General features: G+C 72.9%; 51 protein-coding genes and 1 tRNA gene (1 of these 52 running past the window's edge). 22 read left to right on the top strand and 30 right to left on the bottom strand.

Annotation, left to right across the window (positions count from 1 at the left end):
- On the top strand, positions 1–393 hold the 3' end of the coding sequence (locus tag AB0K65_RS12825; protein ID WP_365715840.1) for a DMT family transporter. It extends 459 nt beyond the left edge of the window; 393 of the gene's 852 nt are visible here — the last part of the coding sequence; its start codon lies beyond the left edge, outside the window; the stop codon is at positions 391–393.
- 317 nt (positions 394–710) lie between these two features.
- Here AB0K65_RS12825 and AB0K65_RS12820 read toward each other — a convergent pair whose 3' ends face one another.
- Entirely contained in the window at positions 711–1,151 is a 441-nt protein-coding gene (locus AB0K65_RS12820; protein WP_365715958.1) for an Lrp/AsnC family transcriptional regulator, read from the bottom strand.
- Between the two features lie 120 nt (positions 1,152–1,271).
- Here AB0K65_RS12820 and AB0K65_RS12815 point away from each other — a divergent pair, with 120 nt between their 5' ends.
- Positions 1,272–1,823 (top strand): alpha/beta hydrolase, encoded by a 552-nt coding sequence (locus AB0K65_RS12815; protein ID WP_365715839.1) that lies wholly within the window; start codon positions 1,272–1,274, stop codon positions 1,821–1,823.
- A gap of 66 nt (positions 1,824–1,889) precedes the next feature.
- Here the strand turns inward: AB0K65_RS12815 and AB0K65_RS12810 are convergent, their stop codons facing one another.
- From AB0K65_RS12810 to AB0K65_RS12790, 5 genes are all read right to left on the bottom strand, one after another.
- Entirely contained in the window at positions 1,890–4,898 is a 3,009-nt protein-coding gene (locus tag AB0K65_RS12810) for a protease pro-enzyme activation domain-containing protein (protein WP_365715838.1), read from the bottom strand.
- Between the two features lie 380 nt (positions 4,899–5,278).
- Positions 5,279–6,442 (bottom strand): serine hydrolase domain-containing protein, encoded by a 1,164-nt coding sequence (locus AB0K65_RS12805; RefSeq protein WP_365715837.1) that lies wholly within the window; start codon positions 6,440–6,442, stop codon positions 5,279–5,281.
- A gap of 100 nt (positions 6,443–6,542) precedes the next feature.
- Positions 6,543–7,283, bottom strand: a complete 741-nt coding sequence (locus tag AB0K65_RS12800) for an ABC transporter ATP-binding protein (protein WP_365715836.1) — start codon at positions 7,281–7,283, stop codon at positions 6,543–6,545.
- A complete protein-coding gene (gene cbiQ / locus AB0K65_RS12795; RefSeq protein WP_365715835.1) occupies positions 7,280–8,041 on the bottom strand; it encodes a cobalt ECF transporter T component CbiQ in 762 nt (253 codons plus the stop codon). The genes AB0K65_RS12800 and cbiQ overlap by 4 nt, the downstream gene beginning before the upstream one ends.
- Positions 8,042–8,271: 230 nt before the next feature.
- Entirely contained in the window at positions 8,272–9,393 is a 1,122-nt protein-coding gene (locus AB0K65_RS12790) for an energy-coupling factor ABC transporter permease (protein WP_365715834.1), read from the bottom strand.
- A gap of 125 nt (positions 9,394–9,518) precedes the next feature.
- On the opposite strand from AB0K65_RS12790, the gene AB0K65_RS12785 reads away from it, so the two are divergent.
- Positions 9,519–9,881 (top strand): SsgA family sporulation/cell division regulator, encoded by a 363-nt coding sequence (locus tag AB0K65_RS12785; protein ID WP_365715833.1) that lies wholly within the window; start codon positions 9,519–9,521, stop codon positions 9,879–9,881.
- Positions 9,882–9,985: 104 nt separating this feature from the next.
- On the opposite strand, the gene AB0K65_RS12780 is transcribed toward AB0K65_RS12785, so the two are convergent.
- Both AB0K65_RS12780 and AB0K65_RS12775 read right to left on the bottom strand, forming a co-directional pair.
- Positions 9,986–12,220 (bottom strand): MMPL family transporter, encoded by a 2,235-nt coding sequence (locus AB0K65_RS12780; RefSeq protein ID WP_365715832.1) that lies wholly within the window; start codon positions 12,218–12,220, stop codon positions 9,986–9,988.
- A 122-nt stretch (positions 12,221–12,342) separates the two neighbouring features.
- Complete coding sequence (locus AB0K65_RS12775; protein WP_365715831.1) at positions 12,343–12,915, bottom strand: TetR/AcrR family transcriptional regulator; 573 nt, start codon at positions 12,913–12,915, stop codon at positions 12,343–12,345.
- A 184-nt stretch (positions 12,916–13,099) separates the two neighbouring features.
- Between AB0K65_RS12775 and AB0K65_RS12770 the strand changes: the two genes are divergently transcribed.
- On the top strand, positions 13,100–16,420 hold the full coding sequence (locus AB0K65_RS12770) for a S41 family peptidase (RefSeq protein WP_365715830.1): 3,321 nt from the start codon (positions 13,100–13,102) through the stop codon (positions 16,418–16,420).
- Here the strand turns inward: AB0K65_RS12770 and AB0K65_RS12765 are convergent.
- The 5 genes from AB0K65_RS12765 to AB0K65_RS12745 all read right to left on the bottom strand — a co-directional run bounded on the left by AB0K65_RS12765 (position 16,363) and on the right by AB0K65_RS12745 (position 20,634).
- A complete protein-coding gene (locus AB0K65_RS12765) occupies positions 16,363–16,881 on the bottom strand; it encodes a GNAT family N-acetyltransferase (RefSeq protein WP_365715829.1) in 519 nt (172 codons plus the stop codon). The two genes, AB0K65_RS12770 and AB0K65_RS12765, sit on opposite strands and share 58 nt — an antisense overlap.
- Positions 16,882–17,028: 147 nt before the next feature.
- On the bottom strand, positions 17,029–17,220 hold the full coding sequence (locus AB0K65_RS12760; protein WP_365715828.1) for a hypothetical protein: 192 nt from the start codon (positions 17,218–17,220) through the stop codon (positions 17,029–17,031).
- Positions 17,221–17,330: 110 nt separating this feature from the next.
- Positions 17,331–18,221, bottom strand: a complete 891-nt coding sequence (locus tag AB0K65_RS12755) for an SDR family oxidoreductase (protein ID WP_365715827.1) — start codon at positions 18,219–18,221, stop codon at positions 17,331–17,333.
- Positions 18,218–19,117: an alpha/beta hydrolase gene (locus tag AB0K65_RS12750; RefSeq protein ID WP_365715826.1), complete on the bottom strand. Its 900-nt coding sequence runs from the start codon at positions 19,115–19,117 to the stop codon at positions 18,218–18,220. The genes AB0K65_RS12755 and AB0K65_RS12750 overlap by 4 nt, the downstream gene beginning before the upstream one ends.
- Positions 19,114–20,634 carry an NAD(P)/FAD-dependent oxidoreductase gene (locus AB0K65_RS12745; RefSeq protein WP_365715825.1) on the bottom strand — a complete coding sequence of 507 codons (1,521 nt, stop codon included), beginning with the start codon at positions 20,632–20,634 and terminating at the stop codon, positions 19,114–19,116. The genes AB0K65_RS12750 and AB0K65_RS12745 overlap by 4 nt, the downstream gene beginning before the upstream one ends.
- Before the next feature lie 165 nt (positions 20,635–20,799).
- On the opposite strand from AB0K65_RS12745, the gene AB0K65_RS12740 reads away from it, so the two are divergent.
- The 5 genes from AB0K65_RS12740 to AB0K65_RS12720 all read left to right on the top strand — a co-directional run bounded on the left by AB0K65_RS12740 (position 20,800) and on the right by AB0K65_RS12720 (position 25,840).
- A complete protein-coding gene (locus AB0K65_RS12740; RefSeq protein WP_365715957.1) occupies positions 20,800–21,477 on the top strand; it encodes a MerR family transcriptional regulator in 678 nt (225 codons plus the stop codon).
- A gap of 397 nt (positions 21,478–21,874) precedes the next feature.
- Positions 21,875–22,483, top strand: coding sequence for a hypothetical protein (locus AB0K65_RS12735; RefSeq protein ID WP_365715824.1), 609 nt, complete (start codon positions 21,875–21,877; stop codon positions 22,481–22,483).
- Positions 22,484–22,497: 14 nt separating this feature from the next.
- Positions 22,498–23,832 (top strand): peptidoglycan-binding protein, encoded by a 1,335-nt coding sequence (locus AB0K65_RS12730; protein ID WP_365715823.1) that lies wholly within the window; start codon positions 22,498–22,500, stop codon positions 23,830–23,832.
- Positions 23,829–24,539 carry an ABC transporter ATP-binding protein gene (locus AB0K65_RS12725; protein ID WP_365715822.1) on the top strand — a complete coding sequence of 237 codons (711 nt, stop codon included), beginning with the start codon at positions 23,829–23,831 and terminating at the stop codon, positions 24,537–24,539. The genes AB0K65_RS12730 and AB0K65_RS12725 overlap by 4 nt, the downstream gene beginning before the upstream one ends.
- A 119-nt stretch (positions 24,540–24,658) precedes the next feature.
- Entirely contained in the window at positions 24,659–25,840 is a 1,182-nt protein-coding gene (locus tag AB0K65_RS12720; RefSeq protein WP_365715956.1) for an ABC transporter permease, read from the top strand.
- 109 nt (positions 25,841–25,949) lie between these two features.
- On the opposite strand, the gene AB0K65_RS12715 is transcribed toward AB0K65_RS12720, so the two are convergent.
- Complete coding sequence (locus AB0K65_RS12715; RefSeq protein ID WP_365715821.1) at positions 25,950–26,309, bottom strand: SH3 domain-containing protein; 360 nt, start codon at positions 26,307–26,309, stop codon at positions 25,950–25,952.
- 393 nt (positions 26,310–26,702) lie between these two features.
- Between AB0K65_RS12715 and AB0K65_RS12710 the strand changes: the two genes are divergently transcribed.
- Positions 26,703–28,469, top strand: coding sequence for an ATP-binding protein (locus tag AB0K65_RS12710; RefSeq protein ID WP_365715820.1), 1,767 nt, complete (start codon positions 26,703–26,705; stop codon positions 28,467–28,469).
- Here AB0K65_RS12710 and AB0K65_RS12705 read toward each other — a convergent pair.
- Both AB0K65_RS12705 and AB0K65_RS12700 read right to left on the bottom strand, forming a co-directional pair.
- Positions 28,369–29,061, bottom strand: coding sequence for a response regulator transcription factor (locus AB0K65_RS12705; RefSeq protein WP_365715819.1), 693 nt, complete (start codon positions 29,059–29,061; stop codon positions 28,369–28,371). The two genes, AB0K65_RS12710 and AB0K65_RS12705, sit on opposite strands and share 101 nt — an antisense overlap.
- 117 nt (positions 29,062–29,178) lie before the next feature.
- Complete coding sequence (locus AB0K65_RS12700) at positions 29,179–29,976, bottom strand: exodeoxyribonuclease III (RefSeq protein WP_365715817.1); 798 nt, start codon at positions 29,974–29,976, stop codon at positions 29,179–29,181.
- 50 nt (positions 29,977–30,026) lie between these two features.
- Here AB0K65_RS12700 and AB0K65_RS12695 point away from each other — a divergent pair, with 50 nt between their 5' ends.
- Both AB0K65_RS12695 and AB0K65_RS12690 read left to right on the top strand, forming a co-directional pair.
- Complete coding sequence (locus AB0K65_RS12695; RefSeq protein WP_365715816.1) at positions 30,027–30,506, top strand: GNAT family N-acetyltransferase; 480 nt, start codon at positions 30,027–30,029, stop codon at positions 30,504–30,506.
- Between the two features lie 160 nt (positions 30,507–30,666).
- Positions 30,667–31,665 carry a peptidase gene (locus AB0K65_RS12690; RefSeq protein ID WP_365715815.1) on the top strand — a complete coding sequence of 333 codons (999 nt, stop codon included), beginning with the start codon at positions 30,667–30,669 and terminating at the stop codon, positions 31,663–31,665.
- Between the two features lie 74 nt (positions 31,666–31,739).
- On the opposite strand, the gene AB0K65_RS12685 is transcribed toward AB0K65_RS12690, so the two are convergent.
- From AB0K65_RS12685 to galU, 7 genes are all read right to left on the bottom strand, one after another.
- Positions 31,740–31,816: transfer RNA gene (locus AB0K65_RS12685), tRNA-Ala, on the bottom strand.
- A gap of 51 nt (positions 31,817–31,867) precedes the next feature.
- Positions 31,868–32,926, bottom strand: coding sequence for a gephyrin-like molybdotransferase receptor GlpR (glpR, locus tag AB0K65_RS12680; RefSeq protein WP_365715814.1), 1,059 nt, complete (start codon positions 32,924–32,926; stop codon positions 31,868–31,870).
- A gap of 153 nt (positions 32,927–33,079) precedes the next feature.
- Positions 33,080–33,712, bottom strand: a complete 633-nt coding sequence (locus AB0K65_RS12675) for a GNAT family protein (RefSeq protein ID WP_365715813.1) — start codon at positions 33,710–33,712, stop codon at positions 33,080–33,082.
- On the bottom strand, positions 33,709–34,218 hold the full coding sequence (locus AB0K65_RS12670) for a MogA/MoaB family molybdenum cofactor biosynthesis protein (protein WP_365715955.1): 510 nt from the start codon (positions 34,216–34,218) through the stop codon (positions 33,709–33,711). The genes AB0K65_RS12675 and AB0K65_RS12670 overlap by 4 nt, the downstream gene beginning before the upstream one ends.
- 185 nt (positions 34,219–34,403) lie before the next feature.
- Positions 34,404–34,895 carry a cyclic pyranopterin monophosphate synthase MoaC gene (gene moaC / locus AB0K65_RS12665; RefSeq protein WP_365715811.1) on the bottom strand — a complete coding sequence of 164 codons (492 nt, stop codon included), beginning with the start codon at positions 34,893–34,895 and terminating at the stop codon, positions 34,404–34,406.
- A 57-nt stretch (positions 34,896–34,952) separates the two neighbouring features.
- The gene (gene glp / locus AB0K65_RS12660; RefSeq protein ID WP_365715810.1) at positions 34,953–36,338 is read right to left on the bottom strand and encodes a gephyrin-like molybdotransferase Glp; all 1,386 of its coding nucleotides are present in this window, start codon (positions 36,336–36,338) and stop codon (positions 34,953–34,955) included.
- A 4-nt stretch (positions 36,339–36,342) separates the two neighbouring features.
- The gene (gene galU / locus AB0K65_RS12655) at positions 36,343–37,245 is read right to left on the bottom strand and encodes a UTP--glucose-1-phosphate uridylyltransferase GalU (RefSeq protein WP_365715809.1); all 903 of its coding nucleotides are present in this window, start codon (positions 37,243–37,245) and stop codon (positions 36,343–36,345) included.
- Between the two features lie 135 nt (positions 37,246–37,380).
- On the opposite strand from galU, the gene AB0K65_RS12650 reads away from it, so the two are divergent.
- Positions 37,381–37,962 carry a 5-formyltetrahydrofolate cyclo-ligase gene (locus AB0K65_RS12650; protein WP_365715808.1) on the top strand — a complete coding sequence of 194 codons (582 nt, stop codon included), beginning with the start codon at positions 37,381–37,383 and terminating at the stop codon, positions 37,960–37,962.
- Positions 37,963–37,974: 12 nt separating this feature from the next.
- On the opposite strand, the gene AB0K65_RS12645 is transcribed toward AB0K65_RS12650, so the two are convergent.
- On the bottom strand, positions 37,975–40,752 hold the full coding sequence (locus tag AB0K65_RS12645) for a penicillin acylase family protein (RefSeq protein WP_365715807.1): 2,778 nt from the start codon (positions 40,750–40,752) through the stop codon (positions 37,975–37,977).
- 313 nt (positions 40,753–41,065) lie between these two features.
- Between AB0K65_RS12645 and AB0K65_RS12640 the strand changes: the two genes are divergently transcribed.
- The 6 genes from AB0K65_RS12640 to mscL all read left to right on the top strand — a co-directional run bounded on the left by AB0K65_RS12640 (position 41,066) and on the right by mscL (position 47,292).
- Positions 41,066–42,637, top strand: coding sequence for a potassium/proton antiporter (locus tag AB0K65_RS12640; RefSeq protein ID WP_365715806.1), 1,572 nt, complete (start codon positions 41,066–41,068; stop codon positions 42,635–42,637).
- Between the two features lie 459 nt (positions 42,638–43,096).
- The gene (locus tag AB0K65_RS12635; protein ID WP_365715954.1) at positions 43,097–44,323 is read left to right on the top strand and encodes an MFS transporter; all 1,227 of its coding nucleotides are present in this window, start codon (positions 43,097–43,099) and stop codon (positions 44,321–44,323) included.
- A 68-nt stretch (positions 44,324–44,391) separates the two neighbouring features.
- Positions 44,392–44,739, top strand: coding sequence for an FmdB family zinc ribbon protein (locus AB0K65_RS12630; RefSeq protein ID WP_365715805.1), 348 nt, complete (start codon positions 44,392–44,394; stop codon positions 44,737–44,739).
- 120 nt (positions 44,740–44,859) lie between these two features.
- Entirely contained in the window at positions 44,860–45,711 is an 852-nt protein-coding gene (locus AB0K65_RS12625; RefSeq protein WP_365715804.1) for an S-methyl-5'-thioadenosine phosphorylase, read from the top strand.
- A 348-nt stretch (positions 45,712–46,059) separates the two neighbouring features.
- Complete coding sequence (locus AB0K65_RS12620; protein ID WP_365715803.1) at positions 46,060–46,608, top strand: hypothetical protein; 549 nt, start codon at positions 46,060–46,062, stop codon at positions 46,606–46,608.
- A gap of 111 nt (positions 46,609–46,719) precedes the next feature.
- A complete protein-coding gene (gene mscL / locus AB0K65_RS12615) occupies positions 46,720–47,292 on the top strand; it encodes a large conductance mechanosensitive channel protein MscL (RefSeq protein ID WP_365715802.1) in 573 nt (190 codons plus the stop codon).
- Positions 47,293–47,311: 19 nt separating this feature from the next.
- On the opposite strand, the gene AB0K65_RS12610 is transcribed toward mscL, so the two are convergent.
- The 6 genes from AB0K65_RS12610 to AB0K65_RS12585 are packed head-to-tail and all read right to left on the bottom strand — an operon-like array spanning position 47,312 to position 52,648.
- Positions 47,312–47,527 (bottom strand): hypothetical protein, encoded by a 216-nt coding sequence (locus AB0K65_RS12610; protein WP_365715801.1) that lies wholly within the window; start codon positions 47,525–47,527, stop codon positions 47,312–47,314.
- A gap of 42 nt (positions 47,528–47,569) precedes the next feature.
- Entirely contained in the window at positions 47,570–47,923 is a 354-nt protein-coding gene (locus tag AB0K65_RS12605) for a hypothetical protein (RefSeq protein WP_365715953.1), read from the bottom strand.
- Positions 47,924–47,970: 47 nt separating this feature from the next.
- The gene (locus AB0K65_RS12600; RefSeq protein ID WP_365715800.1) at positions 47,971–48,627 is read right to left on the bottom strand and encodes a Rieske (2Fe-2S) protein; all 657 of its coding nucleotides are present in this window, start codon (positions 48,625–48,627) and stop codon (positions 47,971–47,973) included.
- Positions 48,624–49,271: a 4Fe-4S dicluster domain-containing protein gene (locus AB0K65_RS12595; RefSeq protein ID WP_365715799.1), complete on the bottom strand. Its 648-nt coding sequence runs from the start codon at positions 49,269–49,271 to the stop codon at positions 48,624–48,626. Before AB0K65_RS12595 ends, AB0K65_RS12600 begins: the two co-directional genes overlap by 4 nt.
- A gap of 9 nt (positions 49,272–49,280) precedes the next feature.
- Positions 49,281–51,596 (bottom strand): molybdopterin oxidoreductase family protein, encoded by a 2,316-nt coding sequence (locus AB0K65_RS12590; protein WP_365715798.1) that lies wholly within the window; start codon positions 51,594–51,596, stop codon positions 49,281–49,283.
- Entirely contained in the window at positions 51,593–52,648 is a 1,056-nt protein-coding gene (locus AB0K65_RS12585; protein WP_365715952.1) for an MFS transporter, read from the bottom strand. Before AB0K65_RS12585 ends, AB0K65_RS12590 begins: the two co-directional genes overlap by 4 nt.
- A gap of 469 nt (positions 52,649–53,117) precedes the next feature.
- Between AB0K65_RS12585 and AB0K65_RS12580 the strand changes: the two genes are divergently transcribed.
- The 3 genes from AB0K65_RS12580 to AB0K65_RS12570 all read left to right on the top strand — a co-directional run bounded on the left by AB0K65_RS12580 (position 53,118) and on the right by AB0K65_RS12570 (position 56,429).
- Positions 53,118–54,287 carry a low temperature requirement protein A gene (locus AB0K65_RS12580; RefSeq protein ID WP_365715797.1) on the top strand — a complete coding sequence of 390 codons (1,170 nt, stop codon included), beginning with the start codon at positions 53,118–53,120 and terminating at the stop codon, positions 54,285–54,287.
- A 170-nt stretch (positions 54,288–54,457) separates the two neighbouring features.
- Positions 54,458–55,525 carry a P1 family peptidase gene (locus AB0K65_RS12575; RefSeq protein WP_365715796.1) on the top strand — a complete coding sequence of 356 codons (1,068 nt, stop codon included), beginning with the start codon at positions 54,458–54,460 and terminating at the stop codon, positions 55,523–55,525.
- Positions 55,526–55,592: 67 nt separating this feature from the next.
- Complete coding sequence (locus tag AB0K65_RS12570; protein WP_365715951.1) at positions 55,593–56,429, top strand: DUF6227 family protein; 837 nt, start codon at positions 55,593–55,595, stop codon at positions 56,427–56,429.
- Positions 56,430–56,519 lie beyond the last annotated feature (90 nt).

Here is a 56,519-nt window from a genome sequence, read left to right as displayed (position 1 = left end):
GGCCTGGCGATCGCCGGCTACACGGTCGTCGACGGCGTCGGCGTCCGCGCCTCCGGCACCCCGCTCGGCTACGTCGCCTGGCTGATGATCCTGGAGGGCCTCGCGATCCCGGCGTACGCCCTCCACCGCCGCCGCTCCGCCCTCCTCCCCCAACTCCGCCCCCACGCCGCCCGCGGCCTCCTGGGCGCGGCCCTCTCGGTCGCCGCCTACGCCCTGGTCCTGTGGGCCCAGACCCGCGCCGCCCTGGCCCCGATCGCGGCCCTGCGCGAATCCTCGATCATCGTGGGCGCGGCGATCGGCACCCTCTTCTTCAAGGAACGCTTCGGCGGCCCCCGGGTGGCGGCGGCGGGCCTGATGGTGGTGGGCATCGGCCTGATGCTGCACGGGTCCTGAGACCCCGCACAGGCGACGGGCGACGGGGCGGGTCCTCCGGAGCGGCATCGACCGTCGAGGCACGCACGCCAAGGCGCTCGGGGGCCCGCCGTCCAGGCGGCCTACGAGCGCCTCTGCGGACGGGGCCGCACGAGCCGGCTGGTTCGCGACCAGGGCGTGTTTCGAAGCAGCGCCGTCCGCCCGAAGGGCGGGCCCCGCGGCGTCGGGTGCGTGCGATCGCACGGCGGAGGGTCGCCCGCGTACCGGACGTACGTGGACGATCACGACCACGCGGCGAGCGTGCGTGCCAGGCGTCACGGGGCAGGCGGGACTTTCACCTAGGTCGTCGGCAGCGGTTTGGGTGGGTAGTCGCGCAGGACGAGCGAGGTGGTGACCGGGCCGTGGCGGGCGAGGGAGTCCACGATCTGTTCGAGGCGTTCGGCGTGGGAGCAGTGGACGTCGAGCAGGAGGCAGTCCTCGCCCGTGACGCGGAGGGTCGAGACGACCTCGGGAGTCCCGGCGGCGAGGGCGAGGGCCTGGGGCAGGCGCGCGTGGGTGGTGCGGAGTCGGACGACGGCGTGGATGTGCAGTCCGACCGCGGCCGGGGCGACGACCGCGCGGTAGCCGGTGATGACCCCGCTCCTCTCCAGGCGCTGGATGCGGGCGCCGGCCGCCGGCTGGGACAGTCCGACCCGCCGTCCGACCTCGGCTCCGGTGAGCCGGCCGTCCTTCTGGAGCAGTTCCAGGATGGCGCGGTCGATATCGTCGAGTGAATCCATCGTCGTCACCCCCACTTTCCTTGAGATCACTTGCCGGGGCCCGGGCGCTGCCGCTCGTCCATCGAGAATCGCCCCAGGAGCCCCCGGCATGCGGGGTCACGACGGGAAGGGCGGTGGGCGATGGCCGCGTACGTCATCATCCCCGGGATCGACGGTTCCGATGAGCGTCACTGGCAGAGCTTGTGGGAGGAGCGATGGGGGGCCTCGGCGGTCCGGATCGCGCCGGCCTCGTGGAGCGCGCCGGATCTGGCGGACTGGGTCGCCGCGGTCCAGGACGCCTACGAGACCGCCTCCCGGCGTGAGCCCCACGTGGTGCTGGTGGCGCACAGCCTCGGCTGCTGGGCGGCCGCGAGCTGGCTGGAGCAGGCACGCCCCGGGGCAGTGGCGGCGTTCCTGGTCGCGCCTCCCGATCCCGGGGGACCGGCGTTCCCGCGTGAGGCGGCGTCGACCTTCCTGGGCCTGACCGCGCGTCCCCTGCCGTGCCCGAGCCTCATGGTGGCCAGTGACGACGACCCGTACTGCGACCCGGCCACGGCCGCCTCCTTCGCGCACGGGTGGCGGGCGCGGGCCCGTCTCGTCGGAGGGCACGGCCACATCAACTCCGGCAGCGGCCTCGGTGACTGGCGGGCCGGTCTGGAGCTCCTCCGCGGGCTTGTCGACCCGGCGGGATGACCGTGAGGCCCTGCTTCCCACCGCGAGCGATGGGGAGCAGGGCCTCCGCGTGGTGCGTGTCAGCGCTTACGAGTAGTAGCCGAACAGGTCGGCGATCACGTGCGCGCTGCCGGCGTTCGGACGGAAGTCGATCTTTCCGTTGACGACCGGGACGGTGACCAGGTTGGCCACGGTCGCGCCCTTCGTCCAGTTGAGGTTGGACGCGTTGGGCAGGGCGGTTCCGTCCGGCCAGACCGTCAGGAAGCCGTTGCTCGTCGGCGCGGTGACGGTGACGTTCAGGACCACGGCCTTCGCCTTGGCCAGCGTGTGGCCGTCGTTGACGTCGAGGACCAGGGTCGCGCCGCCGGGGACGGGGGTGTTGCGGGCCGTGCCGAGGGCGTAGCGGGTGTCGAGCAGACGGCTCGGGCCCGCGGTGTGGAACGAGCCGCCCTCGGTCGTGGCCGTGTAGTAGCCGAAGACGTCGGCGATGAAGTGCACGGTGCCGAGGCCGGCGTTGTGCAGGTTCACCTTGCCGTCGGTGCCGACGGGCAGGACGACCATGTTCGGCCGGGTCTGGCCCGTGAGCCAGTTGATGTTCGACGCGGTCGGCTGGGCCGTGCCGTTCGGGTACGCGATCAGGTGACCGGTCGAGGTCGGCGCGGTCGCCGTGACGTTGAGGACCACCGCGGTCGCGCCCTCGGCGGGGACGCCGCCGACGCCGGTGACCTTCAGGGAGACGGTGCCCTTGCCCGCGACGGGCGCGGTGCCCGGGCGGCCGGTGCCGTTACGGGTGTCCAGCACACGGGCCGGCCCCTTGGGCACGTAGGTGCTGCCGCCGGCCTCGGTCGAGAAGTAGCCGGAGACGTCGGCGACGAAGTGGGTCGTGCCGCCGCCCGCGTTGAAGAGGTCGACCGAGCCGTCCTTGCCGACCGGGACGGTCACCAGGTTCGGGACGATCTCGCCCTTCAGCCAGTTCATGTTGGACGAGGTCGGGCGGGTGGTGCCGCTCGGGTACGCGATCAGGTGACCGGTCGCGGTCGGCGAGACGGCCGTGACGTTCAGGACGACGGCGGTCACGCCGGCGGCCGGGACGCCGCCGGTGCCGGCGACCTTCAGCTTGACCGTGCCGTTCGCGGCGACCGGCGAGGTGCCGGCGCGGCCGATGCCGTACCGGGTGTCGAGGACACGGCTCGGCGGCAGGGCGTTGAACGTGCTGGACGGGGACTGCGGGACCGCCTGGCACAGGCCCTTGACGATCTCGCGGCCGTTGGGGGCGCCGAGGCCGGTGCCCAGGTCGTAGCCGGCGGCGGCGCGGTACAGGCCGCTGTAGTTGCCGGACGCGGTCAGGTTGTTGTGACCGGTGGTGACGTCGCGGAACGCGGCGGCCGGGAGCTTGTAGAGCGCCTGGTGGACGTAGCCGACCGAGCCGTTGGCCTGGCAGGCGAGGTCCTGGTTGGCCTGCGCCATGAGCGCGGCCCACACCGGGGCGGCGCCGCTGGTGCCGCCGATGATGTGCCAGTACTGGCCGGCCGAGGAGTCACGGCCGAACGCGACGGGGTAGCCGGTGTTCGGGTCGCCCACGCCGGAGACGTCCGGGACCTGGCGGCAGACCGCGCCGCCGGCGGCGACGCAGAGGTCGCTGTAGCCGGGAGCGATCCGGCCGGCCTGGAAGCCGTCGGTCGGAAGCTCGACGTGCCGCGAGACGCCGCCGCCGGAGCCGGTCCAGGTGGTCTGGCCGGTGATCGAGCCGCGCATCGTGGTGCCGCCGACACCGAGGACGTACGGCGACGAGGCCGGGTTGTCCGTGTACAGCTCGGAGGCGTTGGGGTCGCCGGCGTCACCGTAGTAGCAGCCGGTGGAACCGCTGTCGCCGGAGGCGGCGACGATGGTCTGGCCCTGGGCGGCGGCCTGCTGGAAGATCAGCTTCTCGCGGTCCAGGACGGCCTGCGGGGTGTACAGCTCGCAGCTGCCCCAGCTGACGGAGACGACCTTCGCGCGGTTGTCGGTGACGATCCGCTGGAAGAGGTCGGTGCCGTCCTCCCAGGTGTTCTTGCCCTGGTAGACGACGACCTTGGACTGCGGGGCGAGACCGATGATGGTCTCGACGTCCAGCGCGGTCTCCAGACCGACACCGGTGTCGATGCCCGCCGGCTCCGTGGGTCCGCCGTTGACGCGGACGGAGCTGACCGGGACCTTCGTGCCGTGGCACGCCTGGTAGCTCGCGATGTCCCGCAGGTCGTAGTTCTCCAGCGAGTACACGGCGATGGTGGTGCCGTTCTGCACGTTCGGCTGGTCCGCCATGCCGTACGCGGCCGCCAGCGACCTGGCGCTCCAGTAGTCCTGCTTGTCGTAGGCCGCGGGGTAGTCCGGGGTGGACGTCGCGTACAGGTCCCGGATGCCGGGGCACATGGTCGGCGTCGTCCCGGTCAGCCGGGGCTGACGCGCGGTCTCGCCCGCGTCGGCCGTCCGCTGCTTGCGGGGCGCGCCCTTCGCGCCCGTGTTGCGCGGCTCGTACGTCGACAGCGTGTTGAGGCCGACGACCGCGCGGACGGCGGCCGCCGCCTCGCCGCCGAACTCGGGGGCGCGGGTGTTGGTCACCCCCGCCACGCCGTTCTCCAGGCGGTAGCCGTCGAACTCGGTCTTGAACGCCTTCGCCGCCTCGCCGACGGTCGCGCGCACCGGCAGGGTGAGGCCGTCGGCCTCCAGCTCACCGACCGTGAGCCCCTTCGCCTCCAGCTCCTCGCGGACCGTGGCCACCGCCCGCGGGTCGGCGCCGAAGGCGGTCGCGAACTCGCCCGTACCGAGGTACTGGCGGTACAGCGGCGACTTCGGGTCGGAGACCCCGGCGACGAAACGGTCCAGCGCGGCCTGGTCGCGCGGCTCCAGGACGACGCTCAGGTCGAGCGTCCGGCCCTCGGCGGGGTCCGCCTGGCGGACGGCGCCACGCGGGACCTTCGGCGCGGAACCGACCCGCTGCGGGGCCGGCTCGTCGCTACCGGCCGCGTACGACGCCGGCATCCCGGTCGCGGTGACGGCCAGGGCTACGACGGCCGCCGCGCCCCATCTGCATGCCTTCTCACGGGCGGTTCGGCCCATGCACACTCCCTCTCACGATCCCTGTCGTCGGGCCGCGAGGGCAGGGTGAGACCGCGGAAGGGCGCGGCCGTGCGCGTACGCGGGCACGGCAAAGCGAGTGAATGCGTTCGTGGGGGCCGGGCGCGGCCCGGACCCTGTGCGTGAAACCCCCCCGGCGGTGTCACCGCTCCTGCACGGCGGACGACAGCCAGAACTGAATCTTTATCAGGAGGCGAAACGTCTCTGCACAGCGGGTTCCGTTCTTTACCGGACCGTGATCCTCAAGAACTCGCCCAGAGCGGACATCGACGGGCTTTCAGGGCGCGGGGACGTCGTCCGGCCCCGCTCGTCAGGGGCCGGACGACGGGGCGGCGCGAGGAGCCGCCGCCCGCCGGGCATGCTCACAGCGCCGCGCGGACCGCCCGTACCAGTGCCTGGGCCCGCGGGTCGGCCGTCACCGTCTTGCGCGTCCCGTTCGTCACGTAGCCGAAGGCGATGCCCGACTCGGGGTCGGCGAAGCCCAGCGAACCGCCGCGGCCGGGATGGCCGAAGGAGGTGGGGCCGAGCAGCGGGGACGCCGGGCCGTGCAGCATGTGGCCGAGGCCGAAGCGGGTGGAGACGATCAGGACGCGGTCGGGGCCGGTGGACTCCTCGGTCCGGGCGAGGGTGAGCGTCGCCGGGGCGAAGAGGCGCGCGCCGCCGTCGACGGGCCCGAGGGTCGAGGCGTAGAACCGGGCCAGTGCGCGGGCCGTGGAGACGCCGGCCGAGCCGGGCAGTTCGGCCGCGCGGTAGACGGGGTCGTTCTCGTCGGGCTGGGGGTCGATCGCCCCGAAGGCGCGCCGGGTCAGCGAGCCGGGGTCGCGGTACGCCTCGGTGACGGAGCGCTTGGGACGCAGCTTCAGGGCACCGCCGCCGGGCGGCTCGGTCTCCTCCACCGGCCCCAGGCGGCCGACCCGGTGGGCCTCTTCGGACGGCAGCCCGATCCACAGGTCGAGGCCGAGCGGGCGCGCGATCTCCTCGGCGACCCAGCGGCCGATGGTGCGGCCGGTCACCCGGTGGACGAGGCCGCTGAGCAGCCAGCTGAAGGTGTGGGCGTGGTAGCCGTGGGCGGTGCCGGGCTGCCAGACGGGGGCCTGGGCGGCGACGGCGGCGGTCGCGGTCTCCAGGTCGACGGCCTCGGCGAGGGACAGCGGCCGGTCCAGGACCGGCACTCCGGCCTGGTGCGCGAGCAGCTGCCGTACGCTCACGCGGTCCTTGCCACCCGCCTTGAACTCCGGCCAGTACGTGCCCACCGGGGCGTCCAGGTCGAGCTGCCCGCGCTGGTGCAGCAGCAGCGGTACGGCGGCGGCGACGCCCTTGGTCGCCGAGCGGACCACCTGCGCGGTGTCCACGGCCCAGGGGGCCTCCCCGGCGACGTCCTTCGTGCCGGCCCACAGGTCCACGACCTTGACGCCGTCGCGGTAGACGGCGACGGCCGCGCCCCGCTCGCCGCGATGCTCGAAGTTGTGCAGGAACGCGTCCCTGACCGGCTCGAATCCCGCCGCCACCGTGCCCCGGACGTCCACGTTCCACGCTCCCTCTCGTTCACCGCTGTCGCGCCGCTCCCGGCCCCCATGGTGCAACGTGGCCCGGGAGGCCCGGATTCCGGGTGGGGGTCCGGCCGGGTCAGACCACGGACCGGGGCACGAAGCCGTACGGCAGCTCCAGGCGGTTGCGCTCCATCAGCTCCGCGTCGGCCAGGACGTCCGCGGTCGGCCCGTCCCCCGCGATCACGCCCTCGCTGAGGATGACCGCCCTCGGGCAGAGCTCGAGGGCGTACGGCAGGTCGTGGGTGACCATGAGGACGGTGACATCCAGGGAGCGCAGGACGTCGGCGAGTTCGCGGCGCGAGGCGGGGTCCAGGTTGGAGGAGGGCTCGTCGAGGACGAGGATCTCCGGTTCCATCGCGAGCACGGTCGCCACCGCCACCCGGCGGCGCTGCCCGAAGGACAGGTGGTGCGGCGGCCGGTCGGCGTACTCCTGCATGCCCACGCGCTCCAGCGCCCGGCGGACGACGGCCTCCAGCTCCGCTCCGCGCAGGCCGGCCGCGGCCGGCCCGAAGGCCACGTCCTCGCGCACGGTGGGCATGAACAGCTGGTCGTCGGGGTCCTGGAAGACGATGCCGACCCGGCGACGGATCTCGGCGAGGTTCCGCTTCTCGACGGGCAGCCCGGCGACGGTGACCGTGCCCACGCCGCCGGTGAGGATGCCGTTGAGGTGCAGGACGAGGGTGGTCTTCCCCGCGCCGTTGGGGCCGAGGAGCGCGACCCGCTCGCCGCGGCCGACGGTCAGGTCGACGCCGAAGAGGGCCTGGTGGCCGTCGGGGTAGGCGTACGCGAGGCCGCGTACGTCGAGCGAGGCGGTCATAGGGTCCATCCCAACAGGCAGACGAGCAGGGCGGCGGCGGGCAGCGAGGCGGCCTGGAGCCACTGGGTCCGGGTGGCGGTCACCTCGTCGATGACCGGCATGGTGCCCGTGTAGCCCCGGCTGACCATCGCGAGGTGGACGCGCTCGCCCCGCTCGTACGAGCGGATGAAGAGCGCGCCCGCCGACTTGGCGAGGACGCCCCAGTGGCGGACGCCCTTCGCCTCGAAGCCGCGCGAGCGGCGGGCGATGGACATCCGGCGCATCTCGTCGGTGATCACGTCGCCGTACCGGATCATGAAGGAGGCGATCTGGACGAGCAGCGGGGGCAGCCTGAGGCGCTGGAGGCCGAGGAGCAGCTCGCGCAGTTCGGTGGTGGAGGCCAGGAGCACGGAGGCGGTGACGCCGAGGGTGCCCTTGGCGAGGACGTTCCAGGCGCCCCACAGGCCGGGGACGGAGAGCGCGATTCCGAGGACCTCGACCCGCGCCCCCGGGACCACGAACGGCATCAGGAAGGCGAACGCCACGAAGGGGACCTCGATGACCAGGCGCCGCAGCAGGAAGCCGGCCGGGACGCGGGCCCACGCCGCCACGCCCGCGAGCAGGGCGGCGTAGAGGGCGAAGGCCCAGACGGCCTCGCGGGGCGTGGAGACCACGACGACGACGAAGCCGAGGACGGCGGCGAGCTTGGTGTGCGGGGGCAGCGCGTGGACCGGCGAGTCCCCCCGCCGGTAGAGCCTGTGCGCGTGTCCGGCGCCCATGTCAGCCGCCTACGCCCGTACGGGACGCGGGCGCGCCCGCCGCACGTGCGCGGGACCGGACCGCGGGCGCGCCCGCCGCACGTGCGCCGCTTCGGGCCTCCCGCGCCTCCGTCGTACCCGTCCGTGTACGGGGCGCCCGGGCGCCGGTCGGCCCCGCGCCGGTGCGCGGCGCCCGTGCTCCCGGGACAGGTGTACCGGACGCCCGCGCGCCCGTCGGATCCGTGGTCATCTCAGACCCGCGCCCCGTCGGTCCCCGCTCCGGCGGCGGCCTCCCGACCGGCGCGGGTGGCGGTTCCGCGGCGGCGTACGGCCCAGAACGCGCCCGTGCCGACGGCCAGCGTCGCACCCACGCCGATGACTCCGGCCAGGCCGCCCGAGAGCCGGGCGTCCTCGACGTCCGCGACGCCGTAGTCGGCGAGCGGGGAGCCGGCCGCGGCGTGCTCCTCGACCTTCGCGTCGATGCCCTTGTCGGCGGCGACCTTCTCCAGGCCGTCCGGGTCGGCGGAGGCGTAGAAGGAGACGAAGCCGGCCAGGACGAGCGTGGTGACCAGGCCGCCGATCCAGAGCTTCTTCGGCGAGCCGGCCGGTGCGGCGGCCGCGGGGCCGCTTCCCGCGCCGGAGGCGGCGGGGGTGGCGTCGACCAGTTCGCCGTCGACGCGCAGCTTGAGCGGGGCGGTGAGGCCCCGGGCGCCGTGGACGAGGTCGGGGCGGACCGCGACGACCGCGCCGACGGTGAGCATGGTGATCACCGCTTCGCCGATGCCGATGAGCGTGTGGACGCCCACCATCGCCGTGAACACCTTGCCGATCGGCACGTCCGTGGTGCCGCCGACGGCGTAGAGCAGGGTGAAGGCGGCGGCCGCGGCCGGTACGGAGACGAGCGCGGCCACGAAGGAGGCGACGGTCACCGAGCGGCGGGTGCGCGGAAGCACGAGGACGAGGCCGCGGAAGAGCGCGTAGGCCAGGACGACGGTCACCACGCCCATGACGGTGATGTTCACGCCGAGCGCGGTGAGGCCGCCGTCGGCGAAGAGGATGCCCTGCATGAGCAGGACCACGGAGATGCAGAGCACGCCGGTGTAGGGGCCGACGAGGATGGCGGCGAGCGCGCCCCCGAGCAGGTGCCCGCTCGTACCGGCGGCGACCGGGAAGTTCAGCATCTGCACGGCGAAGATGAAGGCGGCGACGAGTCCGGCGAGCGGCGCGGTCCGCTCGTCCCCGAGACCTCCGGCGCCGGGGGCGCCCGAGAGCTCGCGGCGGGCTCCGCGCAGGCTGACGGCGACGGCGCCGGCGGCGACGACTCCGGCGGCGACCGACACGGGGGCGTTGATGAATCCGTCGGGTACATGCACTCGTCGATGATGGCGCTACCTGCAAAGTCCTCGCAAGAGCGAAGAGGTCACAGAAGAGCCCGCCCCCTCGACCGCAAAATATGGGACATTAGTGAATGAAACGGACGAGTGTGAGGAGTCGGCCGATGCCCTCAGCCGCGGATGACCACGCAGTCGAAGATCACGCCAAAGGCAGGATCATCACCGACGCCCCACTGTCCCGACCCGTTCCCGTCGCCCTGCGCTTCGATCCGCACTCCGACCCGGCCACCGTGCGCTTCGCCTTCCCCGGCAACATCGAGTGGTCCTTCCCCCGGGCGCTCCTGGAGACCGGGATGCGGGCCCCCGCACGCCGCGAGGACATCGGGGTGTGGCCCTGCGGGCGCGTCCAGACGATCGTCGAGTTCCACACGACGGACGGCGTGGCGGTCGTCCAGTTCGACACCACGGCCCTGCTCCGCTTCCTCCGGCACACCTACGCCGTCACCGCGTCGAGCTCGACACGATGACGGCGTAGGGCCGCGTCGGTTCCCCGTCCCCACAGGTTCCGGCGCGATCCGGGCCACCCGCTCCGCTCAAGCGGGCGACCCGGGGTTTCAGGTCGGCACAGGCGTCAGACCCGCGCGAACTCGCGCTCCGCGCCGTCGGCCAAGCCCTGGGGCCTGACGAGCCCCTCGCCCTCCACGTCCACGTTCGGCAGCGCCTTGTCCAGCCACTTCGGCAGCCACCACGCCTTGTGGCCGAGCAGCGCCAGAACCGCCGGGACGACGGCCATCCGGACCACGAAGGCGTCGAAGAGGACGGCGACGGCCAGGCCGAAGCCGATCATCTTGATCATCTGGTCGTCCATGCCGATGAAGCCGGAGAACACCGCGATCATGATCACCGCCGCCGCGGTGACCACCCGGGCGCTGTGCCGGAAGCCGCTGACGATCGCCTCGCCGGGCCGCTCCCCGTGGACGTACGCCTCGCGCATCCGCGTGACGAGGAAGACCTCGTAGTCCATCGCGAGACCGAAGACCACGCCCACCATGAAGATCGGCATCATCGACATGATCGGACCGGTCTGCTCGACCCCGAACAGACTGCCGAGCCAGCCCCACTGGAACACCGCGACGACCGCGCCGAGGGCCGCGACCACCGAGAGCAGGAAGCCGAGGGCCGCCTTCAGCGGGACCAGGACGGAACGGAAGACCACCATGAGGAGCAGGAAGGCCAGTCCGACGACCAGGGCCAGGTAGGGCAGCAGGGCGTCGTTCATCTTCTGGGAGAAGTCGATGTTCATCGCCGTGGCGCCGGTGACCAGCACGTCGTCGCCGGTGACCTCGCGGATGTCGTGGACCAGCTCCTCGGTCGCGACCGAGGAGGGGCGGTCCTTCGGGATCACCGTGATCATCGCGGTGTCGCCGGCCTTGTTGGGCGTCGGCGGGGTGACCGCCACGACGCCGTCCAGCTTCTCGACCGTGCGCACCGTGGACTCGGCGGCGTCCTTGTCCCCGTCGACGACGACCATCAGGGGGCCGTTGAAGCCCGGCCCGAAGCCGTCGGACAGCAGGTCGTAGGCGCGGCGCTCGGTGGCGGAGGCGGGCTTGGCGCCGTCGTCGGGCAGGCCCATCTCCAGCGAGGCCGCGGGCAGGGCGATCGCGCCCAGGCCGAGGACACCGACGAGCAGGACCATCACCGGGCGCCGGATGACGAACCGGGCCCACCGTGTGCCCGCGTTGGGCCTGCCCTCGCCCTTGCCGGTCGCGTGCGACTCGGACCGCACCCCGGCACCGTTCTCCGCGGTCTTGCCGAGGCTCGTCCCGGCGTCCTTCCCGGCGCTCTTGCGGTCCTTGCGGCCCATCACCCGGGAGCCCGCGAAGCCGAGCAGCGCGGGGATGAGGGTGAGCGCGATGAGGACGGCTATCAGGACCGTGCCGGCGGCGGCGAAGCCCATCTTCGTCAGCATCGGGATGTTGACGACGGCCAGGCCCACCAGCGCGATGACGACCGTCAGACCGGCGAAGACGACGGCGGAGCCGGCCGTGCCGACGGCGTGGCCGGCGGCCTCCTCGCGCTCCCTGCCCTCGGCGAGTTCGGCGCGGTAGCGGGAGACGATGAAGAGGGCGTAGTCGATGCCGACCGCGAGGCCGATCATCATCGCGAGCGTGGAGGTCGTGGAGCCGAGGTCCAGGACGTTCGCGAGCGCGGTGATCGTGGAGACGCCGATCCCGACGCCGATGATCGCCGTGAGCAGCGGGAGGCCGGCCGCGACCAGGGAGCCGAAGGTGATGACCAGGACGATCCCGGCGATGATCACGCCGACGATCTCGCCCGCGCCGGTCTCCGGCATGCTCTGGAGCGCGTCACCGCCGATCTCGACGGTCAGGCCCTGCCCCTGGGCGTCGTGCCCGGTCTTCTCCAGCGCCTCGCGGGTCGCGTCGCTCAGCTCCATGCCGGAGACCTTGTAGCTGACGGAGACGTAGGCGGTCGAGCCGTCCTTGGAGACCGCCTGGGCGGCATACGGGTCGGTGACCTGGGCGACCTGGTCGGAGCCGGCCTTCAGCTCGGCGACGACCTTCTGCACCTTGGCCTTGTGGGCAGGCTCGGTCATCTTCTGCCCGTCCGGCGCCTGGAACACGACGCGGGCGGTGGCCCCGTCGGCGTTGCCGCCGGGGAAGCGCTGTTCGAGGAGGTCGAAGGCCTTCTGGGCCTCGGTGCCGGGTATGGAGAAGGAACTGGAGGTCGCGGCGGGCGCGGTGGCGGCGCCGACTCCGGCCAGCGCGAGGAGCGCGACCCAGAGGAGGGCGACGAGCCGTCGGCGCCGGAAGGCGGAGCGACCCAGCTTGTAGAGGAACGTGGCCACGGGGGCGTACTCCCATTTTGTTGGACGGGACAAGGGCATGGGGAGCCGGCCCGACGGCGTGAGCGGTGCGACGTCAGGTACTGGGGACTACGGGTCCGTACGGGGTGTACGGAGGGGAAGCGTCAGGCGCCGAGTGAGGGGAGCACGACGGCGTCGACGTAGGCACTGAGGAAGGCGTTGTCGACCGGCTGATCCTCGATCAGCGGGCGGGCGATGAACGCCCCGATCAGCATGTGGGGGACGAGTCTCAGCGCCGGGTTGTCGGCGCGGACCTCGCCCCGGTCCACCGCTCGTCGCAGCACCACGTCGAGGCCGGTCATCTCGGGTTCGATGAGCAGCTCGCGCAGCGCCTGGAGCAGTTCGGGGTTGTCGTGGACGGCATGGGCCAGGCCCCGCATCAGCGCGGAGTCCTTCTCCATCTGGCAGTCGTCGGACCTCTCCATCATGGCGTGGAAGTCGCCGCGCAGGGTGCCGGTGTCGATCTCGCCGAGATCGACGGGCTTGTTGTGGCGCATGGCCCTGGCGACGAGCTCGGGCTTGCTCCCCCACTGGCGGTAGAGGGTCGCCTTGCTGGAGCGGGTGCGGGCGGCGACGGCGTCCATGGTGAGGGCGTCGTAGCCGACCTCGCGCAGGAGGTCGAGCACGGCTTCGTACAGCTCGGACTCACGTTCAGGGGTGAGTCTGCTGCGGGCCATGGTCGGTCCTCCCATCCGAACGAAACGGTTTCGTACAGTACGAAGGTACCCCGGCCCCGAGCGAAACGAAACCGTTTCGTACGTGTCGTGGCCCACACCGGCGGCACCGGGGCTCCACGAAGTCCCCCGAAAGAATGCGGCTTCCCGAGTTGCCGCGCCCCCTCCCCGCGGAAAGCATTGGGGAGTGAGTGAAAGCGCCGCGTACCTCCGCTTCCCGCACCTCCACGACGATCTGCTGTGCTTCGCGGCAGAGGACGACCTCTGGGTCGCCCCCCTGGTGCCCGAGGGGCACCACCCGGGCCGCGCCTGGCGGATCACCGTCGACCGGACGAGAGTCGGCCATCCCCGCTTCTCGGCCGACGGGCGCCATATCGCGTACACGAGCTGGCGCAGCCTCGACCCGGAGATCCACCTCGCACCGGTCGAGGGCGGGCCGTCCCGGCGCCTCAGCTACTGGGGCTCGACCGACACGCGGGTCTGCGGCTGGTCTCCCCCCGACAAGGACGGCAAGTCCGACATCCTCGCGGTCTCCTCGCACGGTCAGCCCTTCTCGTACTTCTCCTGGGCCTACACCGTCCCCACCGACGGCTCCCCCGGCGGCCGGATGCCCTGGGGGCCGGTCTCCGACATCGAGGTCGCCGACATCGACGGAGAGCGGCGCACGCTCCTGCTCACCGGCAAGCCCCCGCACGAGCCGGCCGCCTGGAAGCGGTACCGCGGCGGGGCCATGGGGCGTCTCTGGCTGCACGGCCGGCAGCTCCTGCCCGACATCGGCGGCCACCTGGACTCCCCGATGTTCGTCGCCGGCCGGATCGCGTTCCTCTCCGACCACGAGGGCGTCGGCAACCTGTACTCCTGCCTGCCCGACGGCACTGATCTGCGGCGCCACACCGACCACGACGCGTTCTACGCCCGGCACGCCTCCAGCGACGGGCGGCGGGTGGTCTACCAGTGCGCGGGCGACCTGTGGATCGTGGACGAGCTGACGGCCGACTCCGTCCCCCGCAAGCTGGAGGTGCGGCTCGGGGGCCCGCGCGCCGGGCGGCGGGCCTACCAGGTCCCGGCCGCCAGCCACGTCGACGCGATCTCGGTCGACGAGACGGGGCGGGCCAGCGCCGTCTCGGTGCGCGGCAGCCTCTACTGGCTCACCCACCGCGACGGTCCGGCCCGCACGATCACCGACACCCCCGGGGTGCGGGTCCGGCTGCCCGAGATGCTGGGCAGCGGCGGCCAGGTCGCCTACGTCACGGACGCGGAGGGCGAGGACGCGATCGAGATCGCCTCGCTGCCCCGGGCGAGCGGGGACCGCCCGCCCCGGCGGCTGGCCGCGGGCGCGCTCGGACGGGTCGAGGAGATGGTGTCCGACCCCGACGGGGAGCGCCTGGCCATCGCCTCGCACGACGGGCGGCTGCTCCTCGTCGACGCGCGCGAGGAGTCCGACCGCGAGGAGGAGACCACCTCGCCGGCCGGGGATTCCGACGGCGTGACCGAACTGATCCGCTCGCTCAACGGGCCGGTTCGCGACCTGGCCTTCTCCCCCGACGGGGCCTGGCTGACCTGGTCCCACCCCGGCATCGGCCGCTCCCTGCGCCAGATCAAGATGGCCCGGATCTCCGGGCCCGGCACGCGCACGGTCATCGACGTCACCAACGGCCGCTTCGAGGACGAGAACCCGGTCTTCACCCGCGACGGGCGCTATCTCGCCTTCCTGTCCTGGCGCGGCTTCGACCCGGTGTACGACGTGCACACCGGGGACCTGTCGTTCCCGCTGGGCTGCCGCCCCTACCTCGTACCCCTGTCCTCCGCGACCCCCTCCCCGTTCGCGCTGCTGCCCGACGGGCGCCCCGCGGCGGGCGGTCTCGACCCGGGCGAGAGCGATACGGAGAGCGGCGAGGGCACCGCGATCGTGGAGGTGGAGGGGCTCGCCGACCGGGTCACGCCGTTCCCGGTCGCCGCCTCCAAGTACTCGGCGCTGCACCCGGTCAGCGGCGGCGGCCTCGTCTGGCTGCGCTGGCCGATCTCGGGCGCGCTCGGCGAGACCTTCGCCAACCCGGCCGACACGACCGGCCGGCCCACCCTGGAGTACTTCAACATCGCCAGGGCCCGCAAGAGCGAACTCGTCCAGCATCTCGACTGGTTCGCGGTCAGCGGCGACGGCTCCCGGCTCGTCGTGGTCGACGAGGGCGACCTGCGGGCGGTGCCGTCGACGGAGAGCGGGGACTCCGACTCGACCGTCTACATGGACCTGCGGCGGATCGTGCACGAGGTCGACCCCGAGGCGGAGTGGCGCCAGGCGTTCGACGAGGCCGGACGGATCATCCGCGCCTACTTCTGGGAGCCCGGCATGGGCGGGGTGGACTGGACTGCCGTCCTCGACCAGTACCGGCCCCTGGTCGAACGGGTCGCCTCCCCCGACGAGTTCGCCGACCTCCTGCGCGAGGTCCTGGGCGAGCTGGGCACGTCCCACGCGTACGTCACCCCGGCGCGGCGCAACGAGGGCCCGCCGCACTACCAGCGGCCGATGGGCCTGCTCGGGGCCAACCTCGTGCCCCGCGACGGCGGCTGGATGGTCAAGCGCATCCTGCCCGGCGACTCCTCCGACTCCAAGGCGCGGTCACCGCTCGCCGGCACGGGCATCCGCGAGGGCGCGCTCCTGACGCACGTGGACGGGCGCCCGGTGGACCCCGTGTGCGGCCCGTACCCCCTGCTCGCCGCCTCCGGCGGAACGACGGTGGAGCTGACCTTCCGGCACCCGGAGGGCGAGGGGCGCGCCCGCCGGATCGCGATCGTCCCGCTGATCGACGAGCGGCCCCTGCGCTACCAGGACTGGGTGGCCAAGCGGCGCGCGGTGGTACGGGAGGTCAGCGGCGGCAAGTGCGGCTATCTCCACATCCCCGACATGGGCGGCTCGGGCTGGGCCCAGTTCAACCGCGACCTGCGCATGGAGGTGTCCCGGCCCGCCCTGATCGTGGACGTGCGGGGCAACGCGGGCGGCCACATCAGCGAGCTGGTGGTGGAGAAGCTGACCCGCAAGATCCTGGGCTGGGACCTGACGCGGAACGCCCAGCCCGTCTCGTACGCCTCGAACGCCCCGCGCGGCCCGGTCGTCGCCCTCGCCGACGAGGCGACCTCCTCGGACGGGGACATGATCACGGCCGCGTTCAAGCTGCTCGGCCTCGGTCCGGTGATCGGTCAGCGGACCTGGGGCGGTGTGGTCGGCATGACGGGCCGCCACCGGCTGGGTGACGGCACGCACGTCACCGTGCCGATGAACGCGGCCTGGTTCCCGGAGTACGGCTGGTCGGTGGAGAACCACGGGGTGGAGCCGGACCTGGCGATCCTGCGCACCCCGCTGGACTGGGCGGAGGGCCGCCACGCCCAGCTCGACGACGCGGTGGAGGTGGCGCTCGCGCTGCTCGCCGCCACGCCGGCCGCCACCCCGCCCGGCTACGCCGACGTCCCGGACCGCTCCCGGCCGAAGCTGCCGCCGAGGTCCAGCTCGTAGGCCGTCCCGGGCCGCCCGTCGATCGTCACGCTGCCGACGGCCCCGAACCCCACCCGCCCGAGCACGGCCCTCGAACCGGGATTGTCGAGGGTCGTGACGGCCGTCAGCCGCAGCAGCCCGTATCCGTCCACGGCCAGGCGGCACAGCTCGCGCACGCCGGTCGTGGCGACTCCGCGCCCGGTGGCCTTCTCCGCCACCCGGTACCCCAGTTCGGCGCTTCCGTCGGACACGTCGACCAGGTTGAAGCGCCCGAGTATCTCCCCGCCGTCCCCGACGAGAACGTGGAAGTGGATGTCCCCGGCCTCCTGCTCGTCGAGCAGGGCCCGGTGCCGGGCCTCGAACTCCTCGAAGTAGGCGTCCCCCCGGTCGGGCACGGAGGCGGCGAAGTACGCCCGGTTCTCCCGCTCGAACGCGAGCAGGGCGGGGGCGTGTTCGGGTCGGAGTCGCTGCAGCTCGGCCATGATCGCCAAGGTACGCGGCATCGACTCTCCGGTCACCCCCGTTCGCGCGACGCGCGAAAGGCGCACCCGGCCTCCCGGTGCGCCTCTTCCGTACGACGCGCGGAAGGCGCACCCGGCGTCCCGGGTGCGCCTTCCGACGGACCGACGTCAGACGACGTCGCGCTCCTGCTCGCGGCGGTCGCGGTCCACCTGCTGGGACCGGCGGATCTCCTCCTCGGAGCGGCCGCTCTTGGCACGCGACGCCCGCTCGGACGCCTCGTCCTTCGCGTTCGTCATCTTCTGCTTCGCCTGCTGGGCCGTCTGCTGCGCCCGGTCCTTGAACTGTTCTGCCTTGCCCATGAAGGTTCACTCCAGGTGGGGTGTGAGGGGGAGGAGGCTTGTGCCCCCTGTTCCTCGACCAGCGTGACACGACAGAACACTCCGCGCATTTCGATCAATACCCTCCGCAACTACCCCTGGCGTGTACCCTCCGCCCGGGCCTGCTCGTCGGCCGCCCCTCCCGCGCCCACCAGGCCCTTGGAGACACCGGCGAGACGCGGCTCGAAGCGCCTCATCTCGCGCTGTCCTACCGTGGCGATGATCCCCGGCAGGTAGCCGCGGACCGACTGCATCCCGCGCAGCCACCACTGGGCGTACACGTGGGGCGAACGGCGCTCGATGCCGGCCACGATCCGGTCGACGGCCGGGCCGAGCGGGTAGGTCCGGTTCGAGGGCCAGGGCAGCCGCTGCCGCAGCTCCTTCATCACGTCGTCCCGGTCCGCGCCCCGGACCATGTCCGTGTCGGTCCAGGAGAGGTAGCCGACGCCGACCTTGACGCCCTTGTAGCCGACCTCGGCGCGCAGGCTGTGCGCGAAGGCCTCCACGCCCGACTTGGAGGCGCAGTACGCCGTCATCATCGGGGCCGGGGTGATGGCGGCGAGCGAGGCGATCTGCAGGAAGTAGCCGCGGGACTCCATGAGTGCGGGCAGGAACGCGCGGCCGGTCACCGCCCCGCCGATCAGGTTGACCTCGATGACCCGCCGCCACGCGACCGGGTCGGAGTCCGCGAACGGCCCGCCCGCCGCGACACCCGCGTTGGCGACGACGATGTCGACCTTGCCGAAGCGCTCCTTGACCTCGCCCGCGACCCGGGCCATCGCCTCGTGGTCGGTGACGTCGGCGTGCCACCAGTCGGCCTCGGTGTGGAGCCGGCCGGCGACCTCCTTCAGCTCCTCGGGCTCCAGGCCGACGAGCGCGATCCGCGCGCCGCGCGCGGACAGCTTGCGGGCGAGGAGTTCGCCGACGCCCCGGGCCGCTCCGGTGACGACCGCCACCTGTCCTTCCAGGCTCACCCTGCTCACACGTCCTCCTTCAGCCGGACATCGGTGACATACGTGGTGACGAGTTCCCGGATCCGCCCGGTGACGGCCTCCGGCGCCTCGACGGGTGTCATGTGGCCCACCCCGGCGAGTTCGACGACTCCCACGCACCGGGGCAGCGCCTGAGCCATGGCGCGCGAGTGGACGGGCGGGGTGAGCCGGTCCGCGGTGCCGTAGAGCACGGCCACGGGCAGGTCCAGGCCCCGCACCCCCTCGTCGAGGTCGAGTTCCCCGAGCACGTGCGACCAGGCCACCCGGGCCGGCCGGGGACAGGCGTGCACGATCCGCGCACAGGCGTCGACCCGCTCGGGCGCCGAACCGGGGCCCATGGTGGCGTACTTCAGGATCCTCTTCGACACCGGCGTGACCGGCCCGAGCGGCGCTCTCGCGCCGAGGATCGTCCGGGTGAGCCGGGTCCGCAGTCCGCCCGCCCTCAGCGGGAGGACGAGGGACTCGGCCGTCAGCCGCGAGGGCCCGGTGGAGCAGAGCAGGGCGGCGGCCGCGTGGTCCCGGAAACGGGGCCGGCGGGCGGCGGCCATCAGGGTCATGCCGCCCATGGAGTGCCCGGCCAGGACGGCCTTCCGGCCGGGCACCAGGGTGGCGGCCAGGACGGCTTCGAGGTCGTCGGCGAGGGCGTCCGTCGAGTATCCGGAGGGGCCGACGACCGGGGTGCGGCCGTGGCCTCGCTGGTCGTAGGCGATGACCCGGTGGTCGGCGGACAGGTCCCGTATCTGCTCCGCCCAGAAGGCGATCGAACAGGTCCAGCCGTGGGCCAGGACCACGGCGGGGGCGTCCTCGGGCCCGGAGACCTCGATGTGGAGGCGGGAGCCGTCGGCGGAGACGGCGGTCAGCTCCCGGGGGTGCGCGGGCCGGCTCACGTGGCGGTCTCCTTCTTCCGGGCGGCGGGCAGCGGCCGCGCGTCGGGGGCGGGGCGCAGCACCTCGTACTCCCCGAGGTCGACCCGGCGCGTCTCGCGCCGGAACTCGCTCGTGGTGCCCGGCCAGAGCGTGGTGTTGCGGCCGTTGGCGTCGAGGTACCAGCTGTTGCAGCCGCCCGCCTTCCACACGGTCCGCTCCATCCGGACCTGCACCTTGTGGTTCCAGGCGTCGACGGCGGACGGCCGGGCGGCGAGGGCGGCGCGCCCGCCGAGGACGTTCAGCTGGCGCAGGTAGTCGGCCATGTAGTTCAGCTGGGACTCGATCATCAGGATCATGGAGGAGTTCCCGAGGCCCGTGTTGGGGCCGATGATCGTCATCCAGTTGGGGAAGCCGGCGGCGGTGGCGCCGCGCAGCGACTCCATCCCGTCCTTCCATGACTCGGCGAGCGTGATCCCGTCGGCGCCGACGACCCGCTCGGCGATCGGCATGTCCGTGACGTGGAATCCGGTACCGAAGATGATGACGTCGACCTCGGTCTCGGTGCCGTCGGCCGCCACGACGGTCGAACCGCGGACCTCGCGGAGCCCGGAGGCGACGACGTCGACGTTGGGGCGGGCGAGGGCCGGGTAGTACTCGCTGGACAGCAGGATGCGCTTGCAGCCGATGCGGTACGACGGGGTCAGCTTGGCGCGCAGCGCCGGGTCCTTGATGGCCCGGGCCATGTTGGCCTTGGCGAGCGACTCGACCAGGCCGAGTTCGTTCGGGCGCTTGGTGAAGGCGCTGACCTGGAGTTCGCGGATGCCCCAGAGGAGGCCCCGGCGGGCGGTCCCGGTGGCGGGGAACGCGCGGTGCAGCCAGCGTTCCGCGCCGGTGATGGGGCGGTCCATGCGCGGCATCACCCACGGGGGCGTGCGCTGGAAGAGGGTCAGCCTGCCGACCGTGGGCTGGATGGCGGGCACGATCTGGATGGCGGAGGCGCCGGTGCCGATCATGGCGACGCGCTTGCCGGCGAGGTCGTGGTCGTGGTCCCAGCGGGCGGAGTGGAAGACCTTGCCGGGGAACTCCGCGAGCCCGGGGATCTCGGGGATCTTGGGGTCGGAGAGCGGCCCGGTGGCGGAGACGACGACGTCGGCGGTGAAGGATCCCCGGCTGGTCTCGATCTCCCAGCGCAGCTCGTCGGTGTCCCAGCGCATGATCCGCACCTCGTGGCCGAGGCGCAGGTGCGGACGGATCCCGAAGGTGTCGGTGACGTGCTCCAGATAGGCCCGGATGTGGCGCTGGCCCGAGAAGGTCCGCGGCCAGTCCGGGTTGGGCGCGAAGGAGAAGGAGTAGAGGTGTGAGGGGACGTCGCAGGCACAGCCGGGGTAGCTGTTGTCCCGCCAGGTGCCGCCGACGGAGTCGGCCCGCTCCAGTACGACGAAGTCCGTGACCCCTTCGCGGCGCAGCCGGACGGCGGCCCCCAGCCCACCGAAACCCGATCCGATCACCGCCACTCGTACATGCTCGTGCTTCGCCATGCCGCCTCCCGTGCGCCCGGCCAAGATTCCGCCAGCAATCACTGGCACGATGGGAGCGTAGAACAGCTCCTTACCGAGCGGTAGGGGTTGGGCGAGGGAAAGTTACCGGGGGTACGACATAGGCTGGCGGGTGTGGCAGAACGATCGGAGCGGACGACGGACCGGATGGCGGACGGGGCGAGGGGCGGCGTGACGGACGGGAAGGGCGTACGCGAGTACCGCATGGAGGAGCTGGCGGCCGCCGCCGGCATCACCGTGCGCACCCTGCGCTTCTACCGTGAGCGCGGCCTGATCTCCCCACCCCGCCGCGAGGGCCGGATCGCCTGGTACGACGACCACCACCTGGCCAAACTCCGCACCATCGCCGCCCTGCTGGAACGCGGGCACACCCTCAACGGCATCGCCGACCTCAACACCGCCTTCGAGAGCGGCAAGCCCGTCGGCGAGGTCCTCGGCCTCGGCGAACCCTCCGAGGAGGAGCCCGTCCGGCTCACTCCCCAGGAACTCGCCGACTACTTCGCCGGCGAGGTCACCGCCGAGAACCTGATGGCCGCCCTCGACCTGGGCTATCTCGCCACCGACGGGGACGCGATCGTCCACATCAGCCGCCGGCTGCTCGACGTCTCGGCGGCCCTGGTGAAGGAGGGCGTCCCCCTGGCCGCGGTGCTGGAGGCGGGCCGGGCGGTCCGCGAGCACGCGGACGCGATGGCGGGCCTCTTCACGGAGCTGCTGCGGACCCACGCCGAGGAGAAGGACATCGAGCGGCTGCGCCCGCTGGCCAAGAGCGTGGTGGAGGCGGAGTTGTCGATGGCGCTCGACCGGCGACTGCGCGAGCGGCCGTGACGGCGACACGGGCCCCACGGGACCGGCCGGACCGGCCGGGCGGCAGGCCCCGTGGGACGGCGACGTGCCGTGAGAAGCGGGTCCCGGCGTGCGCGGGGCTCGGCACGGGACCCGGTGCGGGACCCGGTACGGGGCTCGGCACGGGACCCGGTGCGGGACCCGGTGCGGGACCCGGTACGGGGCTCGGCACGGGGCCCGGTGCGGGGCCCGGTGCGGGACCCGGTGCGGGCCGCGAGGCGGTCACCGGCGCGCGGCTTGGCGTGCACGGCGCCAAGGACACCGGTGCGGACCGCATGATCGGCTGACAGGTTCTTCAAAGGTTCTTCATCGTCTCCGCCCTACCGTCGGGCTGCCCGCCGCGTCCGCGGACGGGCCCCAGACGAGAGCGGGAGAACCGATGAGGACGAACCGGGTACTGCTGGCCGCGGCGGCCTCGGTCATGGCGTTCGCGCTGACCGGCTGCGGCAGCGACGACGGCGGCCCGAAGGTCCCGACGGCCGGCGGAGGCGGCTCGTCCGCCGAGGCCGGGGCGACGGGCGGCAAGGCGGCCGGGAAGGACCCGCTCGCCCAGTACGTCGAGGGCAAGCGCGCATGGGTGGCGTGCATGCGCGAGAACGGGGTCGAGCTCAACGACCCGGACGAGAAGGGCCAGATCGACTTCGGCGGGGGCAACGCCCTGCGAGGGCTGAAGAAGGACCCGAAGTACGCCGCGGCGACCAAGACGTGCCGGCCCGTCGACCCGCCCATGCCCGAAGGACTCGAAGAACTCGTCAACCCCCGGCCCAAGCTGAGCCCCGAACAGGTCAAGGCCGCGCGCGACTACGCCGCCTGCATGCAGAAGAACGGCGCCCCCGACTACCCGGACCCGGGCCCCGACGGCTACCCGGAGAACAACAACACGGGCATCTCCCCGTGGGACCAGAGCTCGGCCGGCGCACAGCGGGCCATCCGGCTCTGCGCACCGATCAGCGGCGCCCCGACCGACGCGCCCCCGGCCAAGGGCTGACGATGACGGAGACGGTGACGCATACCGATGACGCGCACGGGGCGGCCCTCGCGGCGCCGCCCCCGCGCGGCCGGCGCGGGCGGCGCACGGCGCTGATCGCCTCGGCCGTGGCCGTCGTGGCGGCGGTCGCCGTGGTCGGCGCGCTCGGGCTGGGCGGCGGCGGGGAGCAGGGCCCCGGCGCGCCGCCCCGGTCCGGCTCCGTCGTCCCGGTCACCCGGGCGACGCTGACCGAACGCACCGCGGTGGACGGACAGTTGGGCTACGGCACCGAACTGCCCCTGCCCGTCAAGGCCCAGGGCACCGTGACCTGGCTGCCCGAGGCGGGCGCCACCGTCGAACGCGGCGGCGAACTGCTCCGGGTCGACGACCGGCCGGTGACATTGCTGTACGGCTCGCTGCCGATGTACCGGCCCCTCGGGCTGACCTCCCCGGACGGTCCGGGCACGGACGGCCAGGGGTCCGCCGGTGAGGGCACGGACGGCGGGGACTCGGACGGCGAGGGCTCCGGCGACGGACGCCAGCGGAGCGACGGGAGCGGCACCTCCCCGAACAACGCCTCCGGATCGACGAACACCTCCGGATCACCGGCCACGAAGGGCACCGGGACGGGAGGGAGCACCGGGACGCCCCGCGCGCCGCGCGAGATGCGGGGCATGGACGTCATGCAGTTCGAGACCAATCTGGCCGCGCTGGGCTACACCGGCTTCACGGTGGACGAGAGATTCACCACCGCGACGGCGAACGCCGTCAAGCGCTGGCAGAAGTCGCTCGGCGTGGCCCGGACCGGCACGGTCGGGGTGGGCGACGTCATCTACTCCGCCGGAAAGGTGCGGATCGGGCAGCCGGGTGTCCGGCTCGGCGCGGCGGCCGGGGAGAACACGCTCACCTACACCGGCACGGCCCGCAAGGTGACCGTCCAGGCCTCCGCCGCGGACGCCGGCTGGGCGGTACGCGGCGAGACCGTCACGGTGAAGCTGCCCGACGGCACCCCCGTCAAGGGCGAGGTGGCCGCGATCGGCAGGCAGGCGACCGCCGCGACCCAGGAGGGCACGGGCGCGGGCGGCGGGGAACCGCCAGCGACGATCCCGGTGACCGTCACCCTGAAGGACCAGACGGCCGTCGGGCGGCTGGAGAGCGGCCCGGTGACGGTCGAGTACGTGGGCAAGGAGGTCAAGGACGTGCTGACCGTCCCGGTCGCCGCGCTGGTCGCCCTCGCCGAAGGCGGGCACGGCCTGGAGAGCTCCGAGGGCACCTTCGTCGCCGTGCGGACGGGTCTCTTCGCCGACGGCAGGGTGGAGGTCAGCGGCCCCTCGGTCCGCGAGGGCATGAAGGTGAGGATCCCGGAGTGAGCGGCGGGCCTGCGGCGGTCGTGGAGTTCGACGCGGTCTCCAAGACGTACCCCGGCGGTGTGGCGGCGGTGCGGGACGTGCGGCTGCGCATCGAGAGGGGCGAACTGGTCGCGATCGTCGGCCCGTCGGGCTCGGGCAAGTCGACCGTCCTCAACCTCATGGGCAGCCTCGACCGCCCCTCCTCCGGGCGCGTCCTGGTCGACGGCCATGACGTGGCGCGCCTGTCCGACCGGGAGGTCTCCGCGCTGCGGGCCACCCGGATCGGCTTCGTCTTCCAGCAGTTCCACCTCGCGGTCGGCGTCCCCGTCCTCGACTCGGTCGCGGACGGCCTGCTCTACGCGGGCGTGCCGATGCGCCGCCGCCGCGCCAAGGCGGCGGCAGCCCTCGAACGCGTCGGTCTCAGCCACCGCGTCCACCACCTCCCCCACCAGCTCTCCGGCGGAGAGCGCCAGCGGGTCGCGGTCGCCCGCGCGGTGGTCGGATCGCCGTCGGTCCTGCTGGCGGACGAGCCGACCGGGAACCTCGACTCGGCGTCCGGGGCCGCCGTCCTCACGCTGCTGCGCGAGCTGAACGCCTCCGGGACGACCGTGGTGATCATCACCCATGACCGCGAGATCGCCGCCGAGCTGCCGCGCCGCATCGAGATGCGCGACGGCCGCCTGGTCACCGACTCGGCACGGAGCACGACGATCGGGGCGCCTCGGTGACGGACAGCACGACGAGCGATCGGGGTTCCGGCCCGGAGACCCTCCGGTTCCGCTCCCTGCCGGCCGACGCGCCGGACGCCCCCGCCCGGGCGCCGGAGCCCGCACCCGGGCCCTCTCGGCTGCGCGCCGCACGGCTCGGCCCGGCGGATGTCGTACGGCTCGGCGGCACCGGGCTGCGGACGCGTCCGCTGCGGGTCTTCCTCTCCGCGCTCGGCATCGCCATCGGCGTCGCCGCCATGATCGCGGTGGTCGGCATCTCGGGGTCCGGGCAGGCCGAGGTGGACCGGCGGCTCGACGCCCTGGGAACCAATCTGCTGCGCATCGCCCCCGGCGAGACCGCCGGCGGTGAGAAGGCCAAGCTGCCCCCGAAGTCCGTGGCGATGATCGACCGCGTCCCGCCGGTGCAGCAGGTCGCCGCCACCGGGGCCACCGGGGCCAAGGTCTACCGCAACGAGCGCATCGCCGCGGGCCGCACCGGGTCGCTCGACGTCCTCGCCGCCGGATCCGACCTGCTGCCGGCCGTCGGCGGTCACGTCCGCAAGGGCCGCTGGCTGGACTCCGCGACGGAGAGGTACCCGGCCGTCGTCCTGGGGGCGACCGCCGCCCAGCGGCTCGACCTGTACACCCCCGGCACCCGGGTCTGGCTCGGCGACCGGTGGTTCTCGCTGGTCGGGATCCTCGACCCCGTCCCGCTGGCGCCGGAGCTCGACAGCGCCGCGCTCGTCGGCTGGCCCGCCGCCCGGACCTACCTCCGCTTCGACGGCCATCCGTCGAAGGTGTACGTACGGGCCGAGGACAGCCAGGTCGCGTCGGTCCGCGCGGTGCTCCCGGCCACCGCCAATCCGGCGAGTCCCGGGGAGGTGCAGATCTCCCGGCCCTCCGACGCGCTCGCGGCACGCGAGGCCACCCAGTCCGCGCTGACCGGCCTCCTGCTCGGCCTCGGCGGCGTGGCGCTGCTCGTCGGAGGGGTCGGCGTGGGCAACACCATGGTCATCTCGGTCCTGGAGCGGCGCCCGGAGATCGGCCTGCGCCGGGCGCTGGGCGCCACCCGCGGCCAGATCCGCACGCAGTTCGTGACGGAGTCCCTGCTGCTCTCGCTGATCGGCGGCCTCGCCGGAACGGTGCTGGGGACGCTGATCACGGCCGGGTACGCCCTCAGCCGCGACTGGCCGACGGTCGTCCCCGTGTGGGCGAGCGCCGCGGGCGTCGGTTCGACGCTCGTCATCGGCATGATCGCCGGACTGTATCCGGCGGTCCGGGCGAGCAGGCTGTCGCCGACGGAGGCCCTGGCGGGCACCTGAGCCATGCCGACGCCGGCGGAAAGCGCGCACACGCGTCGGGGGCGGCCTCGGAAGAGACCGCCCCCGACATCCGTCACGGCCCGGGAGTCAGGCCGTCACAGAAGGAGGATCAACAGGCGACGTAGCTGCCGCCGTCGCTCAGCAGGTCGTCACGGATCCAGCCGAACGTGTCGGGCGAGGCGGAGTCGTTGCGGACGTACGTCCACGAGTAGCCGTCGTTGCCCACGGTGTAGCAGTGGTAGTCCAGCTTGCTGGAGCTGTACGCGATGCCGTTGATGCCACAGCCGGTGCTGGAGCCGCTGCGCATGTTGGCGCCGTTCGCCCGGTTGGCGTTCCACGCGCCGCCGTCCGCGTCGGCGGCGCCCGTGCCGCAGGCGGCGTGGGCGGTGGCCGGAGCGGCGGTGACCATCGGAATGGCCAGAGCGGCCATGGCGACGGCGGGAATGACGGCGGCAAATCGACGTTTCATTTCGAACCCCCAGATAGAGTCGTCGGATTTCGCTGCTCTCTCTGTGCCGGCCGGCTCTGAAGTGAGAACAGCCACCGCCCATTCCCCCCCGGGAAGGTGAGCGGTGTGAAAACGATCGCCGTCCGCAATATGTGAAGAAAGCGTTCCGCGTCCGGCTGGCCGGTTTCACTTCTGTTGAGACTGGAACCTTTCCGGTCGAGAATGCGCCGCCATGCCGCGCTTATCGGCCGCATCACAGCAATCCGGCCACCTGCCACCACGGCCGGCGCACGACCGCCGAAACACCCGGTACCTTGGCGAACCGCACCGGAGGAATTCCGTCCGGGGCGGGCCCGCGGAAATACCCGGTGACCGGAAACAGCCCCGATCCACTCGGAACCCGAAGGAGGTGCGGTGAGCTTCAGACTGCGGGCGCTCGCCCTGCTGATGCTCGTCGCGATGGCCGCCACGGCCGCCACGGCGTGGCTGACCCTGCGCCAGGCCAACAGTCAGGTGCGCGACTCCCTCACCGCCGGCCGCCAGGAGGTCGCCCGGATCACCGGCGAGCTCCGCGCCTACGGGTTCGCGCACGGCACCTGGGACGGACTGTCGCCGACGGTGGGCAGACTGGCCGAGGACACCGGACAGCGCGTCCGGGTCGTCACGGAGGCCGATGTCCTGCTCGCCGACTCCGACGCCCTCGCGGGCCGCGCGCCGCGCGCCCTGAGCCGCCAGCCCGCCGTCCTGGTCGACCCCCGCCCCGTCCTGCGGTTCCCCGAGGGCCAGGTGCCGCTGGCCTCGGTGAAGGTGACCGTCGCCGCCATCGCCCGCTACCGGGCCACGGCGGCGGACGCCCGCTGCCTGACCAGGGCAGGGGCGCAGGTGACGGCCCGGCCGGACGAGACGGGCGTGCCCGTGATCAGCGCGGACCGCAGGCCGGCCGTGTGCCCGGAGCCGGCCGGCGCCCCGGACCCGCAGGCCGGCCGGGACCGCGCCGCGGTCACCGCCTGCCGGTCCGAGCAGCGCGTCACCCCCTGCCTCCAGCGGGTCTTCAACGAGCGGACCGCCTCCGCCGCCCCGCCCCGCCTCCAGGTCCGCCTCGGGGTCCTCGACGAATCCCCGCCCACCCTCGCCGCCGCCCCCACCGTCGCCGTCGCCGCCGGAGTCGCCCTGGCCGCGATCCTCGGCGCCCTGCTCCTGAGCCGCGCCGTGCTGCGGCCGGTCCGCGCGCTGACCGTGGCCGCCGGCGAGCTCGGGGAGGGCGACCTGAGGCGGCGGGTGCCCGTCTCCGGCCGGGACGAGATCGCCGCGCTCGGCGTCGCGTTCAACCGCATGGCGGACTCGCTCCAGGCCGCCGAGGAGCGCCAGCGCCGCCTCATCGGCGACATCGCGCACGAGCTGCGCACCCCGCTGGCCAACCTGCGCGGCTATCTGGAGGCGCTCCAGGACGGGGTCGTCGAACCGACCCCCGAGCTGTTCGACTCCCTCCACGAGGAGGCGATGCTCCAGCAGCGGATCGTGGACGACCTCCAGGACCTGGCCCTCGCCGAGGCCGGGGCGCTCACCTACCACCGCGCCGCGACAGACCTGCGCGAGCTGCTCGAGACGGCCGCCACCGCCCACCGGGCCGGGGCCGCCGCCGCCGGGGTGGCGCTGCGTCTGGAGGCCCCGGAGCCGGTGCCGGTGATCGCCGACGCCGACCGGCTGCGGCAGGTCGTCGGCAACCTCGTCGGCAACGCACTACGGGCCACGCCGTCGGGCGGCAGCGTCACGCTGGCGCTGATGCGCCACGGCGACCTGGCGATCGTTCAGGTGCGGGACACCGGCAAGGGGATCCCGGCCGGGGAACTGCCGCACCTCTTCGACCGCTTCTGGCGGGCGGACGCCGCGCGGGGGCGGGCGACCGGCGGCAGCGGTCTGGGACTCTCCATCGCCCGCCAGATCGTCGCCGACCACCAGGGGACGATCGACGTCGAGAGCGCGGTCGGCGTCGGGACGACCTTCACGGTCACCCTCTCCACGGCGGCGGCGCACGGAGGCGCCCCGCGGGGCGGCGCCCGGCCGGACGGCGGGGCCGCGGTCAGGCCGAGCCGTCCCGGAGGCGGTACCCCCGCCCGTACACCGTCTCCAGGCGGCGCGGCCGTCCCGGAGCCTCCTCCAGCTTCCGGCGGAGATTCATGACGTGCGCGTCCACCGTCCGCTCCAGCACGTCGCTGTCGAAGCCGAAGACCCGCTCGATGATCTGCGCGCGGGTGAAGACCCGCCCCGGCTCGCGGGCGAGCGCCTCCAGGATGGAGAACTCCTTCGAGGTCAGCGACACCGGCCGGCCCGCCACCCGCACCTCGAAGCGCGCGGTGTCCAGCTCGACGTCGCCGACCCGCAGCACGGCGGGCTCCGCCGCGCCTGCCTTCCTGGACCGGCGCAGCAGCGCCCGCACACGGGCGGTGAGTTCGCGGGGGCTGTAGGGCTTGGTGAGATAGTCGTCGGCGCCGAGGTCGAGTCCGAGAAGCATGTCCTCCTCGGTGGTGCGCGCGGTCAGGAGCAGAATAGGAACGTCCGATTCTGCTCGAAGAATGCGGCAGACATCGAGCCCGTCGACGAGCGGCAACATCACATCGAGAACGATGAGGTCCGGACGTGTCGTCCGCGCGCGTTCCAGAGCGGCCCGGCCGTCGCCGACGACCTGCACCGTATTTCCTTCTCGCTCCAGGTAAATCCGGATCAGCCGAGACTGCTTCTCGTCGTCTTCGGCGACCAGAATGCGCGCGTTCAACGCTTCTCCCCACCCGTGGCCTGCGTAATTCCAGAACGGTATGACAGGACGGGGCGGCGAGAAAAGCGCCCCGTCCGGAACCGGCCGCGTGCCGGGCGGGCCCGGCCGCGCCACCTCCTAGAGCTCGTAGACCGCCGTCACCGGGGCGTGGTCGCTCCACCGCTCGCCGTGGGTCGCCGCCCGCTCGACCCACGCCTTCACGGCCCGCTCGGCGAGGCGGGGCGTGGCGACCTGGTAGTCGATCCGCCATCCGGAGTCGTTGTCGAAGGCCCGGCCGCGGTACGACCACCAGGAGTACGGGCCCTCCTGGTCGGGATGGAGGGCGCGGACCACGTCGACGTACCCCACCTCGTCGAAGACACGGGTCAGCCAGGCCCGCTCCTCGGGGAGGAAGCCGGCGTTCTTCCGGTTGGCCTTCCAGTTCTTGAGATCGGCCTCGCGGTGGGCGATGTTCCAGTCGCCGCAGACGACGACCTCACGCCCGTCGGCGGCGGCCCGCTCCCGCAGCTCCTTGAGATAGGGCAGGAACTCCCCCATGAAGCGGACCTTCTCGTCCTGCCGCTCGGTGCCGACCTCGCCGGACGGCAGGTAGAGGCTGGCGACGGTGACGCCGGGCAGGTCGGCCTCCAGGTAGCGGCCGCTGGAGTCGAACTCGCTCGACCCGAAGCCGATCCGCACCTGGTCGGGCTCGCGCCGGGTGTAGAGGGAGACGCCCGCCCGTCCCTTGGCGGCGGCCGGGGCGTGCGCGGTGAACCAGCCCTCGGGCGCGCGGACCTCCGCCGGCAGCTGGGACTCCTCGGCCCGGACCTCCTGGAGGCAGACCGCGTCGGCGGCGGTACCGGCCAGCCACTCCACGAAGCCCTTCTTGGCGGCGGCTCTGAGACCATTGACATTGACGGACGTCACAGTGAGCATCCCGGGAGAATACCGACGGGATGGGTCCGCATACATGTACGATACTCCGCATGGATATTCGCCCGACTCCGTATGACCACCCTGACGCGGTCAAACTCAACGACGCCGTTCAGCTGGAGTACGCCGTGCGCTACGGCGACGAGGGCGATGTCACACCGCTGGACGCCCGCATGTTCGCCCCGCCCGCCGGCCTCTACCTCCTCGCGTACGACCCCCTGGGCCGCCCCGTCGCCACGGGCGGCTGGCGGACGCAGGACGAGAACGAGGAGGGGTACTCCGACGGCGACGCCGAGCTGAAGCGCATGTACGTCGTCCCGGAGGCACGGGGCCTCGGCCTCGCGCGGCGGATCCTCGCCGCGCTCGAGGCGGACGCCCGGGCGGCGGGACGGACGCGGATGGTCCTGGAGACCGGCGACATGCAGCCCGAGGCGATCGCGCTCTACCTCTCGAGCGGCTACGAGCCCTGCGCGAAGTTCGGTTACTACCGGGAGTACGAGAGCAGCCGCTGTTTCGCGAAGCCGCTGGTCTGATCCTCGAAGCGCCCCACCCGGCCCCGGGTCCCGTCCGGAGGGGGCGCACATCGATGCATGACGCGGTCCTGACAAACGACGAACCTTCTGGCACGCTGCCTCACGCACGCCGATCCGCACCGTTCTCATCCCCCACCTGCCTCGGCAGAAGGAGACATGCGTGAGACGCCATCGCACACTCGCAGCCGTCCTGCTGTCCGCCGGAACCCTGCTCACCGGCGCCCTGACCACGACGACGGCGCAGGCCGCCCCCGCCCCGGACGCGCTGGCGCCGGCCGCCCGCTCGGTCGGCGTGGCGGAACAGCGGCAGGCGGGCGCCTTCTGGACCCCGGCCCGCATGCGCGCGGCCGTCCCCCTGGACCTGAAGGCCGCCCCGGGCGCCCTGAGGCACGTCGCCGGCGCGGCCTCCCCGACGACGATCGCCCCCACCGCCGGGGCCCCCGGCTCACCGTCCGCCGCCGCCGTGTCGCCCACGGCCTTCCCGCAGGCGGGCGGCCCGTGGACCGGCGGCGGCGCGGTGGTGAAGACCTCGGGACGGGTCTTCTTCACCTTCCAGGGCCGGACGGCCAGCTGCTCCGGCAACGCCGTCACCAGCCAGAACGCCAGCACGGTCATCACGGCCGGCCACTGCGTGAAGTACCAGGGCAGCTGGCACACGAACTGGGTCTTCGTCCCCGCGTACGACAACGGCAGCGCGCCGTACGGCCAGTGGGCGGCGGCCACCACGCTCACGACCCCGCAGTGGGAGGCGAGCGAGGACATCAACTACGACGTGGGCGCGGCCGTCGTGGCCCCGCTCGACGGCCGGAGGCTGACGGCGGTCACCGGCGCCCAGGGCATTCAGTTCAACGGCGGCTACAACAAGCCGATGTACGCCTTCGGCTTCCCGGCCGCCTCGCCCTACGACGGCAGCAAGCTGATCCACTGCTCGGGGAACTCCTCCAAGGACTTCCTCTTCTCGCAGGACCACAGCCTCGGGTGCAACATGACCGGCGGCTCCAGCGGCGGCCCCTGGTTCACCGGCTTCAGCGAGGCCACGGGCACGGGCCTGCAGGTCTCGGTGAACAGCTTCGGGTACACCTTCCTGCCCAACCGCATGTTCGGCCCGTACTTCGGCAATGACGCGAAGGCGCTGTACGACCGGGCCCAGGCTTCCTGACACCGCTCCTGACACCCGCTCAAACGAAAGGATCCCGTCCGATCGTCTCCGATCGGACGGGATCCTCTGTGCGCTGGTGGACCTGTGGGGATTTGAACCCCAGACCCCCTCGATGCGAACGAGGTGCGCTACCAGACTGCGCCACAGGCCCTTGCGACGTGTGAAACATTAGCATCCCGATCGGCGTACTCGGAAATCCGCCTCACTCGTTGGCCGCGCGCGGCCGGTCCTCGTCCGCGTACTGGTCGAAGAGCGGCGTGCGGCCGCCCTCGCGGTTCCGGGGCCCCGGCGCCGTGCGCTGGCGGGGGGCCGGGGGCGGCGGGGCGGACGACGTGGCCGGGGGCGGTTCCGCCGCCGCCGTGGAGGACCGGGCCGAGCTCCAGGTCTCCGGATCGGTGATGTCCACGCCGCCCGTGGCGCGCGGGGCGACCGGGGCGGTGACGTAGGTGGGGAGCGGCACCGGGACCGGGTCCCAGCTGTCGCCCCGGGCCGGGCCGCGCTCCCGCTGCTGGTCCACCCACTCCGCGTGGTCCGTCTGCTCGACGAGCGCGCGGCGGCCGGCCTCCTGCGGGGAGACCGCCGGGGCCGGTTCCGGTTCGGGCCGCGCCGTGTCGCCCTCCGGCTCCGCCGCCGGCTGCCGGCGCTGCGGCCGGCTCTCGCGCAGCCGCGCGGCCGCCGCCTCGGCGCGGCGCCGGTCCATCACGTAGACGAAACGCCGCCGCTCCTGCGTGCGCAGATGGACGATGTAGGCGCTCAGGAGCAGCGCGGGGGCGGCGGGCGCCCACAGGAACGCCAGGCCGCCGACCGCGGCGACGATCGCGCCGAGGGTGAAGGCGAGGAAGAGGACCACCGTGGTCCGCCGGCGCCGGGCGAGGACCTTGCCGCGCCGGGCGCGCTCGGCGGCCGCCTTCGACGGCCGGCGGGCCGCCTGGGCCGGGACCGGTTCGGGAAGCTCCAGGCGGGCTTCCGTCCTGGCCGCGGGCGCGGAGAAGGCCCGGACGTCGACCGAGCTGAGATGCTCGGTCGCCGCGTCCGGGTCCACGTCGGGTACCGCGTCGTCCGCCGTACGGTCCCGGTCCCTCAGCTCCTTGGCGTACCGGCGCTCCATGCCCGCCCGTCCGGACAGCAGCCGGATGGCGGTGCTGAAGCGTTCCGTCGGACGGGCTTCGTTGAGCTCGTCCTGCCGGCGGAGCCACATCGGCACCAGGTAGGCGGCCCAGGCCCCGACGATGACTGCGTAGATGAGGCCGCTGCTGCTCACGCCTCACACGGTAGAGGGGTTCACCCGAGGGCATCGGCCAATTGGCCCGGTGTGTCGCACGATCTGCCTGATATCACTGAACTTTTTTGTGATTGTTCGGATCGATTGACGCTCGATCAGTGGTCGACTGTCGATCGAATTCGAACACACTTTTTATTTATCCGGGTTCGCCGACTGCTGCTGCCGTGTCCGGTGCCAGCGGCGCAGCAGCCCTTCGGGGACTTCCTCGACGGTCAGCGCGAAGACGAGATGGTCCCGCCACGCCCCGTCGATGTGGAGGTACCGGGGGCGCAGCCCTTCCTCCCTGAATCCCAATTTCTCCACGACGCGCCGCGAAGGGCCGTTCTCAGGCCGAATGCAGACTTCCATCCGGTGCAGTCCGACCACCCGGAAGCAGTGGTCGACGGCGAGGGCGACCGCCGTCGGCATGACGCCGCGGCCCGCCACCGCGCTGTCCACCCAGTAACCGACGTGCCCGGAGCACATCGAGCCCCAGGTGATCCCGGCGACGGTGAGCTGCCCGACCAGCTGCCCGCGGTACTCGATCACGAAGGGCAGCATGCGTCCCGCGTTGGCCTCGGCGCGCAGGTGACGGACCATCTGCCGGTACGTGGGGCGCTGCGCGACCGGGCCGCCGGGCCCCACCGGGGGGACGGTCGCCTCCCAGGGGCGCAGCCAGTCGCGGTTGCGCCGGTTCACCTCGCGCCATTCCCGCTGGTCGCGCAGCTTTATCGGGCGGAGGACCACGTCGCCGTCCGCCAGGACCACGGGCCAGGGCGAGATCACGACGCCCGGCCCGGATCCGACCCCGGTCTCGGGTGGTCGCCGCCCCGGAGCTGGTCGACGGCGTGGACGAGGAGCGGTTCGAGGACGGCGAGGCCGTCGCGCACCCCGCCCGTCGAACCGGGCAGGTTCACGATCACCGTGCCGCCCGCGACTCCCGCGAGGCCGCGCGAGAGGGCGGCGGTCGGCACCTTCTCCCGCCCGTACGCGCGGATCGCCTCCGGGATGCCGGGGATCTCGTGGTCGAGGATCCGGCGGGTGACCTCGGGGGTCGCGTCGGTGGGCGAGACGCCCGTGCCGCCGGTGGTGAGGATGACGTCGTAGCCCGCCTCGACCCCGGCCCGCAGCGCCGCTCCGACGGGCTCGCCGTCCGGGACGACCTGCGGTCCGTCGACGGCGAAGCCCATCCGCCGCAGGCCCTCGGCGAGCAGCGGCCCGCCCTTGTCCTCGTACACGCCGGCGGCGGCCCGGTTGGAGGCCGTCACGACCAGCGCGGAGTACGGGGCCAAGAGGGCGCCGCCCGACTCGAAGGCGTCGAGCGCCGGCGTCGAGCCGGCGTGCTCGCCGGCCGCGTCGGCGTGGCCCGCGCGCTCCCCGTCCGAGGGCCCGTGGGCCTCGGACACCCGCCCCGCCCGCACGTGCGGCACGGCGGCCGGCCGGAGCGCCGGGCCGCCGGGGGCGTCCGTCCCGGCCGTCATGCTCCCTGCTCCGTCCGGGTCCACGTCCCCGACTTGCCGCCCGTCTTCTCCTCCACCCGTACGTCGGAGATGACCGCGCCCTTGTCGACCGCCTTGATCATGTCGACGACCGTCAGAGCGGCCACCGAGACCGCCGTCAGCGCCTCCATCTCGACGCCCGTGCGGTCCGTGGTCTTCACGGTCGCCAGGATCTCGACCGCGTCGTCCGCGACCGTCAGGTCCAGCGTCACGCCCGAGACGGCGAGGGGGTGGCAGAGCGGGATGAGGTCCGGGGTCTTCTTGGCGCCCATGATCCCCGCGATGCGGGCGGTGGCGAGGGCGTCCCCCTTGGGGACCCCCTCGCCCCGCAGCAGTTCGATCACGCGCGGCGAGACGAGGACGCGGCCACTGGCGCGCGCGGTCCGTGCCGTCACGTCCTTCGCGGAGACGTCGACCATGCGGGCCGCACCCGCCTCGTCGATGTGGGTGAGTCCTTGCTGCGTGCTCATGGCTGTGACGCTCCCGGTCGCTGTGTGGAACGACACGCTACCGCCAGAGTGCCCCCGTCAGCCGAGCAGGACCACTTCCAGCTCGCTGCCCGGCTCCACCGATTCCCGCTCCTCCGGTACGACGAGCAGGGCGTCGGCGTGCGCGAGCGCGGCGACCAGGTGGGAGCCGGCGCCGCCCACCGGGGTGACGGTGCCGGACTCGGCGTCGTACGTCCCGCGGAGGAACTGGCGGCGGCCCGACGGCGAGGCCAGCGCCCGGTCCGCCTTGAGGACGGCACGCACCCGCGGACGGTGCAGATCGCCGAGGCCCATCAGCGCCCGGATCGCCGGCCGGACGAACAGCTCGAAGGAGACGTACGAGGAGACGGGGTTCCCCGGAAGGGCGAGCAGCGGGGTGTGCTCGGGGCCGATCGTGCCGAAGCCCTGGGGCTTGCCCGGCTGCATGGCCAGCTTGCGGAAGTCGACCTCGCCGTCGGCCGTCAGCGCCTCCTTGACGACGTCGTACGCGCCGACGCTCACCCCGCCCGTGGTGACCAGGAGGTCGGCCCGGATCAGCTGGTCCTCGATCGCGGCCCGGAGCGTGTCCGCGTCGTCCGTGACGGCGCCGACGCGGTAGGCGATGGCCCCGGCGTCGCGGGCGGCCGCGGCGAGCGCGAAGCTGTTGGAGTCGTAGATCTGGCCCTCGCCCAACTCCTCGCCCGGCTGCACCAGTTCGCTACCGGTGGAGATCACGACCACACGCGGGCGAGGGCGCACCCGCACGGTGCCGCGGCCGATGGCGGCCAGCAGTCCGATCTGCGGGGGCCCGAGGACCGTGCCGGCCTCCAGGGCCAGGTCCCCGGCCTGCACGTCGCTGCCCCGCGCGCGCACGTGCGCCCGCGCCTCGGCGGCGCGGTGCACGCGGACCTCGCCGCCCGCCCCCTCCGGCGCGGCGCTGGCGGCGCGCATGCCGCTCGCCGCTCCCCCGCCCGTGCCGCCGTCGGTCCACTCGACCGGGACGACGGCCTCGGCGCCGGGCGGCAGCGGGGCGCCGGTCATGATCCGCGCGGCCTGTCCGGGGCCGACGACGGGCAGGCCGCCGGCGCCGGCGGCGACGTCGCCGATCACGGTCAGTACGGCGGGGAACTCCTCGGTGGCCCCGGCGACGTCGGCGACCCGGACCGCGTACCCGTCCATGGAGCTATTGTCGAACGGGGGCAGCGCGACCGGCACCGTGACGTCCTCGACGAGGACGCAGCCCTGGGCGTCGGGCAGTTGCAGCTCGATGGGTTCGAGCGGGGAGACCGCCGCGAGGATGTCGGCCAGGTGCGCGTCCACGGACCAGAGGCCGTGCGACGGTCCGTCGCACGGGTCGCCGGCCGGACCGTGGGAGGGACCGTGGGACGGGCCGCGCGAGGGGCCGTCGGACGGATCGCCGGGCGCCGGTGCCGTACTGCTGCTCAAGGTGCTACATCTCCTCGCTGACATAACTGCGGAGCCAGGTCCGGAAGTCCGGTCCCAGGTCTTCACGTTCGCACGCGAGTCTGACAATGGCACGCAGATAGTCACCACGGTCACCGGTGTCATAACGGCGCCCCTTGAACACCACCCCGTGCACCGGCCCGCCGATCCGCTCGTCCTGCGCCAGCTTCTGCAACGCGTCCGTCAGCTGGATCTCGCCGCCACGGCCCGGCTCGGTCTCCCGCAGTATCCCGAAGACCGCCGGATCCAGCACGTAGCGCCCGATCACCGCGTAGTTGCTCGGCGCCTCACCCGGATCCGGCTTCTCCACCAGATCCCGCACCTTCACCACGTCCGCGTCGACCGTCGCCTCCACCGCCGCGCACCCGTACAGCCCGATCTGCGACGGCTCGACCTCCATCAGCGCCACCACGCTGCCGCCCTCACGCTCCCGCACCTCCACCATCCGCGACAGCAGCGCGTCGCGCGGATCGATCAGGTCGTCCCCCAGGAGCACCGCGAACGGCTGCTCCCCCACATGCGGGGCCGCGCACAGCACGGCGTGCCCCAGGCCCCGCGGGTCCCCCTGCCGCACGTAGTGCATCGTCGCCAGGTCGTTCGACTCACGGACTTTGGAGAGCCGCTCCTCGTCCCCCTTGCGGGTCAGCGCCTCCTCCAGCTCGTAATTCCGGTCGAAGTGGTCCTCCAGCGGCCGCTTGTTGCGACCGGTGATCATCAGCACGTCCCCGAGACCGGCCTTCACGGCCTCCTCGACCACGTACTGGATCGCCGGCTTGTCCACGACCGGCAGCATCTCCTTCGGCGTCGCCTTCGTGGCCGGAAGGAACCGGGTACCGAGACCCGCGGCGGGGATGACAGCCTTGCTGATCCTGGGGAGCGACTGAGTCATGCCGAGCACCATAGCCGTTCGGTATGAGAGGAAGATGGGACTCCCATCGCTCCCATCGAGTTCCTGTGCATAGGACCCGGTACGAGAGGTTCGTGAGAGCGCGTGCAGCCGCGAGAGTCCACAGCGAAGGCCGAGATGTCCGAGAAGATCGATCTGCGCCGCCGGTTGCTCGACGCCCGCGCGCTGCTTGACGGTCCCGCTGTCGGGGCCGCCGCCCAGCGGCTCGCCCGTGGCGCCCTCGAACTCCCCGCGATGGCGGGGGCGTCGACCGTGGCCGCCTATGTGTCCGTGGGCCGCGAGCCGGGCACGCGCGCCTTGCTCGACGTCCTGCGGGCCCGGGGGGTGCGGGTCATGCTGCCGGTCCTGCTGCCCGACAACGACCTGGACTGGGCCGTGTACGAGGGTCCGGACGGTCTGGCGAAGGCCGGCCGGGGGCTGCTGGAGCCGACGGGGCCGCGGCTCGGCCCGGAGGCCGTGTGCGCGGCCGACGTGGTGCTGCTGCCGGGGCTCGCGGTCGACGAGCGCGGGATGCGGCTCGGCCGGGGCGGCGGCTCGTACGACCGGGTCCTCGCCCGCCTCGCGCGGGCGGGGGCGGACCCGGCGCTCGTGGTGCTCCTCTACGCGAACGAGGTGGTCGCCCGGGTCCCGGAGGAACCGCACGACCACCCCGTGCACGCGGTGGTGACCCCGGAGGGGGCCCGGCGCTTCACGCCGTAGCCCCCGGGTCCGTCAGGGCCTGAGGACCAGCGTGTCCTCGGTCGAGGCCTCGACCGCCGCCTTGCCGTAGGACCAGTCGAGCAGCTCGCCCTTCGCCCACTTGTCGGTCTGGTCGGCGTAGTTGGAGTGGTAGGCGTGCCCCGAGGCGCCGGTCAGGTTGATCCAGCGGGACCTGTCCCAGTCGCCGACGTTGACGACCATCCGCATCGACGGCACCCAGACGACCTCGTAGCCGCCGGCCGCGTTCCAGCCGGTCGCGTTGACGGCCGCCTCGCCGCCGCCCAGGTTCCACGGTCCGCGGTTGAGCATCGCCTGGACGAAGCCGGGACCGGCGGTGCCGAGGGTCTGGTTCTTCAGCGTCAGCTGGTGCAGCCGGCCCCAGCTCCAGGTGGAGACGTCCTTGCCGAGCTTGGCGGTCAGCTCCCAGCGGGCGTCCTCCATGGCGCGGGCGAGCAGCTGGTCACGGTTCTCGGTGGCCTGGTCCGTGCGGTTGGCCTCGGTCTTCCACCAGTCGTTGTCCACGTCCTTCAGGAGCGGGCGGACCACCTCGTACCAGCGGTCGCCGCCGTCCGGCTGCGCCGATTCGGCGTCGCGCTGGCCGCACTCCCGCACCAGCCTGTTCTGCTCGTCGACCGGTCCGGTGGAGTCGGCCGGGCGGACGTTGATGCAGTCGCCCTCGGCCCGCAGCTCCTTGGGCAGCTTGTCGCCGAAGGCGAGCTTGAGGACGTTGCGCCAGACCGCGTTGAAGTACGCGGCGGCGGCCGAGTCCGGCTCCTGGGTGTAGTCCCAGCCCTCCAGGAGCTTCTGCGCCTCGCGGACGTACGGGTCCGAGATGTCGATCTTCAGCAGCAGCGGGTTGAGCAGGGTCGCGATCTCGCTGCGGTTGTCGATCTGCATGGTCCGCATGTCGTCCGGCGAGATCTTTCCGCCGTCCTTGATCTTCGACTCGATGAGGTCGTTGATCCGCTGGCTCCGCGAGCCGTAGCCCCAGTCCCGGGTCAGCAGGTGGGGGTAGGAGCCGTCGACGACGGCCTGGTTGGCGGTGACGATGTAGCCGCGGTCGGGGTTCTCCTCGTAGGGCAGCTCCTCGTAGGGGATGTAGCCCTTCCACTTGTAGGCGGAGTCCCAGCCGGGCGCCGGAAGCGTGCCGTCGCCCTTGGCACGCTCGGGGATCCTGCCGGGCGCCTGGTAGCCGATGGTGCCCTCGGTGTCGGCGTAGATCAGGTTCTGGGACGGGACCTCGAACTTCTTCGCGGCGGCGCGGAACTGCTTGAAGTCCTTGGCGCGGTTGAGTTCGAAGACGGCGTCCATGGAGGTCCCGGGCTGCAGGGCGGTCCACTGCAGGGAGACGGCGTAGCCGCTGCCGCGGTCGGGTGCGGCGTTGCCGACGGGGGCCTTCTGGCCGACCCTCTCCAGCTCCGAGGAGCGGTCGGAGACGAGGGGGCCGTGTTCGGTGGCGCGGACCGTGATCAGCCGGCTGCCGCCGCCCGCGATCCTGATCGTCTCCTCGCGGGTGGTGAACGGCTTGGTGCGTCCGTCGACGAGGTACCCCTCGCCGCTGACCTTCTCCAGGTACAGGTCGGTGACGTCGGCGCCGAGGTTGGTGAAGCCCCAGGCGATGGAGTCGTTGTGGCCGATGATCACGCCCGGCAGACCGGAGAAGGTGTATCCGGCGACGTCGTAGCGGCAGGTCGCGGAGACCGACCGGCAGTGCAGGCCCATCTGGTACCAGAGGGAGGGCATCTGCGGCGCGAGGTGCGGGTCGTTGGCGAGCAGCGGCTTGCCGGAGGTCGTGTACCGGCCGGAGACGACCCAGGAGTTCGAGCCGATGCCGTTGCCGTTCGGGCCGAGCAGGGCGGGGATGCCGTCGAGGGACTCGGACAGCTCGCCGAGCTGCGACCGCATGCCCTGGAGGGCGTCGTCGGCCGACCCCTCGGCGGAGCCGCCGGTGGAGCCGTTGAGGGAGGTGCCCGAGCCGCCGGTACCGCTGCCGTCGCCCGAGCCGCCGTCCGCGTCGGCGCCCGGCTCGAACTCGCCCTTGTCCTCGTCGACCGCGCCCTTGTCGACGATCGGCTGGTGGAGCTCGTAGGGGTACTGCGGGTACAGCTGCTTGATCTGCGCCGGGCTCAGCCGGCTCGTCATCAGCGAGCGGTCGATCTCGTCCTGCATGTTGCCGCGCAGGTCCCAGGCCATCGCCTTGAGCCAGGCCACCGAGTCGACCGGCGTCCAGGGCTCGATCGCGTAGTCGTGGGAGAAGGCGAGCGCCGCGTACTCGACGGAGACGTCGGACGGGTCGCGGTCCTTGAGGTAGGCGTTGACGCCTTCCGCGTAGGCCTGGAGGTTCTTCTTCGTCTCCGGCGACAGGACCTTGTCGTACTCCTGCTGCGCGACCCGGTGCCAGCCGAGGGTGCGCAGGAAGGCGTCGGTGTCGACCTGGCCCTTGCCGAACATCTCGGAGAGCCGGCCCGACGTCATGTGGCGCCGGACGTCCATCTCGTAGAAGCGGTCCTGGGCCTGGACGAAGCCCTGGGCGCGGAAGAGGTCGGCCTCGGTGTCGGCGTAGATCTGCGGGACGCCGTACGCGTCACGCTTGACCTCCACCTGGCCGGAGAGCGCGTCGAGCCGGATCGTGCCCGTCGTCTGCGGGAACGAGCCCCGGACGGTGCTGACGCCCCAGTACCCGCCGTACCCGATGCCCGCGACCAGCGCGAGGACCAGGACGAGCACGATCAGGCGGGCGCGTCGCCCCTTCTTCTTCTTCGCGGGGGGCGCGGTCGTGTTGGAGGGCATCGCTGTCCTTCGAGGGGCAGGGTGGTCCTGGAGTACGGGAGCAACCTTAGGCGCAGGGGCGCGGCGGCCCGGACGCGGTGTCCGTGAGAGCGGCCTGCGGAGGCCCATCGCCGCTCGTGACGACGCCGCCGAGGGCCCCTCCCTTACCGGACTGGCGATCGAGAGGACATCAGGAAGGCGTCAAGGAAACGTTAAAGATTAGGTAAGGTAACGAAGTGTCGGCTGCTGGAGGAACGATCCGGCTGCATGTGAGGGGAAGGATCGGCCACTGACTGTCCACCAGCTCAATGAACTCCTGCTCATCTGCTCGCTCGTGCTGCTCATCGCTGTGGCGGCGGTGCGGATCTCGTCCCGGAGCGGGCTGCCCAGCCTGCTGCTGTACCTCGGGATCGGGGTCGCCATCGGGCAGGACGGCATCGGCAACGTCGCCTTCGACAACGCCGAACTCACCCAGGTGATCGGCTATGCCGCCCTGGTCGTGATCCTGGCCGAGGGCGGCCTGGGCACGAAGTGGAAGGAGATCAAACCCGCGCTGCCCGCGGCCGTCGTGCTGTCGACCGTCGGCGTCGCGGTGAGCGTGGGCATCACGGCCGCCGCCGCGCACTACCTGGTCGGCCTGGAATGGCGGCAGGCGATGATCATCGGCGCCGTCGTCTCCTCGACGGACGCCGCGGCCGTCTTCTCCGTCCTGCGCAAGGTGCCGCTGCCCTCCCGGGTCACCGGCGTCCTGGAGGCCGAGTCCGGCTTCAACGACGCCCCCGTCGTCATCCTCGTCGTCGCCTTCTCGACCGTCGGGCCGGTCGACAGCTGGTACGTCCTGGTCGGCGAGATCGCCCTGGAGCTGGCCATCGGCGCGGCCATCGGCCTGGCCGTCGGCTTCCTCGGCTCCTTCGGACTGCGGCACGTGGCCCTGCCCGCCTCCGGTCTCTACCCGATCGCCGTCATGGCCATCGCGGTCGTGGCGTACGCGGCCGGCGCGATGGCCCACGGCTCCGGCTTCCTCGCCGTCTATCTGGCCTCGATGGTGCTCGGCAACGCCAAGCTGCCGCACGCGCCGGCCAACCGCGGCTTCGCCGAAGGGCTGGGCTGGATCGCCCAGATCGGCATGTTCGTCCTGCTCGGCCTGCTCGTGACCCCCTCCCAGCTGGTCGACGACTTCTGGCCCGCCGTGATCATCGGTCTGGTGCTGACGGTGGTGGCCCGGCCCATGGAGGTCCTGCTCAGCCTGCTGCCGTTCCGCATCCCCTGGCAGGAGCAGGCCCTGATGTCCTGGGCCGGCCTGCGCGGAGCCGTCCCGATCATCCTGGCCACGATCCCGATGGTCTCCGGGATCGAGGGCAGCGAGCGGGTCTTCAACATCGTCTTCGTCCTCGTCGTGGTCTACACCCTGGTGCAGGGGCCGACCCTGCCCTGGCTGGCGCGGGCGCTGAAGCTCGGCGCCTCGGCGGAGGCCGCCGACCTGGGGGTCGAGTCGGCCCCGCTGGAGCGCCTGCGCGGCCACCTGCTGTCGGTCGCGATCCCGACGGGCTCGAAGATGCACGGCGTGGAGGTGGCGGAGCTGCGCCTGCCCGCCGGAGCCGCGGTCACCCTCGTCGTACGGGACGACAAGAGCTTCGTCCCGGGCCCGGCGACGGTCCTGCGGCGCGGGGACGAACTTCTCGTCGTCGCCACCGACCCGGTCCGGGACGCCGCCGAGCGACGGCTGCGGGCCGTGGGCCAGGGCGGCAAGCTGGCCGGATGGCTGGGCACGGGCGGATCCACGGCGGTCAGCGCCCACCGGCGGCTCGGCCCGGGGGCGCGGCTCGGCCACGGCGTGGGAGAGGGCCACGGCGGCCACGGTGAGGAACGCCCCCATCGGCCCATCCGCAAACGAACGTCCGGTTAATCACAGGCACCAATTGCGGGGAGTAGGCGTTTTCCCAGGCGGGAAGACGCCTCTCCCTGTACCATGAAGGCACACTTAGATCGAACCAACTCTGCCTGACGCAGAGCTGGCGCGACCGTATGGCGGTCGAGACATCCCCTCGCAGTGGGACTCGGCATCTACCGCAGTTCCGCGCATGAGGACAGCTCTCGGCGACACCCGCACCACCGTGCACGGGGCGCGCTACCAGGCGGCAGAAAGGCAAGGACCGTGGTGTCCACGGTCACTTCTGACACGCTTGAGACGTCGGTGACGTCCACGCCGTCCGAGAACCACCCGGGCGGGACCGGCACGGCGGCCGATGCGGGCGACACCCGCCGGGCCGGACGGGCCGACCGGGCCGCGAAGCGCTCCCGGGTCGCGACGACCGGCGAGGCCGGGGAGGGCCGCGAGGCCGGCAAGCGAGCCGGCTACGGACAGCTGCTGCGCACCCCGGGCGCCCTCTCCTTCCTGCTGCCCGGCTTCGCCGCCCGGCAGCCGTTCGCGATGCTGACGATCGGCATCGTCCTGCTCGTCCAGCACACCACCGGCTCGTACGGCAGCGCCGGCGCGGTCGCCGCCGTCACCGGCGTCTCGATGGCCCTGTTCGCCCCGCAGAGCGGCAAGCTCGCCGACCGCTTCGGCCAGCGTGCCGTGCTGCTCCCCGGCGTGCTGATCCACGCCGCCTCCGTCGTCACCCTGACCGTGCTCGCCCTCGCCGGCGCTCCCCTGTGGGCGCTGTTCCTGGCCGCCGTGCCGGCCGGTGCCTCCGTGCCGCAGGTCGGCCCGATGGTCCGCGCCCGGTGGGCGGCGAAGCTGGAGGGCTCGCCCCTGATGCCGACGGCCGCCGCCTTCGAGTCGGTCACCGACGAGTTCACGTTCGTCGTCGGCCCGGTCCTTGCGACCGCGCTCTGCACCGGTGTGCACCCCGCCGCCGGCCTGATCGCCGAAGCCTCGCTGACGCTCTTCGGCGGCCTGTTCTTCGCCGCCCAGCGCCGCACCCAGCCCGTCCACGGCCTGGCCGCCGCGGCCGCCGCCGGCCCGCGCGTCTCGGCGCTCTCGATCCCCGGCGTCCGGGTCCTGGCCGTCGCCTTCCTGGGCATCGGCTCGGTCTTCGGCGGCATGCAGGTCTCCCTGACCGCGTTCTCCGAGGAGATCGGCAACCCCGGCGCCAACGGCCTGCTGTACGGCGTCTTCGCCGCCGGCAACATGCTCGCGGGCATCGCGTGCGGCGCCGTCGCCTGGAAGATCGGCCCGCGCAAGCGCCTGATCCTGGGCTACGCCGGACTGACCCTGGCGGCCTCGCTGCTCTGGTCCGTCCACTCCGTGGCGCTGCTCGCCGCCCTCGGCCTCGTGGTCGGCCTGTGCATCGCCCCGGCCCTGATCACCGGCTACACCATCGTCGAGACCCTGGTGCCGGCCACCGCCCGCACCGAGGCGTTCACCTGGCTCACCGGCGCGGTCGCGCTCGGCCAGGCCGCCGCCGTCACCGTCGCCGGGCGCCTGGCCGACGAGTACGGAGCCAGCACCGGCTTCCTGGTGCCGCTGGTCGGCACCGCCCTCGCGCTGGCCACCCTGCTCGCGCTCCGCTCGCGGCTGGCACCCCGGGCGTCGGCGCGACTCGCCGCACGTGGTATCGGTCACCGAGTGCCGGTGACGGTGGACTGATCCCGCGGAATACGTCACTATGGATCGTCGTTAGCACTCGATGAGTGTGAGTGCCAGGAGGAAGACAAGTGCCGACCTACCAGTACCAGTGCACCGAGTGCGGCGAGGGCCTCGAGGCGGTGCAGAAGTTCACCGATGACGCGCTGACCGAATGCCCGAGCTGCAAGGGACGCCTGAAGAAGGTGTTCTCGGCGGTCGGCATCGTGTTCAAGGGCTCCGGGTTCTACCGCAACGACAGCCGCGGCTCGTCGTCCAGCAGCTCGCCGGCGTCGAAGCCCGCCCCTGCCTCCTCCGGTTCGTCGTCCTCGGACGCCAAGCCGGCCGCGTCGTCGAGCGCGAGCTCCAGCACGTCGAGCGCGTCGAGCTCTGCGGGTTCCTCGAACTCCTCCGGCAGCAGCTCCAGCTCGGCCGCCTGACCGGGTCCTCACGACCCCACGGTCCTCACGGAAGCCCCATCGCCGAGTGCGGTGGGGCTTCCCCCGTCGCTCGGCGGATTCCGCCGTGGCGGACCCGACGCCCCCTTTAGTGTGATCGTCATGGCGACCAAGGCGTACGCGGACATCGGCGTGATCGGCGGATCGGGCTTCTACTCCTTCCTTGAGGACGTGACGGAGGTGTCCGTGGACACCCCGTACGGGAGCCCCAGCGACCTCCTCTTCCTCGGCGAGGCCGCCGGGCGGCGGGTCGCGTTCCTGCCCCGGCACGGCCGCGGCCACACCGTGCCGCCGCACCGCATCAACTACCGCGCCAACCTGTGGGCCCTGCGCTCCGTGGGCGTGCGCCAGGTGCTCGGGCCGTGCGCGGTGGGCGGTCTGCGGGAGGAGTACGGGCCCGGCACCCTCGTCGTACCGGACCAGCTGGTCGACCGGACGCGGACGAGGGCGCAGACGTACTTCGACGGGGAGCCGCTGCCGGACGCCTGGGGCGGCGCCGTACCGAACGTCGTGCACACGACCTTCGCCGACCCCTACTGCCCCGACGGGCGGCGGGTGGCCCTGAAGGCCGCCCGCGGGCGGGGCTGGGAGGCCGTGGACGGCGGCACGATGGTCGTGGTCGAGGGACCCAGGTTCTCGACCCGGGCGGAATCGCGCCACCACGCGGCGGCGGGCTGGTCCGTCGTCGGCATGACGGGGCACCCGGAGGCGGTCCTCGCCCGGGAACTGGGCCTCTGCTACACCTCACTCGCACTGGTCACGGACCTGGACGCGGGCGCGGAGACGGGCGAGGGCGTCTCCCACACCGAGGTGCTGCGCGTCTTCGGCGAGAACGTCGCACGGCTCCGGGACGTGCTCTTCGACGCGGTGGGCGCACTGCCGGACACGGCGGAACGGGACTGCCTGTGCACCCACGCGCACGACGGATGGGACCTGGGGATACCGCTGCCCTGAGCCGCCGGGCTGCCCGGGGACCGCGAGGCCGGCCTGAACCGGTGGAGGCCGCCTTGGGCCGCGCCGGGGGGGGCGCCGTGGGCCTCCGGGCCGCTCGGGGGCCGGGGGGGCATGGGCCGGGGGGCCATGGGGCCGGCGGGTCACCCCGAGGGGTGAGCGGGTTGTCCACAGGGATCGGGCGATCCACAGGCGTCAGCGGCGGGCGGGCGAAGCCGGGAGGGTGGGAGCGGTTCTCCGGACGGTCCGGGGAACGGCTTGCGACCGGTGGTGTGCGCCATGACGGGTTCTTCTCTCCCCTCCGTCCCCTCCCTTCCTTCCTCCTCCTCTCCTCCCTCCCTTGCTTCCTCCGTGCCCTCCCCTCCTGCGCCCTTCTCCGCCGCTTCGCTGCCCGCCCACTCCTTCTCGCCCGTTCCCGAGACGTGCGAGGTACCGCGCTTCGAGCCGCTGCGGCCCCGCGGCGGCCCCCAGCGGCTGCGGCGGGCACTGCGGCTCAGGCACCGCACCCCGGCCGCGGTCCTCGCGCTGACCGCGGCGGCGCTGGCGGTGGCGGGAGCCGGGGAGGTGTCGGCCGACCCGCCGCCCCGGGAGACGCGCGAACGACGACACCCGCCCGCGGTGCGGCTGGTGTCCGCTCCGGTGCGGATCGCGGACGCGGCGGCCGTGCGCCTGCTGCGCCCCGGTGACCGGGTCGACGTGATCGCCGCGCCCGACTCCCCCACGGGCGGCGGCGGGCGGCCGCGGGTGGTCGCCGCGGGCGCCCGGGTGGCCGAGGTGCCGCCCGCCGACGAGACGCGTCCGGACGGTGGGGCGCTGGTCGTCCTGTCCGTGCCACGGCCGACGGCGACCGCGCTGGCCGGTGCGGCGATCACCTCACCCCTGGCGGTGACCTGGTGCTGAATCGTACTGACAGACTGTCAAGTAACCGGTGCGTGTGTACGGATTGGACGCCCTCCCGCCGATCACGGCGTAATGGGTGCACCAATTGGACGTGCGACGAAAGGTATCCGGGTGACTCCGAAGAAGGAGAGCGTGCTGGCGGGCTTCAAGGCCTTCCTCATGCGCGGGAACGTGATCGACCTGGCGGTGGCGGTCGTCATCGGTGCCGCCTTCACCAACATCGTGAACTCGGTGGTGAAGGGCGTCATCAACCCGCTGGTCGGCGCCTTCGGCACCAAGGATCTGGAGAGCTACAAGTCCTGCCTCAAGGCTCCGTGCAGGGTGGTCGACGGGGAGATGCAGGGCATCGAGATCCAGTGGGGTCTGGTCCTCAGCGCGGTCCTGAGCTTCCTGATCACCGCGGCCGTCGTCTACTTCCTGATGGTCCTGCCGATGGCGAAGATCCTGGCCAGGCGGGCCGCGCACGACAAGGCGAAGGAAGGCGTCCAGGAGACGTTGGAGATCACCGAGCTGGAGGTCCTGAAGGAGATCCGGGACGCGCTCGTGGCCCAGCGCGGTCCGGGTTCCGCGCCCGGCTCCGACGCCGGTCCGGGTGCCGGCGCAGGCCCCGGCTTCGGCTCTGGAGGCGGTTCCGGCTCCGGGGGCGGAGCGGGCACCGGCACGGGGACGCACCCCACCCCCTGACCGACGGCTCGCGCCGGTCTCAGAGGTGGTGCGGCGGCTTCTCGTCGAGGAAGCGCGCGAGATCGGCGGCGCTGTCACCACCGCCGGGAGGCCGCTCGCCCCACCCGCGGTCCGTATCGTCCGCGGACTGCTGGTCCAGCGGATCGTCGAAGACCAGGGCCGGCGCCGGTCGCGTACGAGGATCGTCGTCGGACTGCTTCGCTGCTCGCGGGCCGTGGGCGGGGGCGGTACTCATGGAACCAGGGTACGCCGGGGATCCGGCCGCGTACCCGGGTGATCAGCGGTCCTTCGGGTCGAGCGCCCACAGTCCCAGTACGACCAGGAAGGACAGGACCAGGAAGCCCGCGCCCCACCACGCGGTGCCGGTGTCGCCGGACATCCACTCGTCCACCACGATCGTCAGCCCCCAGAGCTGGCCGACGACCACGGACAGGGCCAGCACCAGGCGCGCCGTGAGCTTGGAGGAGCGCTCCGGCTCCTGTTCGGTACCGGCGCCCGGGCCCGGTCCGGTGTGCCGGATCCGCGGGTCGCCGTAGCCGCTGGTGGGCCGGATCTGGGGATAGCGCTCGTGGACCGGACGGTTCAGTCGCGGCTTGCCGCTGCCCGGGGTGTAGGCCGGCCCGGACGGCACGTCGGCCGCGCCGGGACCGCCCGGGTCCTGGGGGAACGGGGTGTCGCTCACGTCCGTGCCGTCCTCTCCGGTGCGCCGCCGGCCGAGGCTCCCGGGCAGCCGAAGCGCTCGGCGAGGTCCGGCCGGTCCTTGACCAGACCGCGGCAGAGCCCTTCCTCGACGCTCTCGCCGGACCGGGTGGTGCCCACCGCCCAGACGCTGCCGTCCGTCTCCTCCACGAGGATCACCTTCGGCAGTGCCCGGGGCGGCGGTCCCGCGGTCACCTCTCCCGTACGGGCGTCGAAGACTCCTTCGTGGCACGGGCAGTACAGCTCGCCCTCGCCGCCCCGGTCCTTGCGCCACAGCACGGCGCACGCGAGGTGGGTGCAGACGGCCGAGTAGCCCGCGAGGGTGCCGTCCTCCAGGCGGATCGCGACCGCCCGGTCCTCCTGTTCGGGGTAGCGGAAGGCGATGGCCTCGCCTGGTGGCAGCCGGTCGGCGACCTTCTTCGGCTCGGGTGTGCCGTCGCTGTCGCCGTGGCGGTGCAGGATGCCGGAGGCGACGCCGACGCCACCGACGGCCAGGCCGCCGGAGACCGTGGCGACGATCCGCAGGTAGTCGCGGCGGGTGGTGAGGGCGTCGGCCGCGATGCGGTCGTGGAGCGCCTCCTGGGCGGCGTCGGTGGCCCCGGGGCCCTCGGCGGAGGGCGGTGTGGTGACGCTCATCGGACGTCCATCCGTTGCGAGCCGCCGTCCCCGCCCGGGTTCGTTCCGCCCACGTCCACTCCGTTGATCTCGACGACGGGAAGCCCTCCGGGGACCGGCCACCGCACCTTGTCGGCGGGGACGACCATCGCCACGCCGGTGGTGACGGTGGTGGTGCCGAAGGTGAAGGAGTCGGCGACCTGGACGCCGGGGCGCTCCGCCTGGAGCTCCTCCAGGGTTCCGTAGAAGAGGGCGCCGGTGGGGCAGACGGTGGCGCACATCGGGGCCAGGCCGTAGGCGGTGCGGTCGTAGCAGAGGTTGCACTTCATCTGGAGCTTCGCCTGGAGGTCGATCTTCGGGACCCCGAAGGGGCAGGCGTTGACGCAGTTGGCGCAGCCGATGCAGCGCGTGGTGTCGGCCTGCTGCACCACGCCGTCGGCGGTGACCAGGATCGCGTCGGCGGGGCACACCTCGGCGCACGGGGCGACGGGGTCCTCGCAGTGCATGCAGACGGTGGGGAGGGAGGCGACGGAGTGGCCCTCGTCGGGGTAGTCGAGATGGATCATCGACTTGCCGCGGTGAGAGTCGCATTCACGGCAGGCGGAGACACACGCCTGGCAGCCGATGCAGCGCCCCGGGTCGATGAAGATCGTGCGGCCCATCATGAGCGTCCGTCAGCTCCTCTCCGAGGTGCCACGGCCCTGAGGGGACGTGGGGGGCAGGGGGTCGGTGCGGGAGACCTGGGTCTCCGGGTAGGCGAGGTGCCCGGGGGCGGTGGGCGGCGCGGGGACCTCGTCGATCCGGGCGGCCGCCTCGATCCGGGCGGCGCAGACCTTGTACTCGGGGATCTTGGAGCGGGGGTCGAGGGCGTCGATGGTGAGCGCGTTGGCCGCGGTGGGGACGGGCCAGTGGTAGGGCACGAAGACGGTGTCCGGGCGGATCGCCTCGGTGACGAGGGCGGGGAAGACCTCGCTGCCCCGGCGGGTGACCACGCGGACGGGATCGCCGGAGCGGAAGCCGTGGGAGGGGTGGACCTCGACCCAGGGGCGGGGGGTCTGTTCGACGAGGGCGCCCAGACGGCGGGTCTGGTTGCCGGAGAGGAAGTGGGCGACGGTGCGGCCGGTCGTGAGCGAGAGGGGGTATTCCTCGCTGTACGGGTCCATGGGCGGGTGCCACTCGACGACCTGGAGGTGGACCTTCCCGTCCGGGTGGTAGGTCCTCCCGTCCTCGAAGAGGCGTGGGGTGCCCGGGTGGTCGGTGGTGGGGCAGGGCCAGGCGATGCCGCCGGTCTCCTCCAGGCGTTCGTAGGTGATGCCGTAGTAGTCGTTGACCGTGCCGGCGGAGGCGACGCGCAGCTCCTCGAAGACGGAGCGGGAGTCGGGGAAGGCGAACTTGTCGCCGGCTTCGAGGCGTCTGGCGAGTTCGCAGATGACCCAGGTGTCGGTGCGGACCCCGGCGGGAGGCTCCTGGGCCTTGTTGTGCTTGACGACCCGGGCCTCGGCGTTGGCCATGACCCCTTCGTCCTCCGCCCACACGGTGACGGGGAAGACGACGTGGGCGTTGGCGGCGGTCTCGGAGAGGAAGAAGTCGAACTGGGCGTGGAACTCGGTGGCGTCGTAGCCCTGTTTCACGGTCGCGTAGTTCGGGAGGGAGACGAAGGGGTTGTTGCAGATGCCGATCAGGCCGCGGATCTCCCGGCGCCGCATCTGCCAGACCATCTCCATCATGGAGGTGCCGGCGGCCGGGAGTTCGGACTCCTCGATCCCCCAGATCTCGCAGATCTGGCGGCGGTGCTCGGGGTTCGTGATCGAGCGGCCACCGGGGAGGAGGTCGGACTTCTGGCCGTGTTCGCGGCCGCCCTGTCCGTTGCCCTGGCCGGTGATGGTGCCGTAGCCGGCCCCCGGCTTGCCGATGTTGCCGGTGGCGGCGCAGAGGTTGATGACCGTGAGGCAGTTCTCGACGCCCTGGGAGTGGTGCTCGACGCCGCGGGCGTGCCAGGCCATGGCGCGGCCGGCGCCGGCGAACATCCGGGCGGCCCGCTCGATCTGCTCCCGCGGGACTCCGCAGATTTCGGCGGACCGGGACGGCGGGTAGTCGGCGACGGTCTCCTTGACCTCCTCCCAGCCGGTGGTGTGGGCGGCGAGGTAGGCCTCGTCCGCCAGGCCCTCCTGGACGATGACGTGGAGGACCGCGTTGAAGAAGGCGGAGTCGGTGCCCGGCTTGAGGGCGACGTGGAGGTCGGCGGTGCGGGCGATCGCCGTCTCCCGGGGGTCGACGACGATCAGGGTGGCACCCCGGTCGCGGGCGCCCCACAGGTACTGCGTCATCACGGGGAAGCATTCGCCGACGTTGGAGCCGGCGATGAGGAGGCAGTCGGTGAGGAGGATGTCGGAGAAGGGGTTGCCGGCCCGGTCGATGCCGAAGGCGAGCTTGTTGGCTCCGGCGGCGGAGACCATGCACAGGCGTCCGTTGTAGTCGACGTGCCTCGTCTTCAGGGCGACACGGGCGAACTTGCCGACGAGATACGTCTTCTCGGAGAAGAGGCTGGCCCCGCCGAGGAGGCCGAAGGCGTCGTTGCCGTACTCGGTCTGGATGCGGCGGATCTCGGCGACGGTGAAGTCGAGCGCCTCCTCCCAGCTCGCCTCGCGGAACGGCTCGTCCCGGTCGCGGCGCATGAGGGGGGCGGTGAGCCGGTCGGGGTGGTTGACCTGCTGGTAGGCGTTGATGCCCTTGGGGCACAGCCGCATCCGGTTGATGTCGTGGTTGCGGGGCTCGACGCCGAAGACCTTGCCCGCGTGGTCGACGCGCAGGTACATCCCGCACTGGACGCCGCAGAAGCAGCAGTGGGTGGGGACGAGCGTCTCGCCGCCCTGGTCGGCGCGCCAGCGGTCCGCGGGGATGCCCCCGGCATCGCGGAAGGCGCGGGTGCCGGGCGGGGCGATGGCGGGGTCGAGCGGAGGGCGCCGGCCGCCCGCGTGCTGCTGCGTCACTTGTAACCCTTCTTGACGTGGGTGAGGTAGGCGTTGCCGCGCAGGACGCGTTTGCAGCGGGGGCAGTACTCGGCCCATGCGTCGAAGCCGAGGTCGAGGTCGCGCATGGTGCCCCGGAGGTTCTCGACGTACGGGGCGGTGTCGATGGGTTCCTCACAGCGACGGCAGGCGAGGACCGCTTCGTCCTCGCCGCGGGAGGTGTACTTGAACAGCTGCATGCCGACGGCGGCGGGCCGCTGGACGATGTGGAAGAACTTGCCGAACGGGATGTAGATGAGGGTGAAGACCACCGAGACCATGTGCAGGATCGCGAGGAACTCGTATCCGCCGCCGTGCAGGAAGATCGACGAGAAGGTCAGGAGGAGCCCGGTCACCGAGATGACGATCAGGGCGATCAGCGGGACCAGGTCGTAGGCGAAGCGCTGGCCGGTGATCGCGCCGCGGTCCTTCATCCGGCGCCACAGGAAGTACGAGGCGCCGGGGATGACGAGGACGGCGGCGATGTCCAGGCCGTGGAACATCAGCCAGCCGACGATGTTCAGGGAGTCGAAGCCGAGGATCTTGAAGCCCCAGATCCGCATCTCGTAGCCCGGCCCCGTGCCGCTGCCCGAGGTGAACGTGAACCAGCCCCAGGTCAGAGGGAAGGTGATCAGGGCGGCCAGCACGCACCCCCAGAAGATCAGTTGGTGGGCGGCCCAGCGGGCGTGCGAGCGGGCGCCGAGGAACTTCTGGAAGCCGAGGTAGGTGGCGGTCATCTTCGGCAGGGCGGTGGGTGCCCGGCGGAAGTTGGCGGCCGAGAAGAAGGAGCGCCACCCCTGCGCGAACAGCCGGCGGGCGCCGGGCGCGGAGACCCAGACCGTGTACCGGTAGGCGACGCCGAAGGCGAGGAAGACGGTGGCGACCGCGTACGGCAGGAGCGCCGAGTCGAAGTCCCGCAGGAACCGGCTGCCGAGGACGATCGCGACGACCAGCAGGGCGGAGACGGCGGCACCCGCGAGCGAGGCCCGGCGGCGCACTGCGGAGGGGGTCTGGACGACGGGCGCGGGGGCCATCGGTGGCTCGGTCACCCGGTCACGGTAGGGCGATATGAACACCTTGAGCCCGTTTTGAGGGGCGGGTGGGTGAGCGTGTCGCTCGGATGGCGTTCCCGCCGCCGGAGCCGCGGACCGCACGGATCAGCGCGCTCCGCTCCGGGCTCCGCGAAGGGGTGACGTGAGGCGGGATGGGCCCCGGCGCGCGGGCGCGCGAAGCCCCGCCACGCCGGGGCCGCCCTCGGAGGCATCCGGGCCGAACCGGCGGGCCAGGCCCCGCGCCCCCACGGCCGCCGGACGTGCCCGCGCCGTACCGGTGCCGCCCTCGGAGGCGTCCGGGCCGAACCGGCGGGCCAGGCCCCGCGCCCCCACGGCCGCCGGACGTGCCAGCGCCGCCGGGCCGGGCCCGCTCACCCGCCCACGGGTGAAACCCGGGGCGGCCGTGGGCGCCGCACCGTCTCGCGCCCCCCGCTCTGGTGTGCTGGAGCGCATGACGCAACCGCTCCTGCCCCTCACCGCGCGCTCGCGCGACGAGGCGCACCGTGCCGCCACCCCGCTCGAGCTGTTCTTCGACCTCTGCTTCGTCGTCGCGGTCGCCCAGGCAGGCGCCGAACTCGTGCACGCCGTCGCCGAGCACCACGCCGCCGACGGCGTCGCCCACTACGCGATGGTCTTCTTCGCGATCTGGTGGGCCTGGATGAACTTCACCTGGTTCGCCTCCGCGTACGACAACGACGACGTCCTCTACCGCGTCGCCACCCTCGTCCAGATCGCCGGCGTCCTGATCCTCGCCGCCGGCGTCTCCCGCGTCTTCGAGGACGACTTCCTCGTCACCGTGCTCGGCTACGCGGTCATGCGGCTCGCGCTCTCCTTCCAGTGGCTGCGCGCCGCCCATCACGCGACCGACTCCGCCGAGCGCACGATGTGCCGCCGGTACGCGGGCGGGGTGGTCCTCTGCCAGATCGGCTGGACCGCTCTCCTCTGGGCCCCCGAGCCCGCCCGCCCGTGGATCTTCCTCGTCATGGTCGTCGCCGAACTGGCGGTCCCCGCCTACGCGGAGAAGGACACCCACACCCACTGGCACGCGCATCACATCGCCGAGCGCTACGGCCTGTTCACGATCATCGTGCTGGGCGAGACGATCGCGGCGGCGACGGTCGCGGTCAAGGCGGGGATCAGCGAGTACGACGCCCTCGGTGAGCTGCTGCCCATCGCCGCGGGCGGCCTGCTGATCGTCTACGCGGCCTGGTGGATCTACTTCGCCGCCCCCGCCCACGTCCGCCTCGTCTCCAACCGGCGGGGCTTCCTCTGGGGGTACGGCCACTACCTCATCTTCGCCTCCGCCGCCGCGATCGGCGCCGGCATCGAGATCGCCGTCGAGCAGGCCGTGGGCAAGGCCCACATCTCGACACTCGCAGCCTCCTCCGCGGTGACCCTCCCCACCGCGCTCTTCCTGCTCTGCGTGTGGCTGCTCCACGCGCGCTACTTCAAGGTCGGCATCGCCCAGCAGCTCGTCCTGCCCGTCTCGGCCCTCGCGATCCTGATGTGCACGTTCGCCGGCGACTGGGCGGTCCTGGCGGCCGGGGTGGTCGCGGCGGCGACGGTCGCGGTCGGCGTGACGCTGACCGCGCGCGATCCGGCCGCGCACAAGAACGCCTAGGGAGCCCTCGGGGAAGTATCGGCGTCCGTCCGCAGGGCGGGGCGTCGCGGCCCAGGCGGGGCGTCACGGAGCCGGCCTGGGAGTGCCCGGAACGTGGGGGTGTCGTGCCGACGCCCGGGTGCCCCGAAACACCGTGGCCCGTCAGGGGACTCCGTGGTACCCAAGGGCTCATGACGAAGCACGACGCACTCACGGACGTGGCAGGGCTTCGCGTCGGCCACGCGCGCGTGGCCGGGCCGAACGCGCTCAGCGGCACCACCGTCGTCCTCGCCCCCGCGGGCGGGGCCGTGGCGGCCGTCGACGTACGGGGCGGCGGCCCCGGCACGCGGGAGACCGACGCGCTGGATCCGCGCAACGTCGTCCAGCGGATCGAGGCCGTGGTCCTGACCGGCGGCAGCGCGTACGGGCTGGAGTCGGCGGCCGGGGTGATGGCCTGGCTGGAGGAGCGGGGACGCGGGGTCCGGGTGGGACCCGACCCCGCGCACGTGGTCCCGGTCGTACCGGCCGCCTGCGTCTTCGACCTGGGCCGGGGCGGCGACTTCACCGCCCGCCCGGACGCCGCCACGGGGCGGGCGGCGGTGGAGGCCGCGGCGGCGACCGGTCTCCGGGCGCGCGTGGAGACCGGCGCGGTCGGCGCGGGCACCGGGGCCGTCGTCGGCGGGCTCAAGGGCGGGGTCGGCACGGCGAGCACGGTCCTCGCGTCGGGGATCACGGTCGCCGCCCTCGTCGTCGTCAACGCGGTCGGCTCGGCGGTCGATCCGGAGACCGGCGTGCTGTACGGGCGCTATCTCCAGGGCCGCCCGGAGTACCCGGAGCCGGCCGTCCACGAGGCGGCGCGCCGGCGCCTCGCCGAGGCGGCCGCCGCCTCCCCCGCCCCACCCCTGAACACGACGCTGGCGGTCGTCGCCACCGACGCCGTCCTCACCCGCGCCCAGGCGCAGAAGCTCGCGGGCACGGCGCACGACGGCATCGCGCGCGCCATCCGTCCCGTGCACCTCCTCAACGACGGCGACACCGTCTTCGCCCTCGCCACCGGCGGTCGGGAGCTGCCCGCCGAAGCCGGACCGCTCGCCCTGAACGACGTGCTGGCGGCGGGCGCGGACACGGTGACCCGGGCGATCGTGCGGGCGGTGGAGGAGACGGCCGAGGGCGTGTCCGGGCCGGGTGGCGACTTTCCGGCCTACCGCGAGCTGTACGGAGCCGCTGTCGCCGACTCCCGTGACACGCAAGGAAGTTGAAACACCGACGGTGGGGCGCGCGGAAACTCGCCATACGCCCCCGCCGTTTTCCCGAACGCCGGACACGATGTCGGACCCAGGGACTACGTTAAGCAAGCACCAAGTGACATGCGGCGACGGCCTGGAGACCCTCTTGAACGATCCGCGGGATCCACACGATCCGTACGAGACGACCGAGACGCACGTGGAGCGCCTTCTCGGACGGGCGCTCAACTCCTTCGATCTGCCCGACACGACCGTCGAGCGCCTGGAGACGGCGCTCGCCCACTCCAGCGCGCTGCATTCCTCGCACCACAGCGCGTCGCTGCACCGCACCACCCACCGCCACACCTACCTGCTCGCCGACGGCACGGCCCTGACGTTGTGGGAGCTGGTCCACAACGCCGGCCGGGACGGGGCCGAGCACCACGAGGTGTACGCCGAGGAGGTCGAGGCGCGGCTGGCGGCGTCCCGGCTGCCGGCCGCGCTGGACCCGGGCTGGGGCGCTGCGGACGGGCTCGACATCGGCCTCGACGACGACCTGGAGACGCTGGGCATGTTCCTCGCCCGTCCCATACCGGCCCAGCCCCGGATGTACGCCCCGGACAACTCCGCGGACCACGCGCGCCGGGTCCTGCGCCGCGCGGAGAACGCGGACCGGCCGGGCGAGGAGACGGCACGGCGGCTCCGGGTGGCCTTCGCGCACCACATCACCCAGGCGTTCGGGCGCCAGTGCGCGGTGGAGAGCGTCCGGGGTCCCGGGTTCACGCTCTACGAGCACGCGTTCCTGCTGCTGGACGGCGGCGAGCTGAGCCTGTGGGAGGTCGAGCACACGGCGACCCCCGACGGCCGCCACATGTGCGAGGTGTACGAGAGCGAGCAGGCGGCCCGCGAGGCGATGGAACACCGCGCGAGGGTCCGCTAGGGCGCCCGGCCGCGGCCGTGACCGGGTCCGCCCCGGCTGGAGGGTGAAGCCGCCCGCGACGATCAGCAGGGACAGCACCCCCGCGACCAG

Source organism: Streptomyces sp. NPDC053755, from assembly GCF_040677675.1.
In the GTDB taxonomy this organism is placed as follows: domain Bacteria; phylum Actinomycetota; class Actinomycetes; order Streptomycetales; family Streptomycetaceae; genus Streptomyces.
This window is presented reverse-complemented; position numbering and strand designations above follow the sequence as displayed.

Coding starts and splice junctions, on each gene's coding strand:
- AB0K65_RS12820 (WP_365715958.1), bottom strand. CDS start 1,151: ATGGATTCACTCGACGATATCGACCGCGCCATCCTGGAACTGCTCCAG.
- AB0K65_RS12815 (WP_365715839.1), top strand. CDS start 1,272: ATGGCCGCGTACGTCATCATCCCCGGGATCGACGGTTCCGATGAGCGT.
- AB0K65_RS12810 (WP_365715838.1), bottom strand. CDS start 4,898: ATGGGCCGAACCGCCCGTGAGAAGGCATGCAGATGGGGCGCGGCGGCC.
- AB0K65_RS12800 (WP_365715836.1), bottom strand. CDS start 7,283: ATGACCGCCTCGCTCGACGTACGCGGCCTCGCGTACGCCTACCCCGAC.
- cbiQ (WP_365715835.1), bottom strand. CDS start 8,041: ATGGGCGCCGGACACGCGCACAGGCTCTACCGGCGGGGGGACTCGCCG.
- AB0K65_RS12785 (WP_365715833.1), top strand. CDS start 9,519: ATGCCCTCAGCCGCGGATGACCACGCAGTCGAAGATCACGCCAAAGGC.
- AB0K65_RS12775 (WP_365715831.1), bottom strand. CDS start 12,915: ATGGCCCGCAGCAGACTCACCCCTGAACGTGAGTCCGAGCTGTACGAA.
- AB0K65_RS12765 (WP_365715829.1), bottom strand. CDS start 16,881: ATGGCCGAGCTGCAGCGACTCCGACCCGAACACGCCCCCGCCCTGCTC.
- AB0K65_RS12760 (WP_365715828.1), bottom strand. CDS start 17,220: ATGGGCAAGGCAGAACAGTTCAAGGACCGGGCGCAGCAGACGGCCCAG.
- AB0K65_RS12745 (WP_365715825.1), bottom strand. CDS start 20,634: ATGGCGAAGCACGAGCATGTACGAGTGGCGGTGATCGGATCGGGTTTC.
- AB0K65_RS12740 (WP_365715957.1), top strand. CDS start 20,800: ATGGCGGACGGGGCGAGGGGCGGCGTGACGGACGGGAAGGGCGTACGC.
- AB0K65_RS12735 (WP_365715824.1), top strand. CDS start 21,875: ATGAGGACGAACCGGGTACTGCTGGCCGCGGCGGCCTCGGTCATGGCG.
- AB0K65_RS12715 (WP_365715821.1), bottom strand. CDS start 26,309: ATGAAACGTCGATTTGCCGCCGTCATTCCCGCCGTCGCCATGGCCGCT.
- AB0K65_RS12700 (WP_365715817.1), bottom strand. CDS start 29,976: ATGCTCACTGTGACGTCCGTCAATGTCAATGGTCTCAGAGCCGCCGCC.
- AB0K65_RS12695 (WP_365715816.1), top strand. CDS start 30,027: ATGGATATTCGCCCGACTCCGTATGACCACCCTGACGCGGTCAAACTC.
- moaC (WP_365715811.1), bottom strand. CDS start 34,895: ATGAGCACGCAGCAAGGACTCACCCACATCGACGAGGCGGGTGCGGCC.
- galU (WP_365715809.1), bottom strand. CDS start 37,245: ATGACTCAGTCGCTCCCCAGGATCAGCAAGGCTGTCATCCCCGCCGCG.
- AB0K65_RS12650 (WP_365715808.1), top strand. CDS start 37,381: ATGTCCGAGAAGATCGATCTGCGCCGCCGGTTGCTCGACGCCCGCGCG.
- AB0K65_RS12645 (WP_365715807.1), bottom strand. CDS start 40,752: ATGCCCTCCAACACGACCGCGCCCCCCGCGAAGAAGAAGAAGGGGCGA.
- AB0K65_RS12625 (WP_365715804.1), top strand. CDS start 44,860: ATGGCGACCAAGGCGTACGCGGACATCGGCGTGATCGGCGGATCGGGC.
- AB0K65_RS12610 (WP_365715801.1), bottom strand. CDS start 47,527: ATGAGTACCGCCCCCGCCCACGGCCCGCGAGCAGCGAAGCAGTCCGAC.
- AB0K65_RS12600 (WP_365715800.1), bottom strand. CDS start 48,627: ATGAGCGTCACCACACCGCCCTCCGCCGAGGGCCCCGGGGCCACCGAC.
- AB0K65_RS12595 (WP_365715799.1), bottom strand. CDS start 49,271: ATGATGGGCCGCACGATCTTCATCGACCCGGGGCGCTGCATCGGCTGC.
- AB0K65_RS12585 (WP_365715952.1), bottom strand. CDS start 52,648: ATGGCCCCCGCGCCCGTCGTCCAGACCCCCTCCGCAGTGCGCCGCCGG.
- AB0K65_RS12580 (WP_365715797.1), top strand. CDS start 53,118: ATGACGCAACCGCTCCTGCCCCTCACCGCGCGCTCGCGCGACGAGGCG.
- AB0K65_RS12575 (WP_365715796.1), top strand. CDS start 54,458: ATGACGAAGCACGACGCACTCACGGACGTGGCAGGGCTTCGCGTCGGC.
- AB0K65_RS12570 (WP_365715951.1), top strand. CDS start 55,593: ATGTCGGACCCAGGGACTACGTTAAGCAAGCACCAAGTGACATGCGGC.